The organism is Xylophilus sp. ASV27, assembly GCF_016428875.1.
Classification (GTDB): Bacteria; Pseudomonadota; Gammaproteobacteria; order Burkholderiales; family Burkholderiaceae_C; genus Xylophilus.
Map to the genome: position 1 here is coordinate 1 of NZ_JAELTO010000022.1, position 48,005 is coordinate 48,005.

Sequence of the window (48,005 nt, forward strand, 5' to 3'; positions counted from 1 at the left end):
CTGGGGCGACGGGTCGGCCGGCCGGTTGTCCGCGTCGCGCGCGCCGGTGCAGCCCAGGTCGGCGTAGCCGATGTCGTCGGCCAGGATGAAGATCAGGTTGGGTCGTTGCATGGCGGCAGGATAAATGAGAGGGGCATCAGAAGGCGCGAATGAATCCGGCCCGCTGGGGCAGGGCTGCTTCGTTCACGCCTTCTCAGTCAACCTGCAGTCCCACGCGTCTGTCGACGGTCTTCCAGGCATTCGACAAGGCCGCCGTGCGTTCCTGCGCGACGGCCGGGGCGGTGCCCGCCATCTCGATACCGATTCCCGCCGCACGCTCCCGATGCCCTGGCGCGCGGATCGCCGCGTCGAGCGCGGCCACGAAGCGCTGGCGTATGTCGGCCGGCACATTGCGCGGCTCCAGCATCACCAGCCAGAAGGATCCGCCGAAGCCCGGATAACCCGACTCCGCTACCGTGGGCACCTGCGACAGCAGGGGCGAGCGCTGGGTGGCGCTGCTGGCCAGCGCCACCAGCCGGCCGGAGGGGATCTGCGGCAGCACGGTCGGCTCTGCGAGGAAGCCGCAATCGACCTGTCCGCCGATCAGGTCCTGCATGGCAGGAGCCGGCCCCTTGTATGGAACATGTGCCATGTCCACCGTGGCGGCTGCGAGCAGCATTTCATGCGCAACTGGACCGGGCCCGCACTTCGCGCGCCGTGAGTTCACTCGCCGCCAAAGGCCTGCTGCAGCGCAGCGTCGGCCGCGGCGATCGGCGCTATTCAACCCTGTCGCTGACGGCGGAGGGACGAGCCCTGCACGCGGAGTCGTTCCCACTGGTGGCCGAGATCAACCGGGAACTCGTGTCGGTGCTGCCAGACCCGCTGGCCGGCGTCTTCGGCGAGGCACGGAATGCCTCATACAGCAAGCCCAGGCCATGACGGCCAAGGCCGAGTTGCCCAACGCCGGCCGTGGACGCCGTGCGCGTCGCGCTTGAGCATTGAGCGCTGGCGCGAAGGGTTTGCCGGCCCGTGTCCTCCGGGTGTTACGGGCGGAGACGTTCACATGGAAACACGTCCCCTTGTTACGTAACGAAGTTGCCACGCAGCCTTGCCAATGGACTCTTCCTCATCGATGGAGAGCAGGAAAAAACGATATAAATCAATGATCTAGCTGGAATAGACCACGTTGTCTGCAGCGCTGGAAAAAGCCGGCACACAAGTTGCCCTTTGTCTATGCATCCCGCCCTGTCCGTCGTCTCGACGAACGCCCGTGGGTCGATTTCATACAAAGGAAACATCATGGACAACGCACCCTCTGCCGGCATTGCAATACCCTCTAACAGCCAGGTAGCGCCCGTGATCGTGGCCCAGGCAATGCCGCCTGCGGCGGCAGCAGGTGCCGTTCCGGTAGCCAGTGGATCTATAGGGACTCTGTCGAACGCAACGTCCGGCGTGGAGATAGTACGCAACGGCTTGCGCATATCGGTGGAAGGCAACCAGGCCTTGCAGATCGGTGACCGCGTGATCGTGCCCGACGGTGGCAGGGCCAACGTGGTGTTTCCGGGCTCGGCTGCCAACCAAGCTCCGCTGAAAGGGGTATTCACGAGCGGCACCGATGCCAAGATCGGCGCCACACGGCTGCCCGGTGGCCTGGAACAGGTCAACGTCGATCTGGCCTCCGGCGACCTCGAGGTCACGCCGCCCGACAACGATGGGGGTGCTGCGGCCCTGGCCGTCACCAAGAAGCTGGCCCCGGCCGCCGGGGGCGGGCTCGGCCTGGGCGCGTTCGCCCTTGGTGCCCTGGGCGCTGCCGGCTTGGTAGCGGCTTTCAACAACAGTGACGACAGCGATGCTGATGCCGACGCCGATGCCGACGCAGACGCGGATGCTGACGCTGACGCTGACGCTGACGCCGATGCCGATGCCGATGCCGATGCCGATGCCGATGCCGATGCCGATGCCGACGCAGACGCAGACGCAGACGCCGATGCCGATGCCGATGCCGATGCCGATGCCGATGCCGATGCCGACGCCGATGCCGACGCCGACGCCGACGCCGATGCCGATGCCGATGCCGATGCCGATGCCGATGCCGATGCCGATGCCGACGCCGACGCCGACGCCGACGCCGACGCCGACGCCGACGCCGACGCAGATGCAGACGCTGATGCCGATGCCGATGCCGATGCCGATGCCGATGCAGATGCCGATGCCGATGCCGATGCAGATGCAGATGCAGATGCCGATGCAGATGCAGATGCAGATGCAGATGCTGACGCTGACGCTGACGCTGACGCTGACGCTGACGCTGACGCTGACGCTGATGCTGATGCCGATGCCGATGCCGACGGTGATCACCTGCTCAATCCCGTGGATACTTTGCTGGGCCAGGTCGTGAGCGGTCTGGACAAGGGCCTCCTGGGCGGTCTTGGTCTGGGCGCGGCGCTTACGCCAGTGGTGGGGGTGGTCGACTCGCTGACCTCCACCGTCGACGATCTTTTGGCACCGCTGTTGGGTAGCGAGTTCAAGCCGAACAATCCCAATTCCCTCGACCCCGTGGACAACGTGGTGAACGCCATCACCACTCCGCTGGGTGGCGTGCTGTCACCTGTGCTGGATGGGCTCATCGGCCAGGGCACCACTGCCGCGGTGATCGGTTCCCTGAATCACCAGGTCGACTACCTCACCGACGGCGTCAACCATTTGCTGGGCCTGCTCGGGCTTGGCGGCGTGGGCAGCCTTTTGGGGGGACTGGTGGGGGGCTTGACCGGCGGCTTGACCGGAACCCCGACGACTGGCGATGGCGTACTGATCCCCACCAGCACATTGGTGAGCAACCTGGCGGGGGTGCTCAGTGGAAACACGGGTGGCGCGGCCAGTCCGCTCACCGGCGTCCTGGGCGAACTGGGCCTGGGCACCGCTCTGGCGCCGGTTGCGGGCACCGTCTCCGGTGTGGTCCATATGGCCGATGGCCTGCTGGCACCTGTGCTGGGGACCGACTTCGCGGTCCATCACCCCAATGCCCTGGACCCCGTGGACAATCTGGCCGGCCACGTCATCGATACGGCCGGGGGTCTGGTGAGCCCCGTGGTGGATGGCCTGCTGGGGCAGGGCGCCACCGCATCCTTGCTGACGCCGGTGGTGCATCAGGTCGACTATCTGACCGATGGCGTCAGCCATCTGCTGGGCACCACAGGGCTGGCGCCGGTCGGAAGCCTGGTGGGCGGCCTGGTCGGAGGGCTGACGGGTGGCCTGATACACGGCACGCCGGGTACTGGCGATGGCGTACTGACACCGGTGAACACGCTGGTCGACAACGTTGCGGGGCTGCTGGACAAGGGACCATTGGGGAACATCGGGCTTGGCACGGCGCTGGCCCCGGTCACTGGCCTGGTCGGGCACGTGACGGACGTGGCCAATGGCCTGCTGAGCCCGGTGCTGGGAAGCGACTTTGCCGTCAACCATCCCAACGCCCTCGACCCGGTCGATGGCCTGGCGACCCACGTGCTCGGTGCGGCTGGGGGCCTGCTGAGCCCTGTGGTGGACGGTGTGCTGGGGCACGGCGCCACCAGCGCGCTGCTGACGCCCGTGGCGACCCAGGTCGACTACCTCACGGACGGCCTGGCGCATGTGCTGACCGGCGACGGCCTCGGTGGCCTGCTGGCGCCGGTGACCGGCCTGCTCGATGGGCACGCCGGCGGCCTGGGTGGCCTCGTGGCGCCGGTCACGGGCCTGCTGGGTGGCGGCACTGGCGGCCTCGATGGCCTGCTGGCGCCGGTGACCGGCCTGCTCGATGGGCACGCCGGCGGCCTGGGTGGCCTCGTGGCGCCGGTCACGGGCCTGCTGGGTGGCGGCACTGGCGGCCTCGACGGTCTGCTGGCGCCAGTGACCGGCCTGCTCGGTGGACATGGTGGTGGCCTGGACGGTCTTGTGGCGCCGGTCACGGGCCTGCTCGGCGGGGAGGCCGCAGGTGGTCCGCTGGCTCCGATCACGGGTCTGCTGGGCGGTTCCGCCGGCAGCAGCGTGCTGGCACCGGTCACCGGTTTGCTGGGAGGGGAGTCCACGGGCGGTCTGCTGGCACCCGTGACCGATGTGCTGGGCGGCGGCCACGCGGGGGGCTTACTGGCGCCCGTCACCGACCTGCTGGGAGGCGGCAGCAGCGTGTTGGCCCCCGTGACGGACCTGTTGGCCGGCTCGTCCTCCTCCAGCGCGGGCGGTCTGCTGGCGCCTGTGACGGGTCTGCTGAGCGGAGGCGCCAGTACGGGCAGCCCCCTGGCACCGGTCACCGGGCTGGCAGGGCATGTTCTGTCATCCGTCACCGACCTGCTCGGCGGCGTGGGCAACACCGGCGGCCTGCTGGCACCTGTCACCGGTTTGCTCGGCGGTAGTACTTCCGGTGCGGGCAGCGCCAGCACCGGCGACTTGCTGAGCACCGTGAGCGACACGCTGGCTCCGGTGTCGAGCCTGCTGGGGGGCGGCCACGGTTCCGGCGGCTCCGTGCTGGCGGGCCTGGGCAATCTGCTGGGCGGCCTGCATCACTGAATCGCGGCAGCGGAACAGCCGGCCCCGGTGCCGGCACCCGCTGCGCAAGGAGTCCACCATGACAGGCACTTCGCTTTCCCCGACCCGCCGCGCGGCGCTGATGCTGGCGTCGCTGACGCTGACGGCATGTACCACGGTGGGCACGCCAAGCAAGAACACCACCGACTACTACTACGCGAGCCAGCGCGCCCAGGGCGGCTCGCCCGTGTCGGCCGTCGTGACCCGGCCTGCGCCTGCGGCGCTCGCCCAGGATGGCCCGGCCGGCGTCTCGAAGATCGTCTACTTCGATTTCGACAAGGCCGTGGTCAAGCCCGAGTACCGCGAAATCATCCGCGCCCACTCCGACTTCCTGCGCGCCGAGCCACGGCGCAGCGTCGTGCTGGAGGGCAGCACCGACGAGCGCGGCGGCCGCGAATACAACCTCGCGCTAGGCCAGCGCCGGGCGGATGCGGTACGCCAGTCGATGGTCCTGCTCGGGGTTCCCGACAGCCAGATCGAGGCGGTGAGCCTCGGCATGGAAAAGCCGGCCTCCCCGCTGCGCACGGAGGAGGGCTACCGGTTGAACCGGCGCGTGGAGTTCCGCTACCCCTGATCCCATCCGTTTCCACGGGACCGCCATGACCTTGTCCGACCAACTCGACCAATGCCGCGCGGCGCTGGCAGCGTGCGGCGCCCGCCCGGCTGGAGCCGGGGCGGCGGTGCTGTTTTTCTCGGTGAGCGATGGGGAGCATCGTGCCGAGGTGCTGCACACCGTGGGCGTCAGTTTCGACGCGGCGTGGCTGGCGGGCGTGCAGCGCCTGCGTCAGCGCTGGGGCGCCGCGCTGGCCGGGCGCAAACCGCTGTGGTTGCGGGTGGACGCGGTGGAGCGTGTGCAGCAACTGGCCTGGACCCACTTCAAGGCCCAGTTGAAGCTGACCAAGCGCAACTACTTCCGCTGCGGATTGGCGCTGGATGCGGGGTTCCAGGAGGCTTATACCGAGCAGGAGCTCAACGCCAACGGCATGCTCTACGGTGGCAACGAGGTCGAGCATGCCATGGTGAATCCGCGCAACTTCGGGCGCTACGCGCGGCGGCGCTTCAATCGGGACCCGGATGTGGCGCAGTTCGCGCCCGAGCGGCCGGTGGTTCTGTTTTCGACGCGCGGCGTGTACTGCGGGCCGCAGGAACGTGCCGCGATGGCGCTCGCCGCATCGGGTATGGAAATAGGCAGGCGGGTCACCGCGCCCATGACGGCGCGCGACGCCTATGCACTGGTGGCCAGCGGTGCCCGCTACCTCGCGCGCCAGGTGCTGCCGCAGGGGCGCTTCGCCTACGGCTGGTTTCCCTGTTTCGGCAGGCCCATCTCGGGCTACAACGGCCTGCGCCATGCCAGTTCGCTCTACTCGATGGTCGAGGCCTGGGAACTGACCCACGACCAGGAACTGATGGAGGCCATCGACCGCGCGCTGGCCTGCCTGACTGAGACTCTGATCCAGGTCCGTACCCTGCCCGATGGACAGCGTGCCGCATTCCTCATCGACGTCGGTGACGAGATCAAGCTGGGCGGCAATGCTGCCTGCGTCTTCGCGCTCGCGCGCTACTGCGAGGCCACCGGCACGCGGCACCTGCTGCCGCTGCTGGAGCAACTGGCCGTGGGCATGCTGCACATGCAGGACCCGGCGATGGGCCGGTTCGTCCATGTGCTCAACGCTGGCGACCTGTCGGTGAAGCAGGAGTTCCGCGTCATCTACTACGACGGCGAGGCTGCCTTCGGCCTGATGCGTCTGTACGGCCTGACGCGCGATCCGCGCTGGTTGGCGGCGGTGGAGCGCGCCTTCGACTACTTCATCGCCAAGGAGCACTGGCGCGCGCATGACCATTGGCTGAGCTACTGCGTCAACGAACTGACCCTGTACCGCCCGGAGGAGCGCTACTTCCGCTTTGGCATCCGGAACGTGGCCGACCACCTGGACTTCGTGCTGGCGCGGCAGACCACCTTTCCCACGCTGCTGGAACTCATGATGGCGGCCCAGCAGATGATCGCGCGGCTGGGCACCATGCCGGCCCTGCAGCACGTGCTGGCCGGCCTGGACATGGAAAAGTTCCTGCGCGCGCTGCACCACCGGGCGAACTACCTGCTCAACGGCTTCTTCTGGCCGGAGCTGGCCATGTACTTCGAGAAGCCCTCGCGCGTAGTGGGCGCCTTCTTCATCCGCCACCATGCGTTCCGCGTTCGGATCGACGACGTGGAGCACTACGTCTCGGGGCTGGCCGCCTACGGCCGCTTCCTGCAATCGCAGTCCCAGCCGTCGTCGGAGCGGGTGCCCGACACCGCCGCCGCGCCGTGTCCGGCGCCGGAGGCCCCGGCGCGCGCGCGTGTGGTCTGGGGCGGCGACGTCAATCTGGGGCGTCGCCTGCACTTCCGCCTGCGCGAACTCGGCGGGGCTCGACAGATGCTGGGCCATCTCGCGGTGCTGCGCGAAGCCGACATGCGCATCGTCAACCTGGAGTGCGTGGTCGCCACCGAGGGCGAGCAAGGTGTGCAGAAGGACGAGAGCGGCCCCTACTACTACCGCGCGAGACCCGAGATGCTGGCCGTGCTGACCGAGGCCGCCATCGACGTGGTGACCACCGCGAACAACCACAGCGGCGACTATGGGCCGCGGGCGCTGATGGAGCAGCGCACCCTGCTGGAGGCCGCAGGGATCGGCCAGACCGGCAGCGGCCGCTCGTGGGACGAGGCCTGCACGCCCGTGCTCCGAGTGGCAGGCGGGGTGCGCGTTGCGGTGTTCTCGTTCGACGCGACCCAACCCCGGTTCGCGGCAGGCCCGGATCATCCCGGCATCGCCTGGCTGTCACCGGATGATCCGGCGGCCTGGTGCAAGGCGTTGGCGCCGCGCATTGCCGCCGCACGGCGCCAGGCACACGTGGTGCTGGTGGCCGTGCACTGGGGCGAGAACCTGGCCACGGCGCCCGCGCCGCAGACCGTGGCACTGGGGCACTCGATCATCGACGCCGGCGCGGACGCGGTGCTGGGGGCGTCGGCGCACGTCGTGCAGGGCATAGAGATCTACCGCGGCCGCCCGATCCTCTACGACGCAGGCGACCTGCTGTTCGAGTCCGTGCGCAGCGGCCTGGCCGATGGTGGCGTTTTCACCCTGGAGCTTACGCCTCAGGGGGTGGAGGCCGTGGTGTTCACACCCATCGGCGTCGGCTACGGCTTCAGCCAGGCCCTTGAAGGGGACCGGGCCCGGGCGGCCGCGTCCGAATTCGCCGGCAAATGCCTGGCGCTGGGGACCGTGGTGTCGCTGCTGCCGGGCGGCCGTTGCGCCGTCGCCCTGACGCCGCCCGCCCGCCCGGTGCCGATCACCGTCGGCCCGGCCCCGGTCTGCATTGCGCCCATGGCGCAGAGGCCTGCCGCGCGGCATCCCGAGCCCTGCAAGGCCGCTCGCCCGGAATGGCGGGTGGCGCAAGTCCCGGAACACGCGCGGATGGACCCGATCCAGGTCGGTCCGCTGCGCCTGCTCGGTCTGCGCTGCTCGCCCGAGCAGCTCAAGCGGCGCGGGATGCTCTGGATCGAGTCCTTCTGGTCCTCCGATGCCAAGTTGCAGCAGGACCTGCGCCTGCAGTTTCGCGCCGTGCCGGCCCGCAGCCGCAGCATGCCTGCGTGGGGCGAGGGCATGGACCACGACCCGTGCGACTGGATGTGGCCTACCAGCCGCTGGGAGCCGGGCACGATCTACCGTGACTTCTACGGGCTGAGGCCGCCGCCGGCCTCCCTGTTGGAGAGCGACGTGCTACGCCTGGAAGTGCGTGTGGTGGGCCCCGGCGTGTCGGCCGCGCCGGTGCTGCTGCCGCTGTGGCATGGCCTGCGCGTGCCGGCGCCGGCTGCGCCTGCCGCCGTGCCCGCGGCGGCCCGCAGGGACCCACCCGGCCACACGTGGACGGCGGAACAGCTGCGGCAGGCCACCGGTGGGCGCTGGCTGGTGGAGCCGCCTGCGGGCTGGCACGCGCGCTCCGTGGTGCGTGGGCCGTCGCACATCGCCATGTTGCCGGGCCCGACGCTGTTCGTCGCTTCCGACTACCGCGCGCTGGCCGCGCACGAGGCGTACAGCCGCCCGAAGGCCCTGACCTGGGACCGGCATCGGGACCTGCCCAAGCTCCAGGACCAACTGGCCGGCGCCATCGTCGCGCGTCCCGTGGAGGGGCTGGATGCCTCCTTCCCCCTGCTGCAGGTGGAGGATCCGATCGCCGCCCTGATAGCGCTCGGGCTCACCGCGCGGCAACGCTTCCAGGGCAAGGTTGCGGCGGTGACCGGCACGGCCGGCAAGTCTTCCACCGTGGCCATCCTGCGCACCATCCTGCCCGAGCACTCCAGGGTGCTTTCCACCATCGACAACTACAACTCGCGCGTCGGCGTGCCGGCGATGCTGGCCAGCCTCGCGGCCAACGACGACGCCTGCATCCTGGAGATGGCGCAGAGCTCCCTGTGGATGAATTCCGGCCCGATTTCCCTGAAAGCCCGGCCGCACGTCGCCATCCTGACCGAGGTGGACCTGTCGCAGACCGGCACCGCGGCAACGCTGGAGCGCACGGCCGAGTTCAAGTCGCGCATCTTCCTGGGACTGGAGCCCGGCGGCACGGCCGTGTTCGGAGAGCATCTGCCGCATTTCGAACTGGTGAAGCGCGCAGCGCTGCGCACCGCCGGCCAGCTCCTGGTGGTCGGCACTTCGCCGCAGGCCTCGCTGCGCCTGGTGGACGTGCAGCCGCAGGGCGGCGGCTATCGGGTGCGCCTGTCGTTGCAGGGACGGGCACTGGCCTATGACCTGCCCATACCCTCCATGGCCATGGTGCGCAATTCGGCCATGGCACTGGCCGCGGCCCACGCCATGGGCCATGACGCAGAGGCCGCCTGCGCGCGCATGCCGCTCGTGCGCACACCGCCCTCGGTGCTGGAGCGGCTGGAGGTGTGCACGCGCAGGGGCATACGGGCCACGGTGATCGACGACAGCTGGAATGCCGAAGTCCTGTCCATGCGCAATGCCATGGACTATGCGCGCCGGTACGAGGAGCACTCCGGCCAGCGGGTCAACCGCAAGATCGCCATCCTCGGACGCATCGTCAACCTGGGCGACGATGCCGCGGCGTTGCACCGCGGCCTGGCCCGTCCGTTGCTGGACAGCGGCATACAGCATCTGGTGACGCACGGCGCGGAGATGCGCTGGCTGCGCGAGGAGATGCCGGCCGAGACGCTGGGTCCGCATTTCGATTCGGCTCCCGACCTCGTGCGCTATGTCGAAGGCTTCATACGCGACGGAGACCTGGTGCTGGTCAAGGGCGACCGCGTGGACTCCGACTTTGGCGACATCGCGGGCCTCCTGCAGAGGCTTTGAGAGGCCGGTGCGATGCGCAACATCCTCCTTCCCGCGCTGCTGGCACTGGCCTGCGTGGCGTTCGCGCAGCGTGCCACGCCGCCTGCGGAACCCGCGCAGGACGTGCTGGAGTGGAACCGTCCCGCGAATCGCAGCGCCTGCCCCGATGCGCCCACCTACCTCTGGGTGCAGAGCCGGGGCGGTCCTGCGTGCATACGCTACTTCGCCAGCGAAGGCGTGTACCAGGCGCCCATTGCGATCGTGCAGTTCTCCGGTGATCGGGACGACGTGATGGACCTGCCGCCCGCGCAGATTCCCGGCAACACCGTGCGCGCACGGCTGCGCGATGCGCAGCGCAGCTACGAGCGTGCCGGCGTGCCCTGGGTGTTCGTCGCACGTCCGGGCACCTACGGCTCGTCGGGCGACCACCGCGCCCGCCGGCAGGAGTCCGAGGCGCTGGCCCTGGACGCCGCGGTCACCGCGCTGATCGAGCGGCTGGGCATCGGCCGCGTGGTCCTGTTGGGGCACAGCGGCGGCGCCACCGCCGCGGCGTCGATGCTGACCCACGGCCGGACCGGCGTGGCCTGCGCCGTGCTGACCTCCGGCGCCTACTCGCTGCTCGAACGCGCGCGCATGCTGGGCCGCTCCAACGGCGGGCGCACCGACACCACGGGCAGCGCCAGCTTCTACGATCCGCTGGACCATATCGATGGCATGGCGCGGGACCCCGAGCGCAGGATCGTGCTCATCGGCAACCGCGACGACCGCAACACCCCCTTCGCCCTGCAGGAAAAGTTCGCGCGCGCACTGGCGGCCGCTGGCCACCAGGTCGTCGTCATGACACATGCGGCCGAAGCACCCGAATACCACGACCTGAAGGACCACATCGGACCCCGCATGGCGTCCGTGTGCGCAAGGCAGTCACTGTCCGTCCCGTCCGCCGCAACCCTTCCCGCAGGAGCCACGCCATGATCAAGTTCCTGCTGCCCCGGCAGCTCGTGGCGCAACGCCCGGCGCCGCCGGAATCCGGCGCCTGCGGCGACGCGGTGGGCGTGGCCTTCCGGACCGCCTACCCGACGCTGGTGCGCGCGGCCTGGTGGTCGGTCCCCATTAGCATCTTCGGTCTGCTGCCCTCGATCTTCACGCTGCAGATCTACGAGCGGGTGATCTACCGCAGCGGCTTCGCCACCCTGGCGGCCATGGTCGCAGGCATGTTCTGCGTGCTGGCCGTGGAGTTCTGGATGCGCACCCAGCGCTCGCGCCGGCTGCGCGACGCGGGCGCGACGATCGATCACGGTGTCTCCAACGCGCTGATACAGTCCATGCTCAAGCGGCCGCTGCGCATGCTCGAGGCGCGGCCTGCATCGGCATGGTTCGCGCTGTTCCGCGACGTCGGTGCGGTGCGTGGTACGGTCACCGGCGGCCTGATGCTGTCCATCTTCGATCTGCCCATGGCATTCTTCGCGCTGGTGCTGATCGGCATCATCGCCTGGCCGGTGCTGCCGGCCGTCCTGGCCTTCCTGGCGGTGCTGTCCTTCCTCGCATGGTGGTGGGCCGACGAGGTGCGTGCGGGGCGCGTGGAGGAGACGGGCCGCGGGCGCGACCTGGACCGCGCCACGGCCGAGATCTGCCGCGCCCGCGAAACCCTCAAGACGCTGGCCCACGACGAGCCGACGGTGCGGCTCTGGCGCGAGACCTACGACGCCTGGCTGGCCGAGAGCTTCCGCAAGAACGGCCAGATCGAGCGGGCGCGCGAGTCCGCGACGGTGCTGCTGACCGTGTTCTCGACGGTGGTGTTCGCCGTCGGCGCCGTGGCCGTGCTGGAGCAGTGGATGACCGTGGGCAGCATGATCGCTGCCAACATGCTCGCGGCCAAGGCGCTTTCTCCCGTGGCCGGGCTGGCCTCCAACTGGCGGGCGTTGGCGGCGGCGTCGGAGGCGGCCTCGCGCCTGGAGAAGGTGCTCCAGGAGCCGCTCGAGCGCGCGCCCACCGGCGTGAAGCTGCCGCAGCCCAGGGGCCGCGTGCGGCTGCAGGGCGTGAGCTTCCAGTACGCGAGCGCACCGCATCCGGTGTTGAAGGAAGTCGACCTCGAGATGGGGCCGGGCGGCCTGCACGCGATCGTCGGGCGCAACGGCTCCGGCAAGTCGACGCTGGCGCGGCTGATCGGCGGCCTGTACACGCCGGACCAGGGCAAGGTGCGGCTGGACGAATACGACATCGCACAATTCTCGCGCGAGGAGCTGGCCGAATGGGTGAGCACCCTGTCGCAGGAGGTCTACTGGTTCGGCGGCGAGCTGATCGAAGCGCTGCGCCGCGCCGCGCCGCAGCAGAGCGACGAGCAGATCGTCGCGGCCTGCCGCCTGGCGGGCGCGCACGAGTTCATCTCCCGCCTGCCGGCGGGCTATCGCACGGCGGTCGGCGAGGGTGGCGCCGGACTATCGGTGGGCGAGCGCCGCAAGCTCGCGCTCGCGCAACTGTTCCTGCGCAGCCCCTCGGTGCTGCTGCTCGACGAGCCCAGCAACGACCTCGACTTCCAGAGCGAATCGACCCTGCTGGCCGCGCTGGCCGCGGTCGCCCGCCATCGCACCGTGTTGGTGGTGACCCACTCGCTGCGCATCGCGTCCATGGCGCAGCGCGTCTACCACGTGACTGGGAACGGCGATGTGGAGCAGGGCACGCCCGCGGTGATGGTGCCGCGCCTTTTTGGCGTGAAGGTGCCCGCCGTGTCGGTGACCGAGCCCTCCGAGCCCGAAGCGGAGCCGCCGGTGGCCGTGCCCCGGGCCGTCAATGAAAGGACCTTCCATGGCTGACGCACTGGCTTCACCTCCGCCGGGGCGGCCTGGCGATCTACCGGATGTTCTGCGCCCCGGCCGGGCCGCGGAGCCGGCGGCGGCCGCGGGCCCATTCCTCCTCCGGCTTTGGACGACGCGCGGCCCCTGGCTGCTGTGGGGCGGCGTGGCCGTGCTGGCGCTGGTCGGGCTGCTGTACCCGGTGGAGAGCGTGGTGGTGTCGCAGGGCCGCGTGATTCCTTCGGACCGCGTCAAGAGCGTGCAGCACCTTGAAGGCGGCATCGTCAACGCGGTGCTGGTGAAGGAAGGCGAGCGCGTGCGCCGCGGCCAGACGCTGGTGGAGATCGACCTCGGCGGCACCGGGCTCAACCTGGAGGAACTCAGCGCGCGCCACGCCGCGCTGCAGGCCACGCGCATCCGGCTGACGGCCGAGAGTCAAGGCCGCCCCCTGCTGCGCTCGGCGTTTCCGGCGGGCACGGACGAGGCGGTCTTTGCCGCCGAGAAAGGCGCCTACGAGGCCCGCGCGCTGGAGCAGCGCGGCGTGATGGCCGGTGCGGTATCGGGCTACGAGCAGGCGCGCAGCCGGCAGATCGAGCAGCAGACCAAGGTGCTGGGCCTGCAGGAGCGCCTGGCGCTCTACGAGCGCGAGATGCAGATATCCGAGCAACTGCTCAGCGAGAAGCTGGTGGGCCAGGTCGAGGTGCTGGAGAAGCGCCGCCAGATGGAGTCGGTACGCAGCGATCTGGCGGTGGCGCGCCAGGGCGTGGTGTCGGCGGCCGCCGCGATCACCGAGGCGAACGCGAAGATGGCCGAGGCCGAAGGGCGGTTCCGGCGCCGGGCGTCGGACGAGCTGTCGGCCCTCGAGCGCCAGCTCGCCAGCGTCAACGAGGACCTTTCCCGCGCCCGCACGCAGCGCTCGCGCACGGAGGTCAAGGCGCCCTCGGACGGCATCGTCAAGGGCTTGCGCAATTCCAGTTCCGGCTGGGTGGTCAAGCCTGGCGAGCCGATCATGGAGATCGTGCCCGACGACGAGCAGATCATGATCGAAGCCCGGCTGAGCCCCAACGACCGCGGCTTCGTCGCGCTCGGGCAGCCGGCCCGGGTCAAGATCACCGCCTATGACTTCCTGCGCTACGGCGCGGTGGACGGGCATGTCACCCTGGTGGCCGCCGACGCCGATCGCGACCCCACGGCGGCGAATTCACCCACCTATTACCGCGTGCTCGTCAGCACGGCCCAGGACTACGTGGGCCGGCCGGCGAACCGCATCACCGCCGGGATGGAGGCGGAGATCGACCTCAAGGTCGGCTCCGACCCCTTCATCTGGCACATGATGCGGCCGGTGCTCAAGTTGCAACGCGAAGCCTTCAGGGAGCCATGATGCGCGGCGCCGCCACCCGAATTCCCTTCCGTCTCTGTGCCCTGATCGCCGGCCTGGCTTCGGGGGCCGTCCATGCCCAACCGCCGCTGCTGCCCACGACGCGGCTGTCGCAGCAATCGCTGGGTGCCGTGGCGGCCATCGACAGGGTCAAGCTGGCGCTTCTCTCGCTCTCGCAGGACTATCCCGAGATCCTCAGCGCCGAGGCCGCCGCCTCCACCAGCGGCTATGAGCTGGAGGCCGCCAAGACGGCCCGCTATCCGCGCATCAAGCTCGGCTCCTCGGCGGGGAACTCCAACAGCGGAACGGTCAATGGCGGCTCCAAGTCCTACACCGTCTTCAGTGCCGACGTGCGCATGGCGCTGATCGACGGCGGGGGCATGTCCTCGCGCATAAGGATGGCCGAGGCCCAGACCGGCGCGGAGGGCGAGGCCCTGAAGTCCACCGTGCAGAAGGTGGTGCTCGATGCCTTCACGGCCTATCTGCAGGTCCAGCGCTACGACCTGAAGGCGCGCGTGGCGGAGCGCTCGGCGGAGGTGCTGGGCGATCTGCTGCGCATCGAGCAGCGGCGCGTCGACCTGGGCGCGACCGGCCAGAACGATCTGCGCATGGCCGCGTCCCGCCGCGCCAGCGTCCGCGCCAAGCAGCAGGACTTCGAGGCCCAGCGCGCCGACGCCAGCGGAAAGTTCGAAACCTATTTCCGCTTCCCGCCCAGGACCGACTTCCTGCCCACACTGGCGGCGCCCGAGCAGTGGTTGCGGGTCTCGCGCGAAGAGGCCCTGCGCGTGGCGGAGGAGGGCAGCACCGAACTGGCGGAAGCACGGGAGCGCATCGCTCGGGCCGAGGCCCAGGTCGAGTTCCAGAAGGCCTCGCGCTTTCCCACGCTCGAAGCGGTGTATGGCAAGACCCACGATCCGCGAGGAATCCTCGTCACCCAGCCGACGCGGATCGGGGTGGAGCTGAACTGGAACTTCGGCAACGGCTTTGATGCGCAGCTCCGCATTCGTTCCGCTCTGGCCGAGGTGGACAACCAGCAGGCCAAGTTCGAGGCTGCCCGCCGCAACCTGATGGAGCTCACGGGCGCGTCCTGGGACCGCACGAGTGCGGGGCGCGAGCGCGAGCGCGAACTGCGCGAGGCCGTGGCCGAGTCAGGCGCAGCCTTCCGCGGCCGCTGGCGCCTGCTGGAGTTCGGGCGCGAGACGCTGCCGCGCGTGCTGGACGCGCAGGTGGACTACTACACGCTGCTGCAGGACTACGTCGACGCGGTGTACGACCTGCGCATCACCGAGCTGCGCCTGGCGCGCGCCACCGGCCGGCTCATGGTGGCGCGCGACGGTGACAACGGCTGGATCGACACGGTGTTCACCGGCGCGGCGCGCCCGGTGCTGGCCGGCGATGGCCTGGATGGCACGCTGTGCATCGCGCAGCGCGCGCCCTGCATCGCAAGCCCGGATGCCGGCACTGACGATACGGGGATCGCGTTGCGGCCGGCGGGACAGATGGGGACGCTGTAGGACCGGATCCGGATGCCGTACGCCATTTTCTGCATGAAAAGTGCTTGCATCCCAGGTTTAACCTGGGCTTGCAGCTATATATTTAATAGCGAACGCGCTGCTGCGATTGCGGGCCGTGAGGAGTCCGGGCGTGCGCGGCGCGACTTCAACGGCGCCTATGACTCATCGGGGATGCTCGGCTCCCCATCGAGGATCTGGTACTTGCGCATCTTCTCCCACAGCACCTTGCGGCTGATGCCCAGTTCATGGGCCGTGTCCTGCCGGCGCCAGTCGTTGTTCTCCAGTGCGGCAATGATGCGGTTGCGCTCGTTGCCGTTCCAGCGGCGGCGCTCGCCCACCTCCGGCCGCTCCGGCTCCGCCGCGCTGGGCGCGACGCCGCGCATGAGCTGCAGCGCGCGCTGGATCAGCACCTGGTCCCAGACGCCCATCTGCCGCACGATCACGCCGACCCGCTCGGCCAGGTTGCGCAGTTGCCGCACGTTGCCCGGGAAGTACATGCCCGAGATCGCATCGGTCAGCCAGTACGGGATCTCCTGCAGCGCCTTCTGCTCCTCGCCGAGCACCGAGTTGAGGATGGCTTTGAAGATGGCGATCTTGTCGATCACGCCGCGTTCTTCCAGGCTCGGCACGTGCAGCTCGATCACGGCCAGGCGGTAGAAGAGATCGGCGCGGAAGTCTCCGCCGTTGACCATCTCGCGCAGGTCGCGGTTGGTGGCTGCCACCAGCCGGAAGTCGAGCTTGACCGGCGAGGTCGAACCCAGCCGCGTCACCGCGTTGTCCTCCAGCACGCGCAGCAGCTTGACCTGCTGGTAGCGCGGCAGGTCGCCGATTTCGTCCAGGAACAGCGTGCCGTTGGTGGCCTGCTCGAAGTAGCCCTTGTGCGCGTAGGCCGCGCCGGTGAACGAACCCTTGGCATGGCCGAAGAACAGCGACTCGAACAGGCCGTCGGGAATGGCGCCGCAGTTCACCGCCACGAAAGGACCGCGCCCGTAGCGGCTGTGGCCCGCGTGCAGATGCTGCGCGATGCGCTCCTTGCCCACCCCGGTCTCGCCATGCACCAGCACGTTGTGGTCGCAATCGGCGAAGGCGTTGACCTCGGCCAGCAGGACCTGCATGCAGTCCGAATTGGCGATCAGCGCCCCGGGCTGCTGGATGGAGGCGCCGTGCGCGCGCATCTGCCGCACCAGCTTGATCACCATGGTGCGCAGCTCCGCGCAGGTGAAGTCGAAAGGCAGCACGTGCAGGTACTCTGGCGGGTAGCTGTGGGGCAAGCGGTCGCGCGACGCGGCGCCCACCCAGATCACCGGCATGCCCTGCAGCACTTCCGCCGACGGGGGCACCCCGCCACCGTCGATCATGGTTACGCTGATGATGGCCAGCGCCGCCCGCGACGCATCGCGGTCGGCCGGCAGCGGCAGGCCGTCCGCGCGGATCACCTCCACCTCGAAGCTCGACATGCAGCGCGCGATGCGGTCCTGGATGTCGGCCTTGCCCTCCCATACGTAGAGGTCGAGGTCGTCGAAATGGTCTTGGGTGCGCATGGCGTGCAACTTGTAGTTTTCTGCGGCGGGTGAAAGGGGCCACTCTGTGAAAGATAGTCGTTAATAGACGAGTTCGGCGTCGGCGCCGCAGGTTAGCTGTGCGCCCACCTCGGCATTGGACAGGCCGATGCCCAGCACGTTGCCGAGCAGCAGGTTGAGAAGCGGGTCCAGCAGCGGGGAGAGCAGGCCCGAGACCACACCCTGCAGCAGGGCGATCACGCCGCTCAGGGTGTTGGTGAGCAAGGCCAGAACGCTGGCCAGCCCGCCATTGGCACTGCCCCTGGCGGGGATCGCCTTGAGTATGTTGAGACCCTGGAGGGTGCTGCTGACGGTAGCGAGGATGTTGCTTGTCCCGGGAACGGGCTGGTAGTCGGCAGACGTCCAGGGTTGGCCGACCCTGTTGGGATTGTTGAAGCTCAACGGACTGGTCTGGGCGCCCACGGGCACCTGGGCCTGGAGGGCCAGACCTCCGCCGTAATACGCCTGGCGGTTCGCGTAATCGCACTGAACAGGTATCAGGCCCAGCAGTATGCGGGTACATGCCATCTTGCCGATGTCGAGGACGGGGACCGGCGTCGTCTGCGGCGGCGTGCGCGTGGCAAAAGCGGCTGCCTTCGTGCTCGCCCAGGTGTCCGCCAGCTTGCCGACGCGAACGTCCGCAATGGCCGTTCGGGTCTGGACGGACAGGGACTTGTTGTTGGCGATGCAACTGTGATGGGTGACCCATGCCGCGGCGCCGCCCGCATCCAGGCTGATGTCGAGCTTGATCGGAGGCGGCAGAAGGTCGATGTCGGTCACGTTCTTGGTGCAGACCAGCACGCAGGAGAGCACATCGCCGATGACTCTGAGATCGAGGCTCAGAAGACCGTTCAACAGCGTGGTGACGGGTGACAGCAGGTTGGTGACGGCGCCCGCAAGGCCGGTCACTCCGCCGAGCGCGGGCAGACTGACCGAGATCAGGGCACGTACCTGGGCCGTGCTGATGTAGATCTTGTTGTCGCCCAACGGATCCGTCTCCGCCAGCACCGGGTTGCCCACCGCACTGAACTGCGCCGGCTCGATGACCTTCACCGCGAGGTTGATGTTCGCCAGCCCCAGCAGGGAGATGGGGACTTCGACCGAGGCGGCGCTCCTGGCGTTGGCAATTCCTGCGACGGCCTGCACCAGTTGCAGCACCTGCAGTTTCGTCAGGAGACCGTTCATGGGGGTGCCGCTCTGCAGGCCGAGCAGTTCTCCCAGGGTGACATCGAGACGGGGAACGATGGCGCCGATGCCCAGCAGGCCACCCAGCGCCGCGGCCGTGACCTGCGCCGTGTTGCCGCCCTTGGGCAAGGCCGTCACCGCCGCGTCGATCAACTGGCCCAGCGTCACCTTGGTGTTCAGCAACTGATCGTAGTTTCCCACCTGCAGGCCCAACGCAAGACTGAGCGCATCCAGGTAGTCGAGCAGGCGGATGTTGGCGTCGACGATGCCCTGCCATGTCGCCACCCCCAGATTCAGGCTGCCCCCGAGCAGGCCGCCCACCACGGCGTTGAGCAGGCTGGACCTCGAGGAATCGATCGTGAGCAGCGCGCTGCGGACGCTGAGCGCCGCCAGCGGCGTGTTCATTTTTGCCGTGGCCGAGGCGCTGATGATGCGTGACGGATTGGCGGTATCGAAGACGAACCAATACGGCACCGCGCGCGACACTGTGACCCGCACCGCGTTGCTGTTGATGGTTGTGGCGGTGAAGCGCTCGCCCGCGTTGTCGGGCGTTTGGGACCAGACGCCGCAGACCGGATCGCCGGCGATGGCGAAGACCTCGGAAGCCGTGCGGGCGTTGAGCAGCACGCTGTCGCGCGCGGCCTGCTGCGCGGTTGCGCAACTGTCCAGCACCCGCTGCGCTCCCGCCAATGCCGCCATGTCGGCGACCCGCTGGGCCTCGCGGCGCTGCCAGAAGACGTTACCGATGTCGATGCTCATCAGGCAGATCAGCGCGACCGTGATCCACAGTACGCCCAGGACGGCCGCGCTTCCCCGCTGGCGCCCCGGGGGGGGGACGCCTGAAGTGGGGGATGCGGCGTTTCATGAAGCCACCGTCTTCAAATAGACGACTGCCCGGCCGGTCAGCGTGGCGGGGATGGGAAGATTCAGCGCAGGGCCCAGCAACGGCGGAACCAAAGGCGAGCCCGCATAGTCGTAGGTCACCACCACGGCATAGCACGCATAGCCCGTGGCGGTACACGACGCCTGGCCGGTGACCTGGGTGGTGGCGCTGCAGTTCAGCGCCGGCTGAGGCAGCCAGGTCAGCGGCGCGCGGGCGACCTGGCAGGCCGCATCCTGCCTGGCCGCCAGCGTGCTCTGGTAGCGCAGCATCGCGCGCGCACCTTCGGAGGCCGCCAGCGTCAAGGTCTGCTGCGCCGTCATGATCAGGGCGTAGGTGACGATGGCGTAGAAGATCAGGAAGAAGACCGGAAAGATGATCGCGAACTCGATGGCCGTGGAGCCGCGCAGCCAGTGCCTGCCGACGGCTGCGCGGAAAGAGGGATGGGTTCGGACCATGGCGCACCTCCTGCTCGTGGATCAGCGTGCGCCACCGTTGGTGTCGCCTACGGAGGCGCCGAATCTGGCCGGGATCGGCTGCTTGAAGCTCTCCAGGTAGCGCCGGTAGCTGAGCGTGGCCACCTCGCCCGCGATCGGGCGCCGCGCGGGAGAGGCGTAGAGGCCGTCGCGCTGCAGATCCAGCAACGTGCGTGTGGCGTCGCCCACCAGCGGCCCCGGCTCGGGCGGGGAAGGAAACGCCCCGCCATGGGGGGCTGCCGCCGTGGCGACGTTGCCGGGGAAGGGCGTTTCGCCCTGGGCCGCGCAGTGTCCGGCCAGGCCGATGGTCATGGCGGCGCAGAATGCCAGTCGCGCAAAGGTGTGCATGGCGGGTCTCCTGTCGAGAACTTGGGCAGTCATGGGGTGCCTTGGATGCGCGCCGACATCCAGCCGGACGCCTTGAGCACCAGCGGCGCGCCGGCCGCCGCCTGCGGTGGGTCCTGCGCCGCGTCGGTGGCGGTTGCGCTCGCCGCCGTGGGCAGGTCCAGCCGCGCGGCCTCGCGTGCGATGGCGGCGCGTGTCGCCACCGGCAGGCGGCTTTCTTCCATCAACGTCTGGGCCAGCCCGGGCTTGCCTTCTGCCAGCAGCAGGAGGGCGATGTTGCCCAGCACCTTGGGGTTGTCCGGCTGCAACTGCTGGGCCTGCATCAAGGGCATGCGGGCGGCCTCCAAGCGCCCGGCGCGCAGCTGGGCATAGCCCAGATCGTTCAACAGCAGCGCATCGGTCGGCGTCTGGCGCCGGGCCGCTTCCAGCAGCTCGGCCGCCTGGGCGAAATCGCCACGCGCCGCCGCTATCAGGCCGCGACCATGGCTGGCCGCGGCCTGTTGCGGCGTGCCCGCGAGCTGCAGGTAGATCTTCTCGCTCTGCTCGGCTTGGCCGGTCTGGCGCAGTGCGTCCGCACGCAGTCGCTGCGAATCGGGCGAGCGCCCCCATTGCTGTTCGAGTGCATCGACATGGGCCAGCGATGCGAACCAGAGGCCATTCTGCTGCATGCGGTTGATCAGGGCCAGGTACGTCGTCTGGCTGTCGCGATACGGCGCGGCGTCCACGGGCGGCGTGTCTTCCGCGATGCGGGGCGGCGCGGCCACGCCGTAGCCGTTGGGCGTGCTGCTGCAGGCGGCCAGAACGAATGCCGGGACCAGGACGATGAGCGCGGAATTCTTCATTTCGCCATGGCTCCCAGCGAACGGACCACGGCCAGGAAGCCGGGGCCCGCGGTGATGATGATCAGCGAAGGCAGCAGCGTGAGCACCATCACGCCGGTCATCTTGACCGTGATGCGGCCTATGCGCTCCTTCATGTCCGAGCGCCGGCGCTCGCGCAGCCGCTCGCCGAATAGGCGCAACGGCTCCTGCACCGCGCCGCCGTGGCGGTCGGACTGCACCATCATGGCCACCAGGCTGGCCAGGTTCTCGTTGTCGTGCAGGTTGCCGAAGCGGCGCAGCGAGTGTTCGCGCGAGCGGCCCTGCTGGTAGTGGCGGTTGGCAATGGCCAGCTCCGGCGCCAGTACCTTGAGCACGGGTACGAATTCGTTGGCCACGATCTGCAGGCTCTGGTCCAGGCTCAGGCCCACGCCCTGCAGCAGGCGCAGAAGGTCCACGAACAAGGGCAGTTCCTGCGCGGCGCGCGCGCGCCGCCGCGCCGCCCGGCGTGCCAGCCACCACTTCGGCAGCATGAAGCCGATGCAGAGCAGTGAGGCGAGGATCAGAGAGCCCATGCTCAGGGAGGTCATGCCTGGCCAGAAAAGCCAGGTCAGCGCGGGCAGGAGGACGCAGAGAAGCACACGGGTGACCAGCAGCAGCAACTGCGTCCGGGCGGACGGCAGGCCGCACTGCTCTATCAGCCGACGGTCCTCGTCGGCCACCAGCAGCCGGCCCAGCCGGTGGTCCAGCCAATGCAGGGGCAGGCCCCGCTCCACGTCGGGCTCCCGGTCGGTCTCGAACGGGCCGACGACGCCCACGTTCCCCGCGGCCGCGGGGCCCGGCGCCTGCAGTCGATCGTCGATGGCATGGGCGATGCGAGCCGACGCGCGTCGCCGCTGCACTTCGCCCGCGATGAGATGGCCCGCCAGGAGCATCAGGCCGAGCGCCAGCAGCAATGCGCCGGCCATGATGAGTTGCTGCTCGTCCATGCCCGTCACTCCAGGCGTGCCAGGCGATACAGGAGAAAGCCCCCCAGCATCTGCAGCGCCAGGGCGCCCAGCAGCATGTACTGCCCGGCCGGGTCGTTCCACATGCGCACGAAGTAGGCGGCGTTGAGCGTCACGATGGCCGACCCGACCAGCAGCGGCAGCAGCCCCAGCACCCAGGCCGACAGACGCGTTTCCGAGGACAGGGCCAGCAGCTCATGCTCGGCCTGCGCACTGTCGCGCATGAAGTGGGACATGCGCTCGAGCAACTGGTCGGCCCGGCCGCCATAGCGCGTGCCCAGGCTCAGCACGGAGGCCAGCATGTGCATCTCCTCCAGCCGCATGTGTTTCGCGGTCTGCAGCAGTGCCTGGTCCAGGTCGGCGCCCACCCGGACACGGCGGTCCACGCTGTCGAGATGCAGCCGCAGTGGCGGCTTGGTGGCCTGGGACGCATACTGGTAGGCCGCATGGATCGAGTTGCCGACGCTCAGCAGATGCACCATGCAATCGAGGAAGTCCGGCAGTTGCGCCACGATCTTCTTGCGCATCTTCTGCAGCCGCTGCCATATGACGAAAACGGCCAGTGCCAGGGTGCCCGGGATGCTGAGCAGCAGGGCCACCGGGCCGCCCGCCGCCGCAGCGCCCGCCCAGACCAGTACCAGCAGGACCGCCGCGATACCGAGCCCCTTGACGGACACCACGCCCAGCAGCCACCCGGGCAGGGCGAGGTCGGCCCGGCGGGTCTTGCGCGACGCGGCAGGCGGCTCTTCCGCGCTGGCCGGGTCCGTGGGCGCGCTGCCGCCCCAGGAACCCCAGGCGGGACTGGCGTCGAGCGCCGCGACGTCGAGCTGGCGTTCCAGGTGCCGTACCACCTCCCGGCGGGACTGCCGGGTCTGCGCGCCTGCCCACAGCAGCAGGCCGGCGGCCGCGAGCAACAGCGCCAGAGCGGCCATGAAGAGGCTAAGCATGGCGCTCCCCGTTCTGGCGTTGCAGGGCCTGGCGGAATCGGGTCAGCTTGGGGGAGTGCGGCGCGATGCCCAGGGATACCCAGCGCTCGCGCTCCTCCCCCTGCGGGCCCTGGATTGCCTCGTGGCGGTACAGCTCCTGCATGGCCACCATGTTGTCGTTGACGCCCGTGACCTCGGTGATGGAGACGATGCGGCGCTGTCCGTTGGACAGCCGTCCTATCTGGAGGATGAAGTCCACCGCATTGGCGATCTGCCGGCGCAGGCTGACTTCGCTGCCCTGGTAGCCGGCGAACCCGGCCAGCATTTCCAGGCGGTACAGGCATTCGCGTGGAGAGCTGGCGTGGATCGTGCCCATCGAGCCGTCGTGGCCGGTGTTCATGGCCTGCATCATCTCGATGACTTCGGCGCCGCGCACTTCGCCCACGACGATGCGGTCCGGCCGCATGCGCAGGCTGTTGCGCAGCAGATCGCGGATGGAGATCACGCCGGCGCCGTCGAACCCGCCGGGCCGGCTCTCCAGCCGCACCACGTGCGGGTGGTTCAGCGAGAGTTCTGCGGTGTCCTCGATGGTGATGACCCGCTCGCTCTCCGGGATGAAGCTGGCCAGCGCATTGAGCAGCGAAGTCTTGCCCGAACTTGTGCCGCCACTCACCAGGATGTTGCAGCGGGCCTTCACCACCATCTCCAGCAACTGCGCCATGGCCGCGTCCAGGGTGCCGAGCTGCACCAGTTCGGCCGGGCGCAGCGGATCCTTGCGGAACTTGCGGATCGAGACCGAGGGGCCGCCCAGGACCAGCGGCTCTATCACCACATTGATGCGGCCGCCCTCGGGCAGGCGCGCGTCCACCATGGGGTTGGATTCGTCGAGACGGCGGCCGATCGGCGCCAGGATGCGGCGCACGATGCGCAGCAGATGCTCGTCGTCCGTGAAGCGCAAGGTCTCCCGCTGCAGGATGCCGCGCCGCGAGACATAGACATGCTTGTACCCGTTGATCAGGATGTCCTCCACCGCCGGGTCGCGCAGCAGATCCTCCAGCGGGCCGAAGCCGGCGAGTTCCTTGGTCAGCGCGTCGGCCACCAACTGGGTTTCGCTCTCGTTGATCGGCACGCGCTGCAGACGCACGAAGCTATCGAGTTCCAGTGCCACGAACTGGCCCACGGCGGCGCGGGACCAGCGTCCGAACTCGGCCCCCAGCTCCTCTATGCGGGTCAGCAGATGGTCATGCGCCCTGGCCTTGATGTCCTGGAACTGCTGCGACTCGGCAAACGCCTTGCGGGTGTCAGCGAACTCGATGTCAGGTGTCATGGGCGGTCTCTCCTCTGGCCTTTCCACCGGCCGGCGATCTGGGTCATGAAGGTGGACCAGCCGCGCCCCTGGGCGAGCGATGCGGTATCCGGCAAGGTCGGCAGCAGGCTCCTGGCGAGTCCGAAGACAGCCTGGGCGTAGGGGTCGGAGCGCCGCGATTCGACCAGCAGTTCACCCCGGCTGTTGGCGTCCAGCAATACCTGCGGGCGCGCCGGCAGCACATGGAAAGGCCCTATTCCCAGGCGCTGCGCAATGTCCCGCGCGGACAGCACGGCGTCAGGTTCGAAGCGATTGACGATCAGGCTCAGCCGGTCCTGCGGCACGCCGCTCTCGCGCAGGCGCTCGAGCAGAGCGGCGGTCGAGACGATCGCGCCAAGGCCCTGCTCGCAGACGACCCAGACCTGGTCGGCGTCGCGCGCCACCTGGGTCACGAAGTCGACCGCGGCGCAGCCGCCGAGGTCGGCGATCCGCAGCGCATAGAACTCGGCGAGCTTGCGCAGCAGCAACTGCACGTCGGCCAGCGATATCTCCCGGATCTGCGACAGCTTGGCCGGCAATGGCAGCACCGCAGCGCCCCCGGCATGCTGCGCCAGCGCGGTCTGCAGCAGCGTGCGGTCCAGGCGCTGCAGGTGCAGCACCCCGTCGACGAGGTGGAAGTCGCTTTGCAAATTGAGGTAGAGCAGCCCGTCGCGTTCGGGCAGGCCAAGGTCTAGCAGGACGGTGCCGCGCTGTGCGGCGGCCGGATCCGTCCTGCCCTGCTGCAGCTCCTGTGCGGCCACCGCGAGGTGGGTCGCCAGCGTGGTGGTGCCCAGCCCGCCCCGGGCGCCGACCAGCGCCAGCGTCATGCCGTCGCGCGGCGTGCCCGCCTGCTCGGCGCGCCGCTCGGTGAGCGCGCGCAAGGTGGGCGGCACATCGGCGGCCGGCGCTGCCATGTCGATGAATTCGAGCACCCCGGCGCGCAATGCCGCCAGCATGCTGGCCGGGTGGGTCGACAGGCCCAGGCCGATCACGGGAATCTGCGGCTGCTCCCGCCGCAGCAGCTCGAGCGTGGAGAAGAGCTGGTGCGGGTGCTCGGTCAGGAAGTCGATCAGCACTGTCCGAGGGCGCAGCGAAGCGGCGCGCTCCAGCAACACCAGCGGGTTGGGCGGCACCGGCTCTATTTCGCCATGACCCTCCATCGCGTCACAGAGCCAGCGGATGTGCGTGCCCGCATCCGAGACGAACAGGTGCACCGCATTGGCAGGGGCTGGCGGAATCGACATCGGCATCTACGCGACTCCCGTGCTCAGCGCGAGAAGCCCGGCAGCGCATCCTGCGCCGGGTTGCCGACGAAATAGGAACTCCAGCCGGGCGCCGCGCGCTGCTCCGCGTGTCCGGGCAGCATGCCTTCCAGCGGGGTGCCGCGTGCCAGCGGCTTGACCAGCCGCGGGGTGACGATGATCACCAGCTCCGTCTCCTTGCGCCGGAAGTTTTGGCGCTTGAAGAACGCGCCGAGGACCGGCAGGTCGCCCAGCATCGGGACCTTGTCCACGTTCGAGGTGGTGGTGCGGCTGACCAGCCCGCCGATGGCGAAGCTCTCGCCATCGCCCAGCTCCACGGTGGTGTCGGCGCGGCGCGTGGTGATGGCCGGCACGGACACCCCGTTGAGCGTGACGGCATTGGTGTAGTCCAGGTCACTGGCCTCGGGCGCCACCTTGAGCACGATGCGCTCGTCCGACAGCACCGTCGGCGTCAGGGATAGGCCAATGCCGAAGGGCTTGTAGATGATGCTCACGGTCCCCAGTCCCTGCGGCACCGGCACCGGGATTTCGCCGCCCGCGAGAAAGCTTGCGCTCTGGCCCGAGAGCGCCACCAGCGTCGGTGCCGCCAGCACCCGCGCCAGTCCGTTGCCCTCAAGCAGGCTCAGATTGACGCCGACTCCGGCCTTGCCGAAATTCAGCAGCAGGTTGAAAGCCTGCGCAAACGGGGACACTGATGACGCGTTGATCGTCCCGCCGGGGCCCAGGGTGGCGCTGGTCAGCGTGGTGGGGCTGAACACGCCAAAGTTGAACCCGTGGCTGTTGGGCCCCGTGCCCACGAGGTTCAGGCCGGCCTGCTGCAGGACGGTCTTGCTGAATTCCACCACCTGCACATCGACCTGCACCGTGTGGCTGGCCACGTTGATCTGGGTGCGGTCCAGCAGCAGCGCCTTCTCGCCTCGCGCGGCGGTGGCTTCCTGCAGGGCCTGGTGGTGTTCGGTCATGCCGGACAGTTCGCCGTCCAGCGTGTCGACCCGGCGGCGCACCTCCACGGCATAGAGCCGGGCCGCGGCCGCGCCTTTCTCCCACACCATCACCGTGGTGCTGCCGGGCGCCTTGCCAGTGACGAACAGCCGCGCGGCGGCCGAATTTCGGTTCTTGCGCGTGATGGCCACGCCCGCCACGGACTCATCGGCAATCGCGACCCGTTCCACCCCCGCCTCGAACAACCGCTCCTGCTGAGCGCCCACCAGCAGGGTCAGCGTTTCCCGCGGGACATCTGCAGGCCAGACCGGACGGGCCAGGCCCAGCAGCAGGCACATCAGCAGGGCAGGAAGGGGGCGCAGGGGCATGGTGATCCTCATTCGACGTTGCAATGGCATTTCAGTAGTGGGCCAATTCCTGCTTGTCGCCGCGTATGAATTCGACGGGCACGCGCTCCGTAGCGGGTGGCGCGCCCGCCGTCGCCCGGCGCGGCGTGGGGCGGGCGGCCGCATGCACCGGCACTGGCTGCGCCGCAGCCGCAGTCGCCGGGCGCTGTACGCCGCCGTCGACCAGGGCCGCGATGGCAAGGCCGGCCTGCGCCCGGTCCATGCCCTGCAGCGGCTCCGGCGGCGCTGCGCCCGGCCGCGCTGACACGGGTTGCAGCGCGGTGGGCAGGGCGGCGAACAGCGCGGGGTCCGGAAGCGATTCGTCCTGGGGGTTGCGCAGCGCCAGCAGCAGCCGGCCGCTGGCTTCTCCGAGCGCCAGGCGGTCCACGTCCTCCACCGGCACGGCCAGCACGGCCGTGCGCGCCTGGGCCGCGCGCTGCTGTCGCGCCCCTGCGCCCTTGGCATTGGGGTCGGCTTCATCCGGGCCGTCCAGCGAGGCCTCGCCGTAGGCCAGCACCCTCTTTTTCGCCAGCAACAGGCGCGCCTGGCTACGGTCGATTTCGCCGTTGTCGCGCTTGAGCACGAAGAACACGTCCACCATGTCGCCCGGCTGCACGCGATGGCCGACGGCATTGGCCTCGTCCACCTTGACCGCCACCGCGCGCTCGCCCTGCGCCACCCGCAGCGCCAGACCCGTGGCGAGCTGTGGCACCAGGACTGGTGCGCCGGCCCCGAGGTCCAGCACCGGTACCCGGCCCACCGCCGCGGCCATGGCATGGAAGGCGCCCTCGGGGTCCATGGGCAGCGACTCCACGCGCAGGTCGGCCTCTTCCAGCGGCTTGCCCGCTGGTACGGCGCGGCTCGTGACCACGATCGGCTTGAGCGCCGCGGGTGGCGCCGCGACCGTGCTCGCTGCGGCTGCCGGTGGGGGCGGCGCGGGGTGCCTGCCCAGGTACCAGGCATAGCCGCCGAGCGCCAAGCCGATCACGATCAGCAGAATGGCGGCGATCTTGGTGAAGTTGCCCATATGGGATGTCCTGCCGCGGTTGCGTGGTTGCGAAGTGGTTCAGATGCCGGAGGTGCTGCAGGCCGCCAGCGCGGGCGCAACGGAGCCGAGCCGCTCCGACGCCATCAACCGATCCGATGGCGCGCGTGCTGCGACCGGGCGCTGCGCCACCGGCTTGCCCCGGGCGCCGGGGTGCTGCTCGGCCAGGGCGGACCCGGCGCTGACGATGGCATACAGCGCCACGAGGCAGGCTGGCGACAACAGCGCCAGCTCGAGGGCGGTGGTGCCGCTGCGCGGGGCATCATGGTGTGGCCGGTGAGCGTTAGCCGGCGCTCGCATGCATGTCTTCAACATCGGATCCTCCGGCGAGGCTCGGCACCCCGCGTTTGTCTTCATCGCGTCACCATGACCGCCATGGCGGCCATGGCCAGGTAGGCTGCATAAGGAATGCAGCGGCGCGGGGCCTGATCGGCGCCCGGCGTATCAGCCGGCCCGCGCTGTCCCTCCAGCGCACGCTGCAGTAATGGCGGCAGGGGGTGACGCCGTAACGCGACCCACGCCAGCGCATGCAGCGCCGCCAGCAGGCTGGCCAGGCACCAGATCGGCAGCAAGGGTTGCACACCGAACCAGAGCCCCAGCACGCCTGCGAACTTCACGTCGCCTGCGCCCATCCAGCCCAGCGGGTAGAAGGGCAGCAGGCAAAAGAAGCCCACCAACATTCCCGCCAGCGCCTGCCAGGGGCCGACGCCCAGCGGCTGATGAACCCCGGGCAGCAGCGCCGCCGCTCCGGCCAGGAGCCCCGCCAGCACCAGGCGGTTGGGCACGCGCCGCCGGCGCCAGTCGTGGACCCATACGGCCAGCAACAGCAGCAGCAGGCATGCTCGCGCCGCCCACGGCATTACGTTGGCACTAGCGTTTTGAGCTTGTCGCCGATGCCTTTGAAAAAGGTGCTGAGGTCCGTGCCAAGCGCCGTCAGCGAGGCGACGAGCGCCACTGCTATCAATCCAGCAATAAGCGCATATTCAATGGCGGTTGCGCCTTCTTCGTCGCGGAGTAAGTCGGAGATAAACGTGCTCATGGAAACTCCTTTGGGAAATAATGGAAAAAATCCCACCCTGCCACTCATTCGATGGAAATCAATGGAAATTCGAAACGAATAAGGATGAATATGTTCTGTGATCTTCGATCTGCAGTACACGGTGTTTGCATGTCTATTCTTCCACCACCGTTGTATCCATGGTAACCAAATTCAACAGACGCTGGAAAGAACCCTATGGCCTCCGGGTTTTGCGCGGATGCGGCAGCCGGCCAAATGGTGTGGCTTCATTGCTAATCGCGTTACGGCGTTACGGGTAACATTTGAATAATGCTACGTAACGGGAACATGGAAACCACTGATTGAATAAAAGGATTTCCCTGCAGGTCCGGGGAAAATCGGGCAAACGACTTTGTCCAGGCTCTGGCACGAAAATTTCCAGCCGACGCCGCGATTGCCATCCACTCTAGGATGCAGGAGGGGGACGCGCGAATTACAGGGGATTACGCCGCGCGGCCGGGGTGGCAGTGGGGGGGGGTTACGCCACCACGACGAGCTACGAGTTGCAGTGACGTGCGCGGCGATGGGAACGTACAGGCGCGAGCGGCGGCGGCGGACGCTCGGATGGCGCGCCGGCCGGTTCGGGGCTGGCAGGCGCGGGCTTGGGGGCGCTCAGCGCCTGGCGGCGCCGGTGGCCTCGGCGATGGCCTTGGCGCGTTCGAGCTTGGCGCGCAGCGCGGCATTGCCGGGGTCGAGGTCGGCCCCGCGCGCGTAGGAGGCGCGGGCGAGCTGGATGTAGACGTTGCCCAGGTTCTCGTACGCCGTGGCATACGAGGGGTTGAGGCGCACCGCCGATTCCAGCGACGCCAGCGCGCTGCTCCACTGGCCTTCGGCGGCCTGCAGCACGGCCAGGTTGTTGAACGGCTCGGCCAGGCTGGGGTAGTCCTGCGTCAGTTGCTGGAGGGTGGCGATGGCCTCCGCGCGCTGGCCCAGCTCGCTCAGCAGCGTTCCCTTCAGAAAGCGCATCTGCGGGTCGCGCGGCCGCGATTCGAGGAACGTGTTGGCCCTGGCCAGTGCGGCCGCAGGGTTGCCCGCCTGCAGCAGCGCCTCCACGTCCTCGTAGTCCGTTGCCCATGCCGGGGACAGATGCAGGGCCGCGAACAAGGCGGCGGCGGGGAGGGCACGGAGCGCGAGAAGGCGGACGGTTTTCATGCAGGTATTTCCTCGTTCACGGCGACTGTACCGCGCCCATGCGCGCCACGATGACCGCGGAGCGGCTGGCCACGTAGGCCGAATCGGGCCGCTTCTCGAAGTAGCGCGGCCGCGGCAGCATCACGGCCAGCCGCGCCGCCTCGGCGGCAGACAGCCGCGCAGCGGGCTTGCCGTAGTAGCGCTGCGCGGCGGCTTCGGCGCCGAACACGCCTTCGCCCCACTCCACGCTGTTGAGGTAGAGCTCGAGGATGCGCCGCTTGGAAAGAAAGGCTTCCAGCCACTGCGCCAGCACCAGTTCCTGTCCCTTGCGCAGCAGCGTGCGCTCGCCCGAGAGCAGCAGGTTCTTGGCCAGTTGCTGGGTGATGGTGGAGCCGCCCCTGATGCGCGGCTCGCGCACCGCAGCGCGGCGTGCGGCGCGCTCGTTCCCGTGCCAGGCCTGGCGGATGGCGTCCCAGTCGACGCCGCCGTGGGTGGCAAAGCCCGCATCCTCCGATGCGATCACGGCGCGCTTGAGGGTGTCGGGCAGCTCGGCATAGGGCACCCAGGCCTGGCGCCAGCGGCCCAGCCGGCCTTGCTGCTCCGCGCGCCAGGCCTCGGAGCGCTGGAACGCGGTGGACTCCGGCGCCAGCACGGCCATGGCGGCGATGCGCGCCACGAAGAACAACTGCAGCAGCACGGCCGCCAGGGCGACCAGCCCGAGCCAGCGGGCGGCTGCCTTCATACGAGGCTTCGGAGTTCGGCCAGCACTTCGGCGGCGGGCGGCTGCACGCCGCGCCAGAAGCGGAAGGACTCGGCCGCCTGTTCCACCAGCATGCCCAGGCCATCGCGCGCGACGGCGCCGTGGCGTGCGGCCCATTCGAGAAAGGGCTGCGCAGCGGACCCGTACATCATGTCCACGGCCAGCGCACCGGGGCGCAGCACCTGCGCCGGCACCGGGATGCCGCCGCCGCTCAGGCTGCTGGCGGTGGCGTTGACGACGATGTCGAAGGGCTCGGCCAGCGCCGCGGTCTGCGCCGCCTGCAGCGCCACGCCGGCAGCGCGCGCCCAGTCGGCATGGCGCGCCACCAGTTCCTCGGCCCGGGCATGGGTGCGGTTGGCCAGCACCACGCGCGTGGGGCCCGCGCTGATCAGCGGGCCCAGCACGCCGGCTGCGGCGCCGCCCGCGCCCACCAGCAGCAGCCGCCGGCCGCGGATCGGCACGCCGGCGTTGCGCTCGATGTCGACGACCAGCCCGGCGCCGTCGGTGTTGTCGGCGTGCAGGCCGTCGGCGTCCAAGCGCAGCGTGTTGGCCGCGCCGGCGAGCCGGGCCCGCTCGGTCAGGCACTGCGCCAGCGCGGCGGCCTCGAACTTGAAGGGCACGGTGACGTTGCAGCCGCGCCCGCCTTCGGCCATGAAGGCGCGCACGCCCTCGGCAAAGCCGTCCAGCGGCACCAGCAGGCGCTCGTACGTGAGCGCCTGGCCGGTCAGCGCGGCAAAGCGCGCATGGATCCAGGGCGAGCGGCTGTGCGCCACGGGGTTGCCGACCACGCAATAGCGGTCCTGGAGGGGGGAGGCATCAGCGGACATTGGTTTCGAGCGTGGCGTCGCGGGTGAATTTGAAGCGCGAGACCACGGCGATCTGGTCGGCCTTGGCGCGCATGGCGGCGTCGAAGGCGCCGAACGGCCCGGCGCTGCGCGCGATGGCCTCGGCCCTGCGGTCGAGCACGGTGCTGCCCGAGCCCTGCACCACCTCGGTGGCCAGCACCGAGCCGTCGTGGTTCACGGTGATGACCATGGTCAGCTCGCCGTACAGCTTCTTGCCGCCGGCTTCGGGGAAATGGGTGGTGCCGCGGTCTTCCACCCGGCGGCGCAGGTGCTCGTAGTAGATGGCGTAGACCGCCTCGCGCGTGGCCGGGCTCACGTAGCGCTTGCGCGGGCGGGCGTTCTCTTCGTTGATGCGGCGTTCGATCTCGGCCAGCAGCTTGACCAGTTGGCGCCGCTTTTCCTCCTGGGCCTGGCGCTCGGGCGAGGCGTCGGCGCGGCGCGGGTCGGGCAGCGGCAGCGAGGCGATCTGCTGGCGGATCTGCGCCAGCAGCTGCATCTGCTGCGCCTGCATCGCATCGAGCTGGCGCTGCGATTCCTCGAAGCTCTCGCCCATGCTGGTGAAGGCCGAGTACGGCAGCGGCGAGGTGGCGCGCCCCGAGGCGGCCTCCCCGCCGCCGGCGAGCGAGGCCTGGGCGATGGCCTGGGCCTTCTCCGGCGCCTCGCTGGAGCGGGCGTTGACCAGCACCACCTCCAGCGGCGTGTACTGGAACATGCGGTCGAAGGCCTGCGGGGCGACGAAGCGCACCGCCAGCAGCGCCGCATGCGCGGCCACCGAAAGGCCGAGCGCGATCTTCAGCGGCGACAGCGAGGCGGTCAGGGCGCGGAGATTCACGGCGGCAGGCGAGCGCGGCGTTCTCAGGGGTTGGCGACGGGCGGCGTTTCGGCTTCGTTCACGTCCACCGCGATGGCCAGCGGGCCGGCCACGGTGTCGTCCTCGTCCTCGGCGTTCTCATCGCCGGCGTCCGTTGCGGCCGCCTCGGCATCGAGCCGCTCGAGCACCGTGCCGTGCACGTCGAGCGCGATGGCATCGACCTCGCCCAGGCGCACCCGCACCCGCGCGCCGCGCGGCAGGCCCTGGGCGCCGAACACCGGCAGCACCAGCGGCAGGCTGTCGGCGCGCACCAGCACGCCGCCGCCGGGCAGGTTGTCCTTGACCACGGCGGCTTCTATCTCGGTGATGCCGTTCTGCTCCAGGTACTTGAGCGTCCAGAAGCGCTCCATGCCGCCCTGGTGCGCGTTGTAGGCGGCGTAGGCGGCGTCGAAGCCGGAGATGATGGAGAACAGCTCCGCGTCCTTGGGCTTGAACGGCGCGGCCAGCGCGGCGGTGCGGCCATGGCGCGCGGCGGCAATGATCTGCCACTGGTTCACCAGGTCGGTGTAGCGGCGCAGCGGCGAGGTGCTCCAGGCGTAGCTCTTCACGCCGATGCCCGCATGCGGCAGCGCCTTGGTGCCCATGCGCACCTTGACGCCGGGCGCCATGCTGGCCTGGCTGCGGTAGATGCCGGGCACGCCCAGCTCGCCGAGCCAGTTGCCCCAGGTGCTGTTGGCCAGGATCATGGCCTCGGCCACGATCAGGTCCAGCGGCGCGCCGCGGCGCCGCGTGGTGATCTGCACCTGCTCGTCGCCGCGCGGTTCGTCGCCCACGGTGCCGAGCAGCCGGAAGTTGTAGTCGGGCCGGTTGAAGGTCTCGGGCTTGCCGCGCACCAGCTCGCGCCGGGCCTTCAGCTCCAAGGCCAATCGGTATAAAAATGATAGCGAATATCCAAGGTCGGATATGGGCTTGAGCGGGTTCTGGCTCCTGAAATCGGCGTCGGTGAGCCATTGCTCGGTGATGACGTCGTCGAGCTGGTCATGGCGCAGGTTGGCGACGATCGGCACGCGCTCGATCCGGGTCTGGCTGGCGCGGATCTCCAGCGTGGCCTCGTCCAGCGTGACATACAGCGACACGGCCGGCCGCGCCTCGCCCGCGCCCAGCGTGTAGCGCTGCACCACCTCGTCGGGCAGCATGGTGATCTTGTGGCCCGGCATGTAGACGGTGGACAGCCGCTGGCGCGCCACCTGGTCGATGGCGTCGCCCGGCGCCAGCACCAGCCCCGGCGCGGCGATGTGGATGCCGACCGTGACGGTGCCCGTGCCCAGGCCCTGCACCGACAGCGCATCGTCGATCTCGGTGGTCTGCGAGTCGTCGATGGAGAAGGCCTGCACGCCCTCGGCCAGCGGCAGGTCCTCGGCAATCGCCGGCGCCGTGAGCGCGGGGAAGCCCGTGCCCTTGGGGAAGTTCTCGAACAGGAAGCGCTTCCAGTGGAACTGGTAGGCCGAGTCGATGGCGCCGGCCTTGCGCAGCAGCTCCAGCGGTGCGGTCTGGGTGGCGCGCGAGGCGTCCACCACGGCCTTGTACTCGGGCGCGTTCTTGTCCGGCTTGAACAGGATCTTGTAGAGCTGCTCGCGGATCGGCTGCGGGCATTGGCCCTGGCCGAGCGCAGTGGCCCAGTCGGCGATCTGCTGCTGCAGCAGCTTCTTCTTCTCGATCGCGGCCAGCGCCTGCTGGACGATCTCCGCCGGCGCCTTGCGGAAGCGGCCCTTGCCGGCGCGGCGGAAGTAGTGCGGCGCCTCGAACAGCCGCAGCAGCATGGCCGCCTGCTGGCCCAGCGTGGCGTTGGCGCTGAAATAGTCGCGCGCCAGATCGACGAAGCCGAATTCTTCTTCCGGGGCGAACTCCCAGGCCATCTCCAGCTCGATCCCGGCTGCGCCGGCCTGGGCCTCGGCCAGCATGGCCGCCGGCTGGGGCTTCTCGAACTTCAGCAGGATGTTGGCCGACTTGACCCTGACCCGCTTGCCGGAGTCGAGTTCCACCTGCGCCGAGGACTCCGCCTCGGACAACACACGGCCGGCCATGAACTTGCCGGCTTCTTCGAACAGTACATACATGGGGCGGGATTCTCCCATCCCGGCGATGGCGGGCTTCGGCGCGCCGCTGGTGAAAGGTGTTTGCTATTAAATATATAGCTGTAGGCCAAGGTGGAACCTGGGCTACAGGCATTTTTCATCAAGAAAAGCGGTTCAGGCCAGTTCCAGGAAGCCGCACACGGCGTCGAGGTGGCGCTCGAAATCCGAGATGGCGTGGTCGCCGCCCGGCAGCACGGTGAGCGTGGCGCCGGCGTAGCGCGCGGCCATCTCGCGCCAGTCCAGCACCTCGTCGCCCTGGGTCAGCAGCGCGAACTGGCGCGCCGGGTCGTCCAGCGGCGGCACCCGCAGCGCGCGCAGCTCATCGACGAATTCCGGGGCGAAGTAGAAGCGCTCCTGCGGCGCATGCCAGGCGGTCTGCTCGCCGATGTAGCGCGCCAGGTCGCGCGCCGGGTTCACCGCAGGGTTGAGCAGCACCGCCTTGGCGCAGCCGGTGCGGGCCTGCACCCAGCTCGCGTAGAAGCCGCCCAGCGACGAGCCCACCACGGCCATCGACGCCGCCGGCCACGTGGCGACCTGCGCCGCCACCCTCTCCATCGCCGCGCGCGGCGAGGGCGGCAACTGCGGGCACCACCAGTGCACCCGCGGATGGCGCAGGGCCACGCGCGCGGCCATCAGGCGCGCCTTGGCCGACTGCGGCGAGGAGCGGAAACCGTGCAGATACAGGAGGTGGGTGGTGGGCATGGGCGTTGGGTCCGGTGGTGGGCGCGGGATAATCCGCGGATGTCCGCCGTATTCGACAAGCCCTCCCTCGGGAAGCGGCTGCTTCCATTGTTCCAGGGCTTCGACGGCTGGCTGGCGCTGGCCGTGCTGCTGCTGTGCGCCGCCGGCCTGCTCACCATGTATTCGTCGGGCTACGACCATGGCACGCGCTTCTATGACCATGGCCGCAACATGCTGCTCGCCGCCGGCATCATGTTCGTGGTGGCCCAGGTGCCGCCGCAGCGCCTGATGGCGCTGGCGCTGCCGCTGTATGCCGCGGGGGTGGCGCTGCTGGTGGCCGTCGCCCTGTTCGGCATCACCAAGAAGGGCGCGACCCGTTGGCTCAACCTGGGCATCGTGATACAGCCCAGCGAGATCCTGAAGATCGCCATGCCGCTGATGCTGGCCTGGTGGTTCCAGAAGCGCGAAGGCCAGTTGCGGCCGCTGGACTTCCTGGCCGCGGTGCTGCTGCTCGCGGTCCCCGTGGGGCTGATCATGAAGCAGCCCGACCTCGGCACCTCGCTGCTGGTGCTTGCCGCGGGGCTGTCGGTGATCTTCTTCGCCGGCCTGTCGTGGAAGCTGATCCTGCCGCCGGTGCTGGTGGCCGCCGTCGGCATCGCGCTGGTGATCTGGTTCGAGCCGCAACTGTGCGCCGAGGGCGTGCGCTGGTCGGTGCTGCACGACTACCAGCAGCAGCGCATCTGCACCCTGCTCGACCCCACCAAGGACCCGCTGGGCAAGGGCTTCCACATCATCCAGGGCATGATCGCCATCGGCTCCGGCGGCATCTGGGGCAAGGGCTTCATGGCCGGCACGCAGACGCACCTGGAATTCATCCCCGAGCGCACCACCGACTTCATCTTCGCCGCCTACTCCGAGGAGTTCGGCCTGATCGGCAACGCGCTGCTGCTGCTGGGCTTCCTGTTCCTGATCGCGCGCGGCCTGCTGATCGCGCTGGAGGCGCAGACCCTGTTCTCGCGCCTGCTCGCCGGCGCCGTGACCATGATCTTCTTCACCTACGCCTTCGTGAACATGGGCATGGTCAGCGGCATCCTGCCGGTGGTGGGCGTGCCGCTGCCCTTCATCAGCTACGGCGGCACGGCCATGGTCACGCTGGGGCTGGGGCTGGGCATCCTGATGTCGATCGCGCGGGCGCGAAGCTAGTCATCCTTCAGTCGGCCGTGTAGTCGATCGGATCGTAGGCATGCTGGCGTCCCAGCGCGCCGGCCATGGCCAGCAGGAAGGCCAGCCCTCGCCGAACCTCGGGCTCGCGCGCCATGCGCATCAGCCCGATCAGGGTGGGCGTCTCCTCCATCGCCTGCACCTGGGCCGCGGCCATGCGCGCGGCGTTGCCGGCCGACCAGGCCGCGCCCACGCCGTCCTCGAAGGCCTTGGAGACCTTCTCGACCATGTAGCTGTCGCTCATGTCCACCATGTCGGCCGTGGCCGACAGCAGTTCGACCACGCGGTTCAGGCGCCGGCCCGCCAGCAGCGGCTCCAGTTGGGCCACCAGCTCGGCCAGGCCCTGCAGCGCGGCGTCGTCCTGCAGCAGACCGCCACCGGCCTGCTGTGCGGCGGGTATTTCAGAAGCGATGTTCATCTCGGTGCTCCTCGTGTTCGTGCTTGGGATGAAAGTGCTGGCGTCAGACCAGCGCGCGCGCCACGGCCCAGTACATGCCGCGGTTGAAGCCCTTGCGCATCATGGAGCCGATCTTGGTCGGCGGCGTGGGCTTGACGTCGACCTGGTAGTCGTACCACAGCGGCATGCCCGCCTCCAGGCCCATCTGGGCGATGGCCACCACGCGGCCGTCATAGGCGTCGCAGGTGCGGCCGAAGCGGATCTGCGAGGCGATGTTGTTGACCACCACGGGCGACTGGCTGTGGCAGGAGCCGCCGGCCTTGCTCACGGGCAGGTCCACGGTATCGCCCAGCACGTAGACATGGCGCATGCCCAGCACCTGCAGCGTCTCGTGGTCGGTGGGCAGCCAGCCCTCGCCGTCCAGGGCCTGGGACAGGCCGCAGTCGCGCACGGCCTGCACGGCGTGGATCGGCGGCGTGGCCATGAGGATGTCGAAGTTCTCGGACTGGCCCTCTTCCGAATACGCCACCTTGGCCTCGGGATCGACGCGCGCCAGGGTGAAGCCGCGCTGGTGGCGGATGCCGCGCTGCTCGAAGACCGCGGGCAGGATCTCGCAGGTGTCCTTCTGCAGGAACAGGCAGTTGCGCAGCAGCTGCGAGACCGTGGGATAGGTGTAGACGATCTCCACCTTGTCGCGCACGCCGCGCCGGCGCAGGAGGTCGTCCAGCATCAGCGTGGTCTCTATGGGCGCGATGCCGCACTGGTGCGGCACATTGGGCGTCTTGGGAAAGGTCACGGTGACGAAGATGCGGCCCTTTTCGATGCGCGCCAGCTTGTCGGCCAGCTGCCGCGCGGGCGCGTGCTGGTAGAAGTGGTCGCCGGCCTCGGCCAGGCCTTCGATGCGCTCGGGCGCGGGCACGCAGCCCGTGGAGATCACCAGATGGTCGTAGCCGAAGCGCTTGCCGCTCTTGCAGCGCACGGACTGCTGCGCGAAGTCGAAGGCCTCCACCTCCTCCACCTGGAAGTCGATCTCGGGCCGCAGCAGGCCGCGCTGCTTGCGCCGCAGCTCGTCGCGGAAGAAGGCATTGAAGGCCACGTACATGAAGGCCGGCTTGTAGTAGTGCCAGGGCGAGTTCGACAGCAGGGTGATGCGGACCTTGCCCGTGATCACCTCCGGGTACAGCTTGGTGACCAGGTGGTTGGCGGTCATGGTCCCGCCGATGCCTCCGCCGATGATCAGTATGTGATGCGCCATTGCTGCTACTCCTTCTTTGCCTTCAGTGGAACAACGGCTGGCGCCATGCGGCGCCGGCCCCGGGAAACCACGCCGCCCTCAGGCTTGAGCGAGCGCCAGACGCCCTCCCACAGGCCGTCGAAGAACGGATCTATCGGCGTCTCGATGACCCCGTCGAGCCGCAGGCAGATCATGCGGATCGCGCTGCCATACATCAGGCTGGCCGCGACCATGGGCTCCATCTCGCGGATCTCGCCCGCGGCCATGCCGGCGAACACGAAGCCGCGCATGCGCACGAAGGCCGAGGCCGAGCAGATCGCCTGCTCGTCCGGCAGGAACTCGCGGTGGCGGGCGTTGACCACGAAGCCCATCGCCTCGGGCTCGGCCTCGGCCAGGCCGAACAGCATGCGCAGCACCGCCTGGCAGCGCTGCTCGCTGCGCGCGTGCCGGGCCTCGATCCCGTCGAGCAGCAGGTTCATGCGCGCCAGCAGATGCCGGTACAGCTCGCGCGCGATGCCTTCCTTGTCCGAGAAGTGGCTGTAGAAGAAGCCGATGGACACGCCGGCCTCGGCGCACAACTCCTGGATCGGCGTGTTGAAGAAGCCCCGCAGCATGAACAGCCTGAGCGCCACGCGCAGTGTCTGCTCATGCCGCGAGCCGGCATGCGGGAAGAAGGTCCAGTCCTCGTCTTGCATCGCCACATGATAGAACGAATCTTCGTTCCATTCTGGCCTTTGGAACCCCCGGGAGGGGAAAGGCGAAAGCGGCTCGCGACGCGCGTCCGCGTGGGGGGCAGGCAATAATCCCGGGATGATCTCCCGCGAACCCACCCTCGAACGCCTTGCCATCGCCCAGCGCCTGCTGCTGGAGCCCTTCGGTCTGGACGAATCCCACCTGAGCCGCGCCCTGAACGAGATCAAGGCGCACAAGGTCGACGATGCGGACCTGTACTTCCAGTACACCCGCAGCGAGGGCTGGAGCCTGGAGGAAGGCATCGTCAAGACCGGCTCCTTCAGCATCGACCAGGGCGTGGGCGTGCGCGCGGTGAGCGGCGAGAAGACGGCCTTTGCCTACTCCGACGACATCTCCGAGGCCTCGCTGCTCGACGCCGCCCGCACCGTGCGGTCGATATCGGCTGCAGCCAAGGAAGGACGCCACAAGGTTGCTACCAAGAAGATAGCAAAAAGCCGCTCCCTCTACCCCGGGGTGGACCCGATCGCCTCGCTCGACAGCAATGCCAAGGTGGCGCTGCTGGGCAAGGTCGAGGCGCGCGCCCGCGCCCGGGACCCGCGCGTGGCGCAGGTCATGGCCGGCCTGGCCGCCGAGTACGACGTGGTGCTGGTGGCGCGTGCCGACGGCACGCTGGCGGCCGACGTGCGTCCGCTGGTGCGCCTGTCGGTCACGGTGATCGCCGAGCACAACGGCCGCCGCGAGATGGGCTCGGCCGGCGGCGGCGGGCGCTTCGGCCTGGCCTATTTCGACGACGCGCTGATCGGCGGCTACGTGGACGATGCGGTGCGCCAGGCGCTGGTCAACCTCGAATCGCGCCCGGCGCCGGCCGGCGAGATGACGGTGGTGCTGGGCGCGGGCTGGCCGGGCATCCTGCTGCACGAGGCCATCGGCCACGGGCTGGAGGGCGATTTCAACCGCAAGGGCTCGAGCGCCTTCAGCGGCCGCATCGGCCAGCGGGTAGCGGCCAAGGGCGTCACCGTACTGGACGACGGCACCATCGCCGACCGCCGCGGCTCGCTCAACGTCGACGACGAGGGCAATGCCAGCCAGCGCAACGTGCTGATCGAGGACGGCATCCTGAAGGGCTACATCCAGGACTCGATGAACGCCCGGCTGATGGGCGTCAAGCCCACCGGCAACGGCCGGCGCGAGAGCTACGCCCACATTCCCATGCCGCGCATGACCAACACCTACATGCTCGGCGGCGACAAGGACCCGCAGGAGATCATCGCCAGCATCGACAAGGGCCTGTATGCCACCAACTTCGGCGGCGGGCAGGTCGACATCACCAGCGGCAAGTTCGTGTTCTCCGCGAGCGAGGCCTACTGGGTCGAGAAGGGCAAGGTCCTGTACCCGGTCAAGGGCGCAACCATCGTCGGCAGCGGCCCCGAGTCGCTCAAGAAGGTCACGCTGATCGGCAACGACATGGCGCTGGACCCGGGCGTGGGCACCTGCGGCAAGGAGGGCCAGAGCGTGCCCGTGGGCGTGGGTCAACCCACGCTGCGCATCGACGGGCTGACGGTCGGTGGCACCGCGTGATGCCGCTGCGCTAGGACGTATCCACCGCCCTCCACCGCCGTCGCCGCAAGGGCCTGGCGGTTTCATGGGCATGGGCCGAAGCCTGATGCCACGACGCGCATGGTGGACGGCCCTGGCGCTGGGCAGCCTGTGGGCCGCGCTGCTGCTGGTGCCCGTGCTCGCGCGCGAGGGCTGGCCCGTCAACCACGACGGCCTGGCGCCCGTCGTGCGCATGGCCGCGTTGCTGGGGCAATGGAAAGAGGGCCATTGGATCGCGCTCTGGTCCACGCAGCAGCAGGCCGGGTTCGGCTCGCCGATGCTGGGGCTCTACCACAAGCTCCACATGTACTTCTCGGCCGGCGTGCTGGCGGCCACGGGCAGCGTGAAGGCGGCGCTGGTGGTGCCGGTCGGCGTGTTCATGGTGGCCGGCTTCTGCGGCATGGCGTTTTGCCTGCGGCAGGTGCTGCCGCCCCGCCATCATGCGCTGGCCTGGATCGGCGCGGCCCTGCTGCCGGTGTCCAACTACGCCACGACCGACTGGCTGGTGCGGGGCGCCATGGCCGAATTCGCCGCGATGATGCTGCTGCCCTGGCTGTTCGCGTGGTGCCTGCTCCTGCTGCGCACCGGCCGCTGGCGGCCCTGGATCGGCGTGCTGCTCGCCCTGCTGGCGCTGGCGCATGCCACGCTCGCGCTGTTCGGGCTGATCCCGCTCGGCATCGCCTTCCTGCTGGCCTGCAGGCGCTGGGGTACCGGGGCCTGGCAGTGGCGGCGGCCGGCGTTCTGGAGCGTGCTGTGCGCCGTGGCCTGCCTGTTGCCCTTCGTGGCGCCGACGTGGGCGCTGGCGCGTTTCAGCCGGGTGGACCGCCTGCTGCTGCACGGCCTCACCCCTGCCACCAGCGGCCAGCCCTGGGCCGGGTTCTTCTGGGATCCAGCCTGGCGCTGGGGCGGATCGGAATTCATCACGCTGCAGCTCGATCTGGCGCTGTGGGCGCTGCTGGCGGTGTTCCTGGCGGCATGGGTCCGCTCGACCAGGGATGCGCCGCAGCCCGGCGGCAGCGCGGCGGCCGCTGGCGATCAGGGCGTGGCCTGGTTCCTGGCGCTGACGCTCGCCGCGATGGCCTGGCTGCAGACGCCGTGGTCGCACTGGCTCTACGCACTGGTGCCCGGCGCGCAGTACCTGCAGTTCGCCTGGCGCCTGCTCGCCTACCTGACCGTGGCGCTGATCGTCTGCGCCGTGATCGGTCTGGCATGGTGCGGCGACCTGCTGGCGCGCAGATGGCCGGGCATGGGCGCGCGCGCCGGAGCCGCACTGGCCCTGCTGGTGCTGGCCTGCACCGCGAAACCGAAGATGTGGTGGCACCTGCGGCAGCTTGCCTGGTACCCGCAGGAGCAATTGACCGAGGCGCTCGGCGACGACAACTACTGGGCTTTCGGCGAATTTCTGCCGTTGGTGGATTGGACGACCGGGCCGGGCCTGCTCGATGCGCAGAGCCAGGCGATCGCATGGATGGCCGCGTTGCCTGCGCAGACCTGCACCCTGGCCGAGGGCCGCGCCCCCGGCGACCACCAGGAGCGCCGCGCCGCTTTCTGGCGCGTGCAGTGCCCGCAGGCTTCGGAAGTCATGCTGCCGGTCTTTCTCGCGCCGGGCATGGAACTGGAACAGCGCGGCGATCGGGACGGGCGCTGGGCGCCGGCGGCGATGGCCCGCACCTGCAGCGATCCCCGCGTGCGAATCGCGTTGCCTGCAGGCGAAACGCTGCTGCACCTGCGCTACCCCAACTGGCGGCGCACGGTGCTCGCGGCGTTGCGGCGGCAGCCCTTCGACTTCCGCCGCGACTGCGCCGATTGAGCGGCGCGGGGACCGGGTTCAGCGCAGCGCCACCGGCCTTGCCGTCAGCTGGCGACGCAGCCCCAGCACGCCGGCACCGGCCGCAACGGCGGCGCTGACCAGCAGCACCGCCAGCGTGCCCCAGGAGCCCTTGGCCACGCTCTCGGCCGCGGCGGCGCCGGCCTCCCGTGCGGACTGCTCGGCCTGGGCCTTGGCCTGCGAGACCTTGGCGGCGGCCTGGTTGTAGATCTGCTCGTAGTTGTCGGCGATCTTCTGCGCCTCCTCGCGGCTCTTGCCGGTGCGGGCCGCGATGATGTTGACCAATGCGTCCTTGTCGGCGGCCTCCAGGGTGCCGCTGGCGCGCTGGAGCACGCCTTGCAGCCAGGCCTTGGCCTGGTCGTCGGCGGCCTGCGGGTTCTGCGCCGCCTGGGCCGCCTGGTCCTGCCCGGCATTGGCCGCGCCCTGCGCCTGGGCCTTGAGATTCTCGGGCTGCAGTTCCGGCTTGCCGGTCTGGCGCAGCAGGGTGTCCAGTTGCGACTGCAGGCTGCCCGCGTCCAGCGAGATGCCCGCCTGGTTCAACTGCCCCTTGACCGCGTCGCCGAGGGCCGGCCCGGCCGCAGCCGCGCCTGCGCCGGCCACCGAGCCGGCCACGCTCAGGCCGGTCTTGGCCGCGCTGCCGGCCAGGCTCAGCGCGCCGCCGGTGGCGCTCACCAGCAGGTAGATCGTCGCCAGCGTGGTCAAGGCCCAGGCCAGCAGGCCGTGCATGGCGCCCGCGCGGCGTGCCAGGTAGCCGGCGGTGAAGCCGCCGACGGCGATTGCGATCAGCGTGCTCACGCCGGCCCAGATGCCCGCGCCCACGCCGAAGTTGTGGAAGGGATTGCGGTCGCCGATCGGGTCGATCGCCGATGCGCCGATGGCCGTGCCCAGCACCGACAGGATGAGATAGGCGATCAGGGACAGCACGAGCCCGGCGAAGACCGCGCCCCATGAAATGGCGGCGGTCCTGGAGCCGGGCTCTTCGGCGTATACGGCGGTGGTGGTCATGTCGGCTCCAAAGTAAGAGATGTGGATCGGTGGCCGCCCGGTGCTTGCGATGTCGAGGGATTCGGCTGCTTCCTGGCGGCTACGGGCAACGATAGGAGAGCGCCGCCGACACGGCCGTCGTCGCTGCTGCCGGAGCGCCGTAGGACCGCTTCGACACAGCGTGAGAGCCCCAGGCTGGTACTGCGCCGGCGCTGCGAGGCGCGCGCGGCCGACTTGTGCTAGATTCCAGGCACTTATGTCGCTGCGCGCCGCTTCCTATTTTTACTTTTGGTTCTCTGTCCCAGGCGGACGAGAGGCGAGCGCGTAAGCACCCGAAGACACCTCCCGAACCACACCGCCGACGCTGTCCAGCCCGGCGGTTTTTTTTGGCCCCGAGGTTCCCGGTCCCCCCGATCCGATCCACCCGACTTTGCCCGATTGTCCCCAAGGAGCCCCCGATGAATGCAGCCGTCTCCCAGCCCCAGGCCTCCAGCAGCGAGCCCTGGTATGCGCACGTCGACAAAACCAGCCAGACCGACGACGAACGCATCAAGGACATCACCGTGCTCCCTCCCCCAGAACACCTGATCCGCTTCTTCCCGATCCAGGGCACGCCCGTGGAATCGCTCATCAGCAGCACCCGCCGCAACATCCACAACATCATGGCCGGCACCGACGACCGGCTGCTGGTGGTGATCGGGCCGTGCTCCATCCACGACCCGGCCGCGGCCGTGGAGTACGCGCGCCGCCTGAAGCTCGAGCGCGACAGGCACGCCGGCACATTGGAGATCGTGATGCGGGTCTACTTCGAGAAGCCGCGCACCACGGTCGGCTGGAAGGGGCTGATCAACGACCCCTACCTGGACGAGAGCTACCGCATCGACGAGGGCCTGCGCATCGCGCGCCAATTGCTGATCGACATCAACCGCATCGGCCTGCCCGCGGGCAGCGAGTTCCTCGACGTGATCTCGCCGCAGTACATCGGCGACCTGATCTCCTGGGGCGCCATCGGCGCGCGCACCACCGAGAGCCAGGTGCACCGCGAGCTGGCCTCGGGCATCTCGGCGCCGATCGGCTTCAAGAACGGCACCGACGGCAACATCCGCATTGCCACCGACGCGATCCAGGCGGCCGCGCGCGGCCACCACTTCCTGTCGGTGCACAAGAACGGCCAGGTCGCCATCGTGCAGACCGACGGCAACAAGGACTGCCACGTCATCCTGCGCGGCGGCAAGGCGCCCAACTACGACGCGGCCAGCGTCGCCGCCGCCTGCGCCGACCTGGAGAAGGCCGGCCTGCCGCCCACGCTGATGGTCGACTGCAGCCACGCCAACAGCAGCAAGCAGCACGAGCGCCAGAAACTGGTGGCCGCCGACATCGCGCAGCAGGTCGCCGGCGGCTCGCGCAGCGTGTTCGGCGTCATGGTCGAGAGCCATCTGCAGGCCGGCGCGCAGAAGTTCACGCCCGGCAAGGACGACGCCGGCGCGCTCGAATACGGCAAGAGCATCACCGACGCCTGCCTCTGCTGGGAAGACTCGGTCGAGACCCTGGCCGTGCTGGCCGATGCCGTGGCCCAGAGGCGCCAGGCCCGGGCCTGAAGCCGGAATTCAGAAAGAAAAGTGGCTGAAGCCCAGGTTTTACCTGGGCTTGTAGCTATCTATTTTGGAGCAAGCGCGCTCAGCAGCCGGGCGTGCACGCCGCCGAAGCCGCCGTTGCTCATGCACACCACATGGTCGCCGGGGCGCGCCGCGGCAAGCACCTGGGCCACCAGCGTGTCGACGTCGCCGGCCACCCGGGCGCGTGCGCCCATCGGCGCCAGCGCGGCGGCGGCATCCCAGTCCAGCCCGGCCGCGTGGCAGAACGCCAGGTCGGCCGGCTCCAGGCTCCAGGGCAACTGCGCGGCCATGGCGCCCAGCTTCATGGTGTTGCTGCGCGGCTCGAACACCGCCAGGATGCGCTCGCCCCGCGGCAGGCGGCGGCGCAGGCCGTCGAGCGTGGTGTGGATGGCGCTCGGGTGGTGGGCGAAGTCGTCATACACCGTCACGCCGGCGGCCGTGCCGCGCACTTCCATGCGGCGCTTGACGTTGGCGAAGCCGCCCAGCGCCGCCGCCGCGTCGGCCGGCGCCACGCCCAGGTGCTCGGCCGCGGCGATGGCCGCCAACGCGTTGCGCTGGTTGTGCACGCCGCCCAGCGCCCAGTCCACCCGGCCCGCGCGCCGGCCGGCGCGCAGCACGTCGAATGCATGCGGCTCGCCTTGCGCGCTGAAATCGCTGTCTTTGGCGCCGAAACTGCGCACTTCGCTCCAGCATCCCTGCTCCAGCACGCGCCGCAGGCTGTCTTCCGTTCCATTCACTACGACCCGGCCGGAGCCGGGGACGGTGCGCACCAGGTGATGGAATTGCCGTTCGATCGCCGCAAGATCATCGAAGATGTCGGCATGATCGAACTCCAGGTTGTTCAGGATCGCGGTGCGCGGCCGGTAGTGCACGAACTTGCTGCGCTTGTCGAAGAAGGCGGTGTCGTATTCGTCCGCCTCGATCACGAAGGGCGCGCCGGCCGGCCCCAGCCGGGCCGAGATGCCGAAGTTCTGCGGCACGCCCCCCACCAGAAAACCGGGCGCGCGGCCGGTGGCCTCCAGCACCCAGGCCAGCATCGCCGTCGTGGTGGTCTTGCCATGGGTGCCGGCCACCGCCAGCACGTGGCGGCCCTGCAGCACCTCTTCGGCCAGCCACTGCGGGCCGCTGGTGTAGCGCGCGCCGGCGTCGAGAATGGCCTCCATCAACGGGAACTTCGGCGTGCCGTCGGCGCGGCGCGCGCGGCTCACCACATTGCCGACCACGAACACGTCGGGCGCCAGCGCCAGCTGCCCGGCATCGAAGCCCTCGATCAGCTCGATGCCCAGCGCGTGCAGCTGATCGCTCATCGGCGGGTAGACGCCGGCGTCGCAGCCGGTGACGCGGTGGCCCGCCTCGCGCGCCAGCGCGGCCAGGCCGCCCATGAAAGTGCCGCAGATGCCGAGAATGTGAATGTGCATGGCCTGGATTCTAGTTTTTTGAAGAAACAGGCCTGACGCCCAGATTCCACCTGGGCTATACGCTACGAAAACGGTAGCAAACGGAGGGCCGCGCAGGGCCATCCCGCTGTGCCGCGCCGGCTTGCGGCGAGAATCAACGACGACACGCCCACACCGAGGAACCGCCACCATGGACACGCTCAAAGCCGAGATTGCCGCGACCGCAGCCCGGCTCGTCGTGGAGGAGGGCCTGGAATACGCTGCCGCCAAGCGCCGCGCCCTGAAGCTGCTGGGCCTGCCGGCGCGCAGCCCGCTGCCCGACAACGAGTCGGTGGAGGATGCGGTGCGCGAATACATCCAGGTCTTCTGCGCCGACACCCAGCCCGGGGAACTGCGCAAGCTGCGCGCGCTGGCGCTGGTCTGGATGCGGCGCATGGCCCGGTTCCGCCCCTACCTGGGCGGCGCGGTCTGGCACGGCACCGCCACTCGGCATTCCGACATCTTCCTGCAACTGTTCTGCGACGACTGCAAATCCGCCGAAATCGCGCTCATCGACCACCATGTCGAGTACGAGCCGCAGACCGTCACCGGCCTGCACGGCGAACAGGTCGAGGCCCTGACCCTGGCCGTGCGCTCGCGCGAACTCGGCGAAGTGGTCGGCGTGCATCTGCTGATCTACGATCTGGACGACCTGCGCGGCGCGCTGCGGCCCGACGCCCGGGGCCGCGCGCCGCGCGGCGACATCGACGCGGTGCAGGCCCTGCTGGCCAACGAATAGCCCTCTCTTTCCCCCTCTTCCATGCCTGAATCCTCCAACACCCCCGCCGCCCCGCAGCGCACCCGCCGGCACTGGCTCCTGGGCGGGGCCGCCGGGGCCGCGCTGCTCGCCGGCGCCGGGCTGTCCTGGCGCCGCCATGCCGCATCGGACGCCCCGGCCGGGGGCGACACGGCCGAGCTGCTGTGGCAGCAGAGTTTCGAAACGCCCGAGGGCGCCCCGCTGGACCTGCAGGCGCTGCGCGGCCGCCGCCTGCTGGTCAACTTCTGGGCCACCTGGTGCCCGCCCTGCGTCGAGGAGCTGCCCATGCTCGACCAGTTCCACCGGGAGCAGGCGGCGCGCGCCGCAGCGGCCTGGCAGGTGCTGGGCGTGGCGGTGGACCAGCCCTCGTCGGTGCGCCGCTTCCTGCAGAAGACCCCGGTGGCCTTCCCCGTCGCCATGGCCGGGCTGCAGGGCACCGATCTGTCCAAGGCGCTGGGCAACCGCCAGGGCGGCCTTCCCTTCACCGTGGCCATCGGCCCGGACGGCGCGGTGCTGCACCGTAAAATGGGCCAGCTCAGCCACGACGATCTGGCCTCCTGGTCGCGGACCTGAGCCCCGGCGGGGGGCTTTCGTTTCGGCCTTCTTTCTTGCTCCAGTTCAAGGATTTGGGGGAAATTGGGGAAAGAAGCTGGAAATAAGTCCGAATTGGAGTAAATTCGCGCTCTGTTTTTTACACGCACCTTACAAGGTGCCCGTCGGAGCCCCCATGGACCTGCGCAAGCTCAAAACCTTGATCGACCTCGTGTCGGAGTCGAACGTCTCGGAACTCGAAATCACCGAAGCCGAAGGCAAGGTCCGTATCGTCAAGGGCGGCGGCGCCGTGGTGCCGCAGTTCATTCCCGCGCCGGTGCCGGCGCCCGCCGCTGCGGCCGCCGCGCCCGCCGCCGCTGCCGCGCCCCTGTCTCTTATACACATCTCCGAGCCCACGAGACCGTACAGGAAATCGCGTATGCCGTCTTCTGCTTGAAAATGGGGGGGGGGGGGGGGGGGGGGGGGGGGGGGGGGGGGGGGGGGGGGGGGGGGGGGGGGGGGGGGGGGGGGGGGGGGGGGGGGGGGGGGGGGGGGGGGGGGGG

39 protein-coding genes and 3 pseudogenes are annotated in these 48,005 nt (G+C 69.4%); 15 read left to right on the plus strand and 27 right to left on the minus strand.

What is annotated here, in order from left to right:
* Positions 1-193: 193 nt before the first annotated feature.
* On the minus strand, positions 194-658 hold the full coding sequence (locus tag JHD63_RS06900) for a Bug family tripartite tricarboxylate transporter substrate binding protein (protein WP_370590411.1): 465 nt from the start codon (positions 656-658) through the stop codon (positions 194-196).
* A 38-nt stretch (positions 659-696) separates the two neighbouring features.
* Here JHD63_RS06900 and JHD63_RS06905 point away from each other — a divergent pair, with 38 nt between their 5' ends.
* The 8 genes and pseudogenes from JHD63_RS06905 (at position 697) to JHD63_RS06945 (ending at position 15,553) form a co-directional block, all read left to right on the plus strand.
* Positions 697-918, plus strand: coding sequence for a MarR family winged helix-turn-helix transcriptional regulator (locus JHD63_RS06905; RefSeq protein WP_198970013.1), 222 nt, complete (start codon positions 697-699; stop codon positions 916-918).
* A gap of 360 nt (positions 919-1,278) precedes the next feature.
* Positions 1,279-2,643, plus strand: a pseudogene (locus JHD63_RS25265) (hypothetical protein); the annotation flags it as partial.
* A gap of 1,936 nt (positions 2,644-4,579) precedes the next feature.
* A complete protein-coding gene (locus JHD63_RS06920; RefSeq protein ID WP_198970016.1) occupies positions 4,580-5,113 on the plus strand; it encodes an OmpA family protein in 534 nt (177 codons plus the stop codon).
* Positions 5,114-5,138: 25 nt separating this feature from the next.
* A complete protein-coding gene (locus tag JHD63_RS06925; protein ID WP_198970017.1) occupies positions 5,139-9,893 on the plus strand; it encodes a CapA family protein in 4,755 nt (1,584 codons plus the stop codon).
* A 12-nt stretch (positions 9,894-9,905) separates the two neighbouring features.
* Positions 9,906-10,844, plus strand: coding sequence for an alpha/beta hydrolase family protein (locus JHD63_RS06930; protein ID WP_198970018.1), 939 nt, complete (start codon positions 9,906-9,908; stop codon positions 10,842-10,844).
* Positions 10,841-12,682: a peptidase domain-containing ABC transporter gene (locus JHD63_RS06935; RefSeq protein ID WP_198970019.1), complete on the plus strand. Its 1,842-nt coding sequence runs from the start codon at positions 10,841-10,843 to the stop codon at positions 12,680-12,682. Before JHD63_RS06930 ends, JHD63_RS06935 begins: the two co-directional genes overlap by 4 nt.
* Positions 12,675-14,042 (plus strand): HlyD family type I secretion periplasmic adaptor subunit, encoded by a 1,368-nt coding sequence (locus JHD63_RS06940; RefSeq protein ID WP_198970020.1) that lies wholly within the window; start codon positions 12,675-12,677, stop codon positions 14,040-14,042. The genes JHD63_RS06935 and JHD63_RS06940 overlap by 8 nt, the downstream gene beginning before the upstream one ends.
* The gene (locus tag JHD63_RS06945) at positions 14,042-15,553 is read left to right on the plus strand and encodes a TolC family protein (protein ID WP_198970021.1); all 1,512 of its coding nucleotides are present in this window, start codon (positions 14,042-14,044) and stop codon (positions 15,551-15,553) included. The genes JHD63_RS06940 and JHD63_RS06945 overlap by 1 nt, the downstream gene beginning before the upstream one ends.
* A 155-nt stretch (positions 15,554-15,708) precedes the next feature.
* On the opposite strand, the gene JHD63_RS06950 is transcribed toward JHD63_RS06945, so the two are convergent.
* The 21 genes and pseudogenes from JHD63_RS06950 to JHD63_RS07045 all read right to left on the minus strand — a co-directional run bounded on the left by JHD63_RS06950 (position 15,709) and on the right by JHD63_RS07045 (position 35,170).
* On the minus strand, positions 15,709-17,094 hold the full coding sequence (locus tag JHD63_RS06950; RefSeq protein ID WP_198970022.1) for a sigma 54-interacting transcriptional regulator: 1,386 nt from the start codon (positions 17,092-17,094) through the stop codon (positions 15,709-15,711).
* A gap of 60 nt (positions 17,095-17,154) precedes the next feature.
* The gene (locus JHD63_RS06955) at positions 17,155-18,996 is read right to left on the minus strand and encodes a TadG family pilus assembly protein (protein ID WP_255519256.1); all 1,842 of its coding nucleotides are present in this window, start codon (positions 18,994-18,996) and stop codon (positions 17,155-17,157) included.
* A pseudogene (locus JHD63_RS24545) lies at positions 18,982-19,098 on the minus strand (pilus assembly protein TadG-related protein); the annotation flags it as partial. The gene JHD63_RS06955 and the pseudogene JHD63_RS24545, both read right to left, overlap by 15 nt.
* 60 nt (positions 19,099-19,158) lie before the next feature.
* A complete protein-coding gene (locus tag JHD63_RS06960) occupies positions 19,159-19,635 on the minus strand; it encodes a TadE/TadG family type IV pilus assembly protein (RefSeq protein WP_198970024.1) in 477 nt (158 codons plus the stop codon).
* Positions 19,636-19,656: 21 nt separating this feature from the next.
* Entirely contained in the window at positions 19,657-20,001 is a 345-nt protein-coding gene (locus JHD63_RS06965; protein WP_198970025.1) for a DUF3613 domain-containing protein, read from the minus strand.
* A 29-nt stretch (positions 20,002-20,030) separates the two neighbouring features.
* Positions 20,031-20,840 carry a tetratricopeptide repeat protein gene (locus JHD63_RS06970; protein WP_198970026.1) on the minus strand — a complete coding sequence of 270 codons (810 nt, stop codon included), beginning with the start codon at positions 20,838-20,840 and terminating at the stop codon, positions 20,031-20,033.
* Positions 20,837-21,805: a type II secretion system F family protein gene (locus JHD63_RS06975; RefSeq protein ID WP_198970027.1), complete on the minus strand. Its 969-nt coding sequence runs from the start codon at positions 21,803-21,805 to the stop codon at positions 20,837-20,839. The genes JHD63_RS06970 and JHD63_RS06975 overlap by 4 nt, the downstream gene beginning before the upstream one ends.
* Positions 21,806-21,810: 5 nt before the next feature.
* Positions 21,811-22,770, minus strand: coding sequence for a type II secretion system F family protein (locus JHD63_RS06980; protein ID WP_198970028.1), 960 nt, complete (start codon positions 22,768-22,770; stop codon positions 21,811-21,813).
* Entirely contained in the window at positions 22,763-24,076 is a 1,314-nt protein-coding gene (locus JHD63_RS06985; RefSeq protein WP_198970029.1) for a CpaF family protein, read from the minus strand. The genes JHD63_RS06980 and JHD63_RS06985 overlap by 8 nt, the downstream gene beginning before the upstream one ends.
* Positions 24,073-25,344: an AAA family ATPase gene (locus tag JHD63_RS06990; RefSeq protein WP_198970030.1), complete on the minus strand. Its 1,272-nt coding sequence runs from the start codon at positions 25,342-25,344 to the stop codon at positions 24,073-24,075. The genes JHD63_RS06985 and JHD63_RS06990 overlap by 4 nt, the downstream gene beginning before the upstream one ends.
* Positions 25,345-25,361: 17 nt before the next feature.
* Entirely contained in the window at positions 25,362-26,666 is a 1,305-nt protein-coding gene (locus JHD63_RS06995; RefSeq protein ID WP_233167743.1) for a type II and III secretion system protein family protein, read from the minus strand.
* Positions 26,667-26,697: 31 nt separating this feature from the next.
* Positions 26,698-27,711 (minus strand): Flp pilus assembly protein CpaB, encoded by a 1,014-nt coding sequence (gene cpaB / locus JHD63_RS07000; RefSeq protein WP_198970032.1) that lies wholly within the window; start codon positions 27,709-27,711, stop codon positions 26,698-26,700.
* Between the two features lie 39 nt (positions 27,712-27,750).
* Positions 27,751-28,029 (minus strand): hypothetical protein, encoded by a 279-nt coding sequence (locus JHD63_RS07005; RefSeq protein WP_198970033.1) that lies wholly within the window; start codon positions 28,027-28,029, stop codon positions 27,751-27,753.
* Between the two features lie 53 nt (positions 28,030-28,082).
* Positions 28,083-28,589, minus strand: coding sequence for an A24 family peptidase (locus tag JHD63_RS07010; protein WP_198970034.1), 507 nt, complete (start codon positions 28,587-28,589; stop codon positions 28,083-28,085).
* Positions 28,589-28,768 (minus strand): Flp family type IVb pilin, encoded by a 180-nt coding sequence (locus tag JHD63_RS07015; RefSeq protein WP_198970035.1) that lies wholly within the window; start codon positions 28,766-28,768, stop codon positions 28,589-28,591. Before JHD63_RS07015 ends, JHD63_RS07010 begins: the two co-directional genes overlap by 1 nt.
* A 630-nt stretch (positions 28,769-29,398) precedes the next feature.
* Positions 29,399-29,938 carry a tetratricopeptide repeat protein gene (locus tag JHD63_RS07020; RefSeq protein WP_198970036.1) on the minus strand — a complete coding sequence of 180 codons (540 nt, stop codon included), beginning with the start codon at positions 29,936-29,938 and terminating at the stop codon, positions 29,399-29,401.
* Positions 29,939-29,954: 16 nt separating this feature from the next.
* Positions 29,955-30,659, minus strand: a complete 705-nt coding sequence (gene mtgA, locus JHD63_RS07025) for a monofunctional biosynthetic peptidoglycan transglycosylase (RefSeq protein WP_198970037.1) — start codon at positions 30,657-30,659, stop codon at positions 29,955-29,957.
* The gene (aroE, locus tag JHD63_RS07030) at positions 30,656-31,504 is read right to left on the minus strand and encodes a shikimate dehydrogenase (protein WP_198970038.1); all 849 of its coding nucleotides are present in this window, start codon (positions 31,502-31,504) and stop codon (positions 30,656-30,658) included. The genes mtgA and aroE overlap by 4 nt, the downstream gene beginning before the upstream one ends.
* Positions 31,494-32,354, minus strand: a complete 861-nt coding sequence (locus JHD63_RS07035; protein ID WP_198970039.1) for an energy transducer TonB — start codon at positions 32,352-32,354, stop codon at positions 31,494-31,496. The genes aroE and JHD63_RS07035 overlap by 11 nt, the downstream gene beginning before the upstream one ends.
* 23 nt (positions 32,355-32,377) lie before the next feature.
* Positions 32,378-34,450 carry an RNB domain-containing ribonuclease gene (locus JHD63_RS07040; protein WP_198970040.1) on the minus strand — a complete coding sequence of 691 codons (2,073 nt, stop codon included), beginning with the start codon at positions 34,448-34,450 and terminating at the stop codon, positions 32,378-32,380.
* Positions 34,451-34,582: 132 nt separating this feature from the next.
* On the minus strand, positions 34,583-35,170 hold the full coding sequence (locus JHD63_RS07045) for a YqiA/YcfP family alpha/beta fold hydrolase (protein ID WP_198970041.1): 588 nt from the start codon (positions 35,168-35,170) through the stop codon (positions 34,583-34,585).
* Between the two features lie 39 nt (positions 35,171-35,209).
* On the opposite strand from JHD63_RS07045, the gene rodA reads away from it, so the two are divergent.
* Positions 35,210-36,352 (plus strand): rod shape-determining protein RodA, encoded by a 1,143-nt coding sequence (gene rodA / locus JHD63_RS07050; protein ID WP_198970042.1) that lies wholly within the window; start codon positions 35,210-35,212, stop codon positions 36,350-36,352.
* Between the two features lie 7 nt (positions 36,353-36,359).
* Here rodA and JHD63_RS07055 read toward each other — a convergent pair whose 3' ends face one another.
* Genes JHD63_RS07055 through JHD63_RS07065 form a run of 3 tightly spaced genes read right to left on the minus strand, consistent with a single transcriptional unit; the run spans position 36,360 to position 38,696 of the window.
* Positions 36,360-36,788 carry a DUF1641 domain-containing protein gene (locus JHD63_RS07055; RefSeq protein WP_198970043.1) on the minus strand — a complete coding sequence of 143 codons (429 nt, stop codon included), beginning with the start codon at positions 36,786-36,788 and terminating at the stop codon, positions 36,360-36,362.
* 43 nt (positions 36,789-36,831) lie between these two features.
* Complete coding sequence (locus tag JHD63_RS07060; protein WP_198970044.1) at positions 36,832-38,022, minus strand: NAD(P)/FAD-dependent oxidoreductase; 1,191 nt, start codon at positions 38,020-38,022, stop codon at positions 36,832-36,834.
* 5 nt (positions 38,023-38,027) lie between these two features.
* Complete coding sequence (locus tag JHD63_RS07065; RefSeq protein WP_198970052.1) at positions 38,028-38,696, minus strand: TetR/AcrR family transcriptional regulator; 669 nt, start codon at positions 38,694-38,696, stop codon at positions 38,028-38,030.
* A gap of 115 nt (positions 38,697-38,811) precedes the next feature.
* Between JHD63_RS07065 and tldD the strand changes: the two genes are divergently transcribed.
* Both tldD and JHD63_RS07075 read left to right on the plus strand, forming a co-directional pair.
* Positions 38,812-40,272, plus strand: coding sequence for a metalloprotease TldD (tldD, locus tag JHD63_RS07070; protein WP_198970045.1), 1,461 nt, complete (start codon positions 38,812-38,814; stop codon positions 40,270-40,272).
* 85 nt (positions 40,273-40,357) lie between these two features.
* Positions 40,358-42,100: a hypothetical protein gene (locus tag JHD63_RS07075; protein ID WP_198970046.1), complete on the plus strand. Its 1,743-nt coding sequence runs from the start codon at positions 40,358-40,360 to the stop codon at positions 42,098-42,100.
* A gap of 18 nt (positions 42,101-42,118) precedes the next feature.
* Here JHD63_RS07075 and JHD63_RS07080 read toward each other — a convergent pair whose 3' ends face one another.
* On the minus strand, positions 42,119-43,123 hold the full coding sequence (locus JHD63_RS07080; RefSeq protein WP_198970047.1) for a hypothetical protein: 1,005 nt from the start codon (positions 43,121-43,123) through the stop codon (positions 42,119-42,121).
* Positions 43,124-43,560: 437 nt separating this feature from the next.
* Between JHD63_RS07080 and JHD63_RS07085 the strand changes: the two genes are divergently transcribed.
* The gene (locus JHD63_RS07085; protein WP_198970048.1) at positions 43,561-44,700 is read left to right on the plus strand and encodes a 3-deoxy-7-phosphoheptulonate synthase; all 1,140 of its coding nucleotides are present in this window, start codon (positions 43,561-43,563) and stop codon (positions 44,698-44,700) included.
* Positions 44,701-44,759: 59 nt separating this feature from the next.
* Here JHD63_RS07085 and mpl read toward each other — a convergent pair whose 3' ends face one another.
* Complete coding sequence (gene mpl / locus JHD63_RS07090) at positions 44,760-46,136, minus strand: UDP-N-acetylmuramate:L-alanyl-gamma-D-glutamyl-meso-diaminopimelate ligase (protein WP_198970049.1); 1,377 nt, start codon at positions 46,134-46,136, stop codon at positions 44,760-44,762.
* 169 nt (positions 46,137-46,305) lie between these two features.
* Here mpl and JHD63_RS07095 point away from each other — a divergent pair, with 169 nt between their 5' ends.
* The 3 genes and pseudogenes from JHD63_RS07095 to JHD63_RS07105 form a co-directional block, all read left to right on the plus strand.
* Complete coding sequence (locus JHD63_RS07095) at positions 46,306-46,893, plus strand: hypothetical protein (protein ID WP_198970050.1); 588 nt, start codon at positions 46,306-46,308, stop codon at positions 46,891-46,893.
* 21 nt (positions 46,894-46,914) lie between these two features.
* On the plus strand, positions 46,915-47,484 hold the full coding sequence (locus tag JHD63_RS07100; protein ID WP_198970051.1) for a TlpA family protein disulfide reductase: 570 nt from the start codon (positions 46,915-46,917) through the stop codon (positions 47,482-47,484).
* A gap of 154 nt (positions 47,485-47,638) precedes the next feature.
* Positions 47,639-47,836 (plus strand): annotated as a pseudogene (locus JHD63_RS07105) (acetyl-CoA carboxylase biotin carboxyl carrier protein); the annotation flags it as partial.
* Positions 47,837-48,005: the final 169 nt, after the last annotated feature.

Bases quoted from the DNA above. Each gene is read 5' to 3' on its own strand.
- JHD63_RS07040 (WP_198970040.1), bottom strand. From the start codon at position 34,450: ATGTATGTACTGTTCGAAGAAGCCGGCAAGTTCATGGCCGGCCGTGTG.
- JHD63_RS06965 (WP_198970025.1), bottom strand. From the start codon at position 20,001: ATGCACACCTTTGCGCGACTGGCATTCTGCGCCGCCATGACCATCGGC.
- JHD63_RS07055 (WP_198970043.1), bottom strand. From the start codon at position 36,788: ATGAACATCGCTTCTGAAATACCCGCCGCACAGCAGGCCGGTGGCGGT.
- aroE (WP_198970038.1), bottom strand. From the start codon at position 31,504: ATGTCCGCTGATGCCTCCCCCCTCCAGGACCGCTATTGCGTGGTCGGC.
- JHD63_RS06930 (WP_198970018.1), top strand. From the start codon at position 9,906: ATGCGCAACATCCTCCTTCCCGCGCTGCTGGCACTGGCCTGCGTGGCG.
- JHD63_RS07065 (WP_198970052.1), bottom strand. From the start codon at position 38,696: ATGCAAGACGAGGACTGGACCTTCTTCCCGCATGCCGGCTCGCGGCAT.
- JHD63_RS06925 (WP_198970017.1), top strand. From the start codon at position 5,139: ATGACCTTGTCCGACCAACTCGACCAATGCCGCGCGGCGCTGGCAGCG.
- JHD63_RS07045 (WP_198970041.1), bottom strand. From the start codon at position 35,170: ATGCCCACCACCCACCTCCTGTATCTGCACGGTTTCCGCTCCTCGCCG.
- JHD63_RS07075 (WP_198970046.1), top strand. From the start codon at position 40,358: ATGCCACGACGCGCATGGTGGACGGCCCTGGCGCTGGGCAGCCTGTGG.
- JHD63_RS07060 (WP_198970044.1), bottom strand. From the start codon at position 38,022: ATGGCGCATCACATACTGATCATCGGCGGAGGCATCGGCGGGACCATG.
- tldD (WP_198970045.1), top strand. From the start codon at position 38,812: ATGATCTCCCGCGAACCCACCCTCGAACGCCTTGCCATCGCCCAGCGC.
- JHD63_RS06960 (WP_198970024.1), bottom strand. From the start codon at position 19,635: ATGGTCCGAACCCATCCCTCTTTCCGCGCAGCCGTCGGCAGGCACTGG.
- JHD63_RS07095 (WP_198970050.1), top strand. From the start codon at position 46,306: ATGGACACGCTCAAAGCCGAGATTGCCGCGACCGCAGCCCGGCTCGTC.
- JHD63_RS07080 (WP_198970047.1), bottom strand. From the start codon at position 43,123: ATGACCACCACCGCCGTATACGCCGAAGAGCCCGGCTCCAGGACCGCC.
- JHD63_RS07005 (WP_198970033.1), bottom strand. From the start codon at position 28,029: ATGCGAGCGCCGGCTAACGCTCACCGGCCACACCATGATGCCCCGCGC.
- JHD63_RS06950 (WP_198970022.1), bottom strand. From the start codon at position 17,094: ATGCGCACCCAAGACCATTTCGACGACCTCGACCTCTACGTATGGGAG.
- JHD63_RS06940 (WP_198970020.1), top strand. From the start codon at position 12,675: ATGGCTGACGCACTGGCTTCACCTCCGCCGGGGCGGCCTGGCGATCTA.
- cpaB (WP_198970032.1), bottom strand. From the start codon at position 27,711: ATGGGCAACTTCACCAAGATCGCCGCCATTCTGCTGATCGTGATCGGC.
- mpl (WP_198970049.1), bottom strand. From the start codon at position 46,136: ATGCACATTCACATTCTCGGCATCTGCGGCACTTTCATGGGCGGCCTG.
- mtgA (WP_198970037.1), bottom strand. From the start codon at position 30,659: ATGAAGGCAGCCGCCCGCTGGCTCGGGCTGGTCGCCCTGGCGGCCGTG.
- JHD63_RS07085 (WP_198970048.1), top strand. From the start codon at position 43,561: ATGAATGCAGCCGTCTCCCAGCCCCAGGCCTCCAGCAGCGAGCCCTGG.
- JHD63_RS06935 (WP_198970019.1), top strand. From the start codon at position 10,841: ATGATCAAGTTCCTGCTGCCCCGGCAGCTCGTGGCGCAACGCCCGGCG.
- JHD63_RS06985 (WP_198970029.1), bottom strand. From the start codon at position 24,076: ATGACACCTGACATCGAGTTCGCTGACACCCGCAAGGCGTTTGCCGAG.
- JHD63_RS06900 (WP_370590411.1), bottom strand. From the start codon at position 658: ATGCTGCTCGCAGCCGCCACGGTGGACATGGCACATGTTCCATACAAG.
- JHD63_RS06995 (WP_233167743.1), bottom strand. From the start codon at position 26,666: ATGCCCCTGCGCCCCCTTCCTGCCCTGCTGATGTGCCTGCTGCTGGGC.
- JHD63_RS06990 (WP_198970030.1), bottom strand. From the start codon at position 25,344: ATGCCGATGTCGATTCCGCCAGCCCCTGCCAATGCGGTGCACCTGTTC.
- JHD63_RS06980 (WP_198970028.1), bottom strand. From the start codon at position 22,770: ATGCTTAGCCTCTTCATGGCCGCTCTGGCGCTGTTGCTCGCGGCCGCC.
- JHD63_RS06975 (WP_198970027.1), bottom strand. From the start codon at position 21,805: ATGGACGAGCAGCAACTCATCATGGCCGGCGCATTGCTGCTGGCGCTC.
- JHD63_RS07010 (WP_198970034.1), bottom strand. From the start codon at position 28,589: ATGCCGTGGGCGGCGCGAGCATGCCTGCTGCTGCTGTTGCTGGCCGTA.
- JHD63_RS06920 (WP_198970016.1), top strand. From the start codon at position 4,580: ATGACAGGCACTTCGCTTTCCCCGACCCGCCGCGCGGCGCTGATGCTG.
- rodA (WP_198970042.1), top strand. From the start codon at position 35,210: ATGTCCGCCGTATTCGACAAGCCCTCCCTCGGGAAGCGGCTGCTTCCA.
- JHD63_RS07015 (WP_198970035.1), bottom strand. From the start codon at position 28,768: ATGAGCACGTTTATCTCCGACTTACTCCGCGACGAAGAAGGCGCAACC.
- JHD63_RS06945 (WP_198970021.1), top strand. From the start codon at position 14,042: ATGCGCGGCGCCGCCACCCGAATTCCCTTCCGTCTCTGTGCCCTGATC.
- JHD63_RS07100 (WP_198970051.1), top strand. From the start codon at position 46,915: ATGCCTGAATCCTCCAACACCCCCGCCGCCCCGCAGCGCACCCGCCGG.
- JHD63_RS07020 (WP_198970036.1), bottom strand. From the start codon at position 29,938: ATGAAAACCGTCCGCCTTCTCGCGCTCCGTGCCCTCCCCGCCGCCGCC.
- JHD63_RS06955 (WP_255519256.1), bottom strand. From the start codon at position 18,996: ATGGCGGCATTGGCGGGAGCGCAGCGGGTGCTGGACAGTTGCGCAACC.
- JHD63_RS06970 (WP_198970026.1), bottom strand. From the start codon at position 20,840: ATGAAGAATTCCGCGCTCATCGTCCTGGTCCCGGCATTCGTTCTGGCC.